Genomic DNA, 57,671 nt, shown 5'->3' with positions numbered 1-57,671 from the left:
GGGTCCGGAACCGGGACGATTGGATCTCCATTAAGGAAACCAAGCCGTGAACCTCCGGCTCCGCAGGCGCGATTTCCGCCAGAATGCGTCCGAGTCTGAGCGCCTCCTGACACAGCATCGGGCGCATCCAGCTGTCACCCGAAGTTGCAGCATACCCCTCATTGAACATCAGATAGATCACTTCAAGCACGGTCGACAGGCGTTGCTTGAGCTCTTCGCCGGCAGGCACCTCGAAGGCAACCTTCGAGGCGCTGAGCGTCCGCTTCGCCCGGACGATCCGCTGCGCGATGGTCGATTCCGCAAGAAGGAAAGCGCGGGCGATTTCATCGGTTGTGAGCCCGCCGAGCAGCCGCAGCGTCAATGCTACACGCGCCTCCTGGGATAAGACGGGATGGCAGGTCGTGAAGATCAGCCGGAGGAGATCGTCTTCAACCTCGCCATCCAGCGCCATATCGATGTCGTCTTCGGTATACAGATCGCTGCCGCGTCCGAGTTCCTCGTATTTCTGCTCGCGCAGCTTGCTCCTGCGGATCTGATCGATGGCGCGGCGCTTCGCCGTTGTCATCAGCCAAGCACCGGGATTGTCCGGTATACCGGTGACCGGCCACCGTTCCAATGCGATGACGAGCGCGTCCTGCGCAAGATCCTCCGCGAGGCCGACGTCGCGGACCATCCGCGCCAGTCCGGCGATTAGCTTGGCCGATTCGATGCGCCAGATGGCATCGATCGTCCGCTGGACGGAGGAGCCGCTCACGGTTTCCGGGTCCCCTCCATCTTCTCACGAAGCGCGGCTTCCATCGCCAGCGTCTCCGGGTTCTGCGTCAAATCCGCTGCGTCGATAATCTGGCGGAGCTCGATCTCCCCTTCGCCGAAGCCGTGAGGATCCGGCATGCGCAGCGCCCATTCGATGGCTTCTTCCCTGGATTTGACCTCAATCAGCGTATACCCGGCTATGATTTCTTTCGCTTCCGCGAACGGGCCGTCCGTTACTTTCGGCTTGCCTCCGGGTTCCGGGTAAGAGATCCGTATCCCCTGCGAGCTTGCGTGCAGTCCATCGGCGGCAAGCAGCACGCCGGCCTTGGCCAGTTCTTCGTTATACCGCAGCATGGCTTCAAGCAGCTCCGTGCTGGGCATAATGCCCGCTTCCGAATCCTTCGTGCCTTTGACAATCATCATAAATCGCATACATACCGCCTCCTGTATTCATAATGGAGAACCGATATCCGTGTTCGCCTGCCCGGGAATCTCGCTCCTATCTAGACGACGAATAAGCGGCCGCGGAATCGACATCGTAGAACAAAAAAAATCTTCAAGGGGCCTGCCCGATTACCGCTGCGTCACTCCGGCAGCCATTCTCCCTTCAGACACTCCATATTAACCATTTCCATACCCCATTCGATTTCCCTTCAATTTATTCCCTTTCCACCCCGCCGATGTTCAACCAGTCATGAATACCCCTAAGAGAATCAACGTACCTCGCGAAGATGATATTCAGGCCATTAATGAAAAGGATAAACGCAGATTGTGTCGAATTTCCTCGTATGATGCGAAATCAACCTACAACCGCTCTTAAATATGCAGCTATCATTCTTTTATTTCTTGGCGTTCTCATCGGCCTGCGGTGGGGTTGGTCCGAAATCTTTGATACAAAGGAACATCCCCGTGCGGTCAATGGCGTACTCGACATGCGCGGATGGGACTTTGACAATACTTCCACCGTCTCGCTGGACGGGCAGTGGCAGTTCTACCCTGAACAATTCATTACTTATCCGGATCTATCGCGATCGGAAAATCAATCAAGCTATGTCCAGGTTCCGGGAGACTGGAGCAGCGGGCTGGCGGAGGGCTCGGATTCCTCCTACGGGTACGGAACATACCGGCTGCGTATTCTAGTCGATCCGCTGGAGCAGCCCGTCGCGTTATGGCTCCAAGGGATCGAAGCCTCCACCAACGTAGAGATAAACGGGCTATCCGAGGGGCCTATTGGAATGCCTGCCGCAAGCGCCGGCGAGTATACGCCCAGAAAAATCTCTTTCACCGCCTCCTACTCGGGTAAAGGCACGGAAGAGATCGAAGTGCTAATTCGCACGGCTAACTTCGATAACCCTTATAATGGCGGGATCCTGAGCTCTCTCCGGTTCGGCTCTCAGGCCGCGATCGATTACGTTCGCTGGTATTCCATCGGGTTTCAGCTTGCTTCGTTTATCATCCTGCTGCTTCACGCTCTGTATGCCGGCATTCTCTACCTGTTTAATCCCCGGGAGAGAGCTTTGCTCCTATTCGTTCTGTTTGCGCTCACGGCCGGATTCATTATCGTGTCCGATTACGACAACTTGCTTTTGGTGTGGCTATCGATCAATTACACGTGGGCGCTCAAGATCAAACTGCTCGTTTACGTGTGGCAATCCTTCTTGATCCTCGCTATCTTCCGAAGGTTCTATACGATTTCGCTGAAGAACGGGTGGCTCCGCCTATATACGGCGGCGCTCGCTGCCTATTCCGGATTTCTACTGGCGGCAAGCGCGCCATGGGTGCACGGATCGATCGAACTGGGCATTTATGCGTTCTTCTATTTGTTCCCGTTCGCTTGCCTTATTTGGACCATCGGCACCATGTTCTTCAAGAACCAGACCGACGAGAACCAGACCGACGAAGACATGATCTTCCTGCTGCTGTCCGCGGCCAGCATCCTGTCCGGCGTGTTCTGGCACATATTCAATAGGCATCAATCCGTTATCGAAGTGTACTATCCTATAGATCGAATTGCGGCCATCATCGGCTTCTCTGCGTACTGGTTTAAGAAATACTTCCGTCATACCAAAGAAAACGCCATGCTGAACGAGCAATTAAAGAAAGCCGACAAGCTGAAGGACCAATTTCTCGCCAATACGTCGCATGAACTGCGGACGCCGCTGCACGGAATCATGAATATCGCGCAAACCGTCGCAACGAAAGAGAAAGGGAAAATGACCGCGAGAAGCCTGAAGGACATGGAGCTGCTTGTCACAATAAGCCGCCGCATGTCGCATATGCTCGGCGATCTTCTCGATGCGGCACGGCTCCGGGAACAGCGCATTATCCTGCAGCAAGAGCCTTTAAAGATTCAATCCATCGCTCCCGGCGTAATCGGCATGCTGAATTTCATGACAGAAGGCAAGCCTGTCCGGCTGACCATGGATATCGCGGAATCGATGCCGCCGGTAATGACGGATGAGAAGAGGCTCGTGCAAATTTTGTACAACTTGATACATAACGCCCTTAAGTATACAGAGGAAGGAACCGTCTCCGTTTCCGCTGAAACTCGGCGCGGGCGGGCCGTCATCCGTGTCTCCGATACCGGAGTCGGCATGAACGAGGAAACACAGGCACGCGCGTTTCTCCCGTACGAGCAAGGGGCTAATGGAATAAGCGACGGGCGGGGGATCGGACTTGGCTTAAGCATCTGCAAGCAGCTGGTCGAATTGCATGGCGGCGCCTTAACCGTTCGCTCCGAACCGGGCAAGGGCTCCGTATTCAACTTCGATCTGCCTTTAGCGGATCTATCGCTATTCCGCTGCCGCAGCACCCGCTTCGTCGTCCGAATGCAACGGACGGAGCGGAAGAAGCCTTCGCCGGATTAATGATTCCCGGGGCTGCAATCGGGGAAATGGCTGCCGCTGCAAATCTTCCGCCGCTGCTGAATGAGCGGAAGATGCATATTCTTGCCGTTGATGACGACCCTGTCAACCTCAATGTGTTAGTCGGCATTCTATCGACGGAACCGTATACCATTACAACGGCCCAATCCGCCCGCGAAGCGCTGATTTTGCTGGATACCAGGCAATGGGATCTGCTGATTGCCGATGTCATGATGCCCCACATGTCCGGCTACGAGCTAACGCAGCGGGTCAGGGAGCATTATTCCCTATCCGAGCTTCCGGTGCTGCTGCTGACCGCGCGCAGCCAGCCGGCCGACATCTATACCGGATTCTCGTCGGGAGCCAATGATTATGTAACCAAGCCCGTAGATGCGCTTGAGCTCAAATACCGGATCCGGGCGCTGACCGCGCTGAAGCAGTCCATCCATGAACGTTTGCGTATGGAAGCCGCCTATCTTCAGGCTCAAATCCATCCTCATTTTCTATTCAACACGCTGAATTCCATTATGGCGCTTAGCGATATCGATACGGACCGGATGCGGGATCTGGGGTATGCGTTCGCTTCTTACTTGCGGATCAGCTTCGATTTTCTTAATACAGGGGAGCTGGTCGAGCTCTCGCATGAACTGGAGCTTGCCAAAGCGTATTTGCATATCGAGCAGGTTCGGTTCGAGGACAGGCTATCCGTCGTATGGGAGGTTGAGCCCGGCATCAGCCTGCTCCTCCCTCCGCTTACGATTCAGCCGCTGATCGAGAATGCCGTCAGACACGGCCTCCTCAGCCGGAATCAAGGCGGTACGGTTCATATTCGGATTGCCCGCCGGGACGGCTTCACGCTTATTGAAGTCAAGGATAACGGCAAGGGGATGGAACAGGAGAAGGTCATTCAGCTGCTGAATCCGACCATGAAGGGCAAGGGCGGGATCGGTATTGCCAATACGCACCGGCGATTGATGCAATTATACGGCCAAGGCTTGTCTATCGTCAGCAAGCCCGGCGAAGGAACGACCGTGTCGTTTGTTATTCCGGATAATCGAAATATGTAGGATGTGTCCGTCCCCTCCCTATTGAAATGGAAAGAGGCGTCCACCGTTAACCGGAGTCCGCCTCTCATCCTAGCCTGCTATTATTTCGTTGTCTTTAGGCTGTCCCATGCCTTCTGCAGATCCTCCAACAAGCGGTTCGCATCGGACTTGCCCGCGAAATACGCTTGGATCTGGTTTGCGAACTCGTTCATGCCGCCGTCCGGGAACTTGTTAAAGTTCCAGCTCAGCGTCTTGCCTTCCTGGCTGTACTTCACGACTTCGGCTCCAAGATCGCCCAGGTCCTCGTTCGTCGCTTCGATGCTCTTGAATGCCGGAATGAACTTGAATTCCTTGGTGATATATTTCTTGCCGGCATCGGAGCTTACGAGCCAGTTCAGGAATTCCTTCGCTTCCGCTTTCACCGGTGAGTTCTTGTTGACGACCCAGTTGTTCGGCACGCCGATGAACAGCTTATCGTTATCGTCCGCGTTCTCGTTGATTGGCATCGGCAGAATGCCGATGTTCAGATCCGGGTTGATGCCGTTGATCTGCACTTGCGTCCAGTTGCCTTGTTGAGTCATTGCGGCTTCGCCATTGGCGAACATCGTCATTTCGGTGTTATAGTCCGTTGTCAGCGGGTTTTTGTTGCCGTATTTCAACGTCAGGTCGACCAGCTTGATCCACTCTTGGAACGCCGCGTTACCCGGGATTTTCTCCGTGCCCTCGTTCAGCCCTTTAATGAACGCGTCCGGATCCTTCTGATGCGCGAATGCCACGTTTAACGAATGCAGGCCGAGAATCCACGTCTCCTGGTAACCGTTGGCGAACGGCGTAATGCCCGCTTCCTGCAGTTTCTTCGCCGCTTCCTCCAGCTGGGATAGCGTCTTAGGCACTTCCGTGATGCCCGCTTTGGCAAACAGGTCTTTATTGTATACGAAGCCGTACCCTTCCAGGTTCATCGGTTGTCCGTAGATTTTCCCGTCCTTGGTCATCGGTTCTTTCGCAACGTCCAATGCATCCGCGACCCACGGTTGATCGGACAGGTCCTCCAGCTTGTCGATCCAAGTCTCAAATTCTCTGTATCCGCCGTTGTTGAAGATGTCGGGTTCTTCGCCCGAAGCGAATTTCGCTTTCAATGCCGCGCCGTAATCCGCGCCTCCGCCCACTGTCTGAATGTCCAGCTTGATGCCCGGGTGCGTGCTCTCATACTCCGCTTTCAGGCGGTTAAGCGCTTCGGCGATCTCGACTTTGAATTGGAAAATCTTGATCGTTTTCGTTTCTTGCGAGCCGCCGCCGTTAGCCGCAGTATCTCCGTTGTTCGATGGTTTGGAGCCGCATGCGGACAAGACGAGCGAGAACGCGAGCAGCAGAACGACTGTCATCTTGAAGTTCAACTTCTTCATGGTGGTGCCTCCCCTTTACTTCTCTTGTTGGCTTGCTTACGTTTTCATTGTATAAGGTCAATCAACGTACTTATAGGCAGAATATTGATCAAACAGGTAGACGGGAGTGACCTCTCGTCAACCCTTGACTGCGCCTTGCGTAATGCCCTCGATGATATATTTCTGCATGAACAGGAAGAAGACAATGATTGGGGTGACGCCCATCACGAGCGCCGGCAGGGCCAAGTCCCACTGCTTCGTGTACTGTCCGAAGAACGCAAACGTCGCGATTGGAATCGTCTGCAGCTCCACCGATTGCAGGATGAGCGACGGAAGCAGATAGTCGTTCCAGATCCAGAGCGTGTTTAGGATGAACACCGTCACGAGCATCGGCTTCATGAGGGGGAACACGACCCGAAAGAAAACACCGTAGGCGTTTGAGCCGTCCACCGTCGCCGCCTCCTCGATCTCCTGCGGAATCGACTTCACGAAGCCGTGAAGCAGGAAGACGGACATCGGCACCCCGAATCCGAGGTAACAGATGATCATGCCGTGAATGCTATTCATGAGCCCCAGGGTGCTGGCAACCTTGACGAGCGGGATCATGATCGATTGGAACGGCACAACCATCGCGGCAACAAGCATTAAGAATAAACCTTTATTAAACCGGCTGTTGCTGCGAACCATGCGATGCGCCGCCATAGCGCTGATAAGAACCAGCAGGACGTTGCTCACGATCGTGATGATGGAGGAATTCAGGAACGCGGTTGGAAAGTTCGTGATGTCGAAAGCGCGCGAGTAGTTGCCCCACTCGATCGATTTCGGCAGGCTGGCCGCGTTCGTGAGCAAATCGCCGAAGCTTTTCACCGAATTCACGAACAAGAAGTAGAACGGAACGAGGAACAGAATTCCCAGAACGATCATAACCAGTTCCGTCGCGATCGTTCCCGCCCGGTTTTTTTTCGCGATGTCCATTACGCCTCAACCTCCTTGCTTTTCGTGAACTTCACTTGCAAGCTCGTAATGACCGCCACGATGACAAAGAAGATGATCGCTTTCGCGGTGCCAAGCCCGTATCTATTCTTGGAGAAGGCTTCGTTATAGATGTTCATCGCAACCGATTCCGTCGAACCGAACGGCCCGCCCTTGGTCAGGGACAGATTCAAGTCGAACATCTTGAACGACCAGGAGATCGCCAGGAACAGACATATCGTCGCAGCCGGCATGATAAGCGGAATGATGATCGAGCGCAAAATTTGCAGCCGGCTGGCCCCGTCGATTTCGGCCGCTTCCAGAATGTCCCGGGGCACGTTGTTCAGCGACGAGATGTAGATGACCATCAGATAGCCGGCCGTCTGCCAGACAAACACGATGACGATGGCCCAGAACGCCGTATTTTCCGTCCCCAGCCAGGGTAAGTTAAAGAAGGATATTCCCGTCGTGCTGCCGACGGCAGCGAAGCCTTTTACGAAAATAAACTGCCAAATGAATCCAAGCAGCAGGCCGCCGATAACATTCGGCATGAAGAATACCGTCCGCAGCACGTTCCGGGTCTTGAGCGGCTTCGTCAGGAAGTACGCAAGCACGAAGCCCAGAACGTTCGTGAAGACGACGCCCAGTACCGTGAACTTCGCCGTAAACCAGAACGATTCGCGAAACGCGTCGTCATGCATGAAAATCTGTTTATAGTTATCGAACCCGACCCAGCCTGCTTCTCCCGATACGCCGTTCCAATCCGTGAACGAATAATACAACCCGAACAGGAACGGAATGACCATGATCAAGGTGAAAAACACGAGCGCGGGACCGACGAATACGATCTGTTGAGCCAGTTGCGATGCCTTTTTGGAATTCATCCCCGTTCTCCCCTTTACACATTTTCTTTTTTACTTATTATTCAGTATGCTGGATACGCATATCGAAAAAAACGGACGATCGTGAACCGATAGGAGTACGATATTGATCTGCATGGCGTCCGTTGTGGCAAGCGAGGGAATTTACGATGAAGTCTCACAGCATACGCAAAAGGCTGATCCAGTTCATGCTGGCCGTCACAATCATTCCGCTGATCCTGTCCCAAGTTATTACGATTATTCACACCCGGGAGTCGATCAAGGAGCAGTCGGTGAGCGAGAACGCGCGGCTCATATTCCAAGGCAAGACGAATCTCGTCAACTATTTGAGCAATATCAACCGGGCCTCGATTGTCATCTATTCGGACCCGCATTTCCTAACTAATTTGTCCAAAAGCCCGGACGATTACCAGGCCGCCGCCGAAATCTACACGACGCTGCAAAATTTGCAGAACTCGCTTCCTGATATTTGGCAGGTCTACCTGCATTCATTCATGACGAATCAATCGACGCTGATCACGAACAGCGTGCCGAGACGGAATTTCCGCCCCGCTCCATATGAGAGCGCGCGTCTGTACGATACGGACCAGACAGACACCGAGCCTCCGCATCCCGCGCACAGCTACGGTTTCCCGCGTTCACCGAACGACAATCCGGACAGGAAGGTGTTCACGTTCTTCCGGCCAATCGTTCGCATCCCTTCCACCGACCAACTGGCGATTCTGGCCATCGACGTTCATCTCGAGGGAATCGCGGCGATCTGCGACCAGCTCTACGATGCCGGCGACGAACAGCTGTACCTGCTGGATGAGAACGGAATCGTTATCTACAGCGGCGAGCCTGAAGAGATCGGCAAGCCGATCGGGGATCCGGACATCGCAGCGAAGACAACGGACGGAAATTCGGGATCCATGGATAGGGATAAAGCCATCCTTGTCTATGAGAAACTCGATGTTCCCTTTGCAAAGTGGACACTGATCAAGCAAGTGCCCCACAGTGTCCTCTACAGAAGGTCTACGGAGCTGACGATGATTAACGCGGTTATCGCGGCTCTGGCGCTGCTGTCCGTCATCGTGGGCACGCTGTTTATCTCTATCCGGATTACGAGGCCGATTAAGCAGCTTGCCGGTTACATGAACGAAATCCAGACCGGCCGCCTGGATATCGACATTAAGATCGACAGCAAGGACGAGATCGGCACGTTATCCCGCCGGTTCAGGCAAATGATGGATACGATCAATAACCTGATTCTCCGGAAGTACAAGCTCGAGCTCGCCAATAAGACGAACCAGCTCCAGGCGCTGCAGGCGCAAATCGATCCGCATTTTCTGTACAATGCGCTGCAATCGATTGGAACGATCGCCCTGCAGCAAAAAGTGCCGCAAGTCTATAATCTCATCTCCTCTCTGGCGGAAATGATGCGCTACAAAATGCGCAGCGGCGAATCCACGGTGACGCTGCAGGAGGAGGCCGATCACGTCAGGCTCTACTTGAACATGCAGAAGGAACGGTTCGACGATCAGTTCGAATATATTTTCGACTTGGCGCCGGATAGCTTAACCGCGGTTATCCCCAAGATGACGCTGCAGCCTTTGGTCGAGAATTATTTCAAGCATGGCATGGATCCCCGCCTCGGCCGGGGCCTTCTGTCGGTTCGCAGCAGGGTAACGGCCCCGAATCGGCTCGTTATCATGATCGAGAACAACGGCGCTTCCATTCCCGAGGCCAGGCTAAAGCAATTGCAAGAAGAGCTTTCGGCGCAGAAAGACGATTACGAAGAGAACAACATGGAGGACAGGGCGTCTATTGGCTTGTGCAACGTGCTGATGAGGCTCCGGCTGTACTCTGCGGACATGGCAGTTCTCCATATCGGGAACATCATGCCCCATGGCGTGCAAATCACCATTGAATATGCGTTGGAGAGGGGATTCATAAATGAAGGTCCTGATCGTTGACGACGAAAAACACGTAAGGAGTGCCATCAATCTGCTCGCGGACTGGGACCGGTTCGGTATCCGCGAGGTGCTGGAAGCGACCGACGGGGAAGATGCGGTGACGGCCATCCTGGAGCATGCCCCGCAGATCGTCTTGACCGACATGCGCATGCCCCGCAAGGACGGTGCAGCGCTGCTGACCTGGCTTCATGACGAGATGCCGCGGATCAAAGTGATCGTCATCAGCGGATACGACGACTTCGAATTGATGCGCCATGTGATTCGCAACGGCGGAATGGACTATATTCTGAAGCCGGTCAAGGCCGACGCCCTGAACGAAGCGCTGGGCAAAGCGGCGGACTGCTGGCGCAAGGAGGAAGAGGAACGGAAACGGCTTACCAGGCGGAGCATCGAAGTGAATGAAATGAAGCCTCACTATGCAGACAAGCTGTTGACCGACCTCGTTACGGGACAAAGCCGCAGGGAGCTTCTGAATCAGCTGCTGGAGAAGTTCCGCCTCCCTGCCGGGCCCGTCTCCTGCTCCGTGGCCGTGCTGGCCGTCTCGCAGATCGACAGCAAGCTGCTGGCCAAGTTTCACAATCAGCATCAGCTGCTCTTCTTCACGCTGAGCAATATCTGCAACGAGCTGCTGCGGTCAAGGGGGGTCGCCTTCCGTCAGTTGAACAGCCCCGGCGAGCTTGTCCTTCTCTTCTGGGACGATGCAAGCGGCTTCAGCAGCGTATTGAGGGATATTAACGAGGGCATTTATCTGACGCTCCATCGCCGCTTTCATTTCGGGATCGCTCTATCGCACGCCTTCCCAAGCGAAGTGCAGCGCGGTTATCGAGAAGCTTCCAGAGCGGTCGAAAAACGTAATCTTCTCGCCCCCGGGCACTTCCATCCCTATCAGGAGGAAGACGGAGCGTCTTCCAAACGCCAGCCGCGCCTGGCCTCCTTCGAGGAGATTTTCCGACTGGCCGCGCTGAGCGGCAGTCGCGAGCAAATCCAAGCAGCCGTGGACAACTGGCTTGCCGGCGTCAAACAATTGGGTTTGGTGTCGCCGGAGCAGCTGATGCAATGGGACGGGGAGTGGGATTGGATGCTCCTGAAGTGGATCGAGGGAGAAGCCGTCAATGCGGAGCATGCGGAAGAGCGGGAAGAAGCCAAGGCGGAAACGATCGTTCCGCTGCCCCTGAACGAGAAAGGGATGCTGTCTTGGGAGAATCTGAAGGCGGAGATGATCGAGCGGCTGGAGGCGGCGTCCAAGACGCTCGTCCAAGCGCACGCGAAGAATCATTTTTTCATCCAGGATATCGCCAAATACGTGGAGAGCCATTATCTCGAGGACATATCGCTCCAGGATGTAGCCGCACGCTTCTTCCTTAGCCGGGAGTATGTCGCACGCAAATTCAAGCAGGAATACGGGGTCACCCTTCTCGATTACCTCAGCCGCATTCGGATCGAGAAGGCCAAACTGCTGCTGCACAATCCCCACCTGCGCATCACCCAGGTCGCCGAAATGGTCGGCTACCAAGACGAGAAATATTTTAGCCGGGTGTTCAAGAAGCTTGAAGGGATCAACCCCGGTGAATACCGGAAGGAGCGGATACTGGGTTAATGCACGATGAACGCGGGGAAGAATAGGCCGCCCGAAAAAAAATGCAGGAACTCGGGAATGGCGGCACGATTATTAATACGGCATCCGTAACGGGCTTTCTTGCGACCATCAATGCCGTTGGCTGCAACGTATCCAAAGCAGCGGTCGTCATGATGACGCAGGTCGCCGATCGGAGGAGAAGATTTTAGTAGGGGTTCAGAGGCTGGCTTCCATTTTAAACAGCTGATCTGCAAATAAAGAGCATCTGAGGCCGCTGCTCAGATGCTCGGGAATGCCTTGGAGGACATGTGCTAAATTTTGATGACGTGGTTTTGTTCGATCCGAATGCGGTATAGGTTCATGATTCGGACTTGCTCCTCGGTTAGTTCGTCGCGATTCCAATACATATGCATCAGATTGTATTCAAACAATTCTTTCAGCTTCATAAAAATCGGCATGTGCTGCAGCACCTCAGCCGGAAGATCGTTCTCCTCTTGATAGCCTTCTATAAGAGCGCCGGCAATGGACTGGGCATACTCGCCTATATTTCCTTTGCCTGCGAACGAGAACTCCAGTGCAGAATAGATGGGAACAGCCAGGTCGAATCCATAATAATGCTTTTCGCAATCTTGAAAATCAATCATCGTTAGCTTGTGGTCGCGGTCGACAAGGATATTTTCGAGCCACAAGTCGCCGTGTATGATGCCGTAATAATCCGGATCTCGCGGCAGCTTGTTAACACGATCCAGAACATCCCGGGCCATATCCCGGATAACGGTCTCTTCTCTTGGAATATGGGCCAGAAAATCATACTCATCGTTATCGTGCCAATCTTTGATATATACAGCCGCCTCACGCTCCGTATACGCTCTGGACGCGCGATGCATCCTGCCCATTTGCTGCCCCAGCTTTCGGAATATAGAGGAATTCCACTGGGACCGCGGCAAATGAATACCCGGCGCAGCTTGAAATACAACCGCCAGCTTCTCTTCATCCAACATGACCTTTTCAACGAATGTACCCTTTCGTGAGGGTATCGGTTGCGGAACCCCAATCCCCTCATGGTATAAAAAGTTCACCCAGTTAACTTCTTCGGCCTGCTCCCGATCGGTTTTGTAATTCGTTATGCGTACAAAAAAGCCGCCTTCTGCTGCGCGGCAGCGATACATCTCATTGGTTACGGCTTCTACCAGATCGCAATGAATCGGATAGGTTTCATGAAGGAACTGCAATATGCGCTCTTCCATCGTTGTACTCCCCTCACCCGCCTAAGTTGAGACGGTTCATTAACAAGCTGAGCGGCAGCATCCTCGCTATTTCTCGGCGTATCGCTTGCTAAGTTTATTTTTGTGTGCTTCCAGAACTTCCTCGATTGTGATATCGTATAGGCTCGCCAAGATGAATACGTTGCCTAATACATCCCCCAACTCCTCCACCAAATCCTCTTTTAACCGGTCTGTGGATTTATGATGCTCATCCGGGCGGTCCCTTCCGATCTCCAATGCCCTGACAGCTCTTGCCGCTTCCCCTACCTCTTCCGTCAGAAATCCGATTCTTTCGAACGGACCGTAATTCGACCATCCGCGCTGATCGTAGAACTGTTGAATCCAAACTTGTGTATCGGCTGCTTTCATCATATCTCTCCCTGATGGTTTCTCACATATATAATACCGTTAATAATCGTTCTTTCCCAACAGCAGCATACGGGCCGGCGTAAGCTCTCTTCATGTTCTTCGCATATAGCTCCACAATATTGCCTTCGTATCAAAAAAAGGGGAGCCTCCCGCATAAGAAGGCTCCCATACTTTAAATAGGCCGTGATTTTATAATAAATCGATGCTGACTTACGTCAAAAAAGCCTTTTTTCTCGATGATCCGGTGAATCTCGTATATTGGGGCAAGGTATGGATCAAGCTCGAATCCAGGAACCTGCCAAGGTATTGCTTTCAGATAGTAAATGATGCTGCCTACATCATAGAACCGTTGAATCGGGAATTCTTCCTTGCTTGTCAGAACCTCAAATCCGTTCGAGATAAGCTCCTCGGCGGCCGTCTCTAAATTCCAATGATGGAATTCTTCATTCAACGGAACGCCCAAGGCCTCATTGATTTCCCGGCAATCCAGCCCACCGGACTGTTGAGTAAGAAAAATGCCATCGTCCGAAATAATCCTTCTCACTTCTGTCGGAGAATACGATTCATGCTGGTTCAGAATCAGATCAAATTGATCATCGTCAAACGGCAGGTCGAAGTCATCTTCGATCTGTACGACTTTCACGCCCAAAGGCTCTAATCTATGTCTGGCTATCGGAACATTGGGAAGGTATCCCTCCGTAGCGAATACACATTCAGGCAGAGGGCCCAACATAGACAAGAATTCTCCGCCCCCGGTTCCCATATCCAACATTGATTTGGCTTTCCGGACAAGGGGGATTGCCATACTGCCGTATGACCAGGAGAGCAGTTGGCTCCCCATTCGGCCTGTCCCGGTAATATAAGCGAAATCCCAGCCGGAAAAGTCATGCTGGGCGCTCGATATATGATCTAAAAATAGTTTATCGAATTTCATCTCATGACCTCCAAATATTCAGCAGTATTTGATTATTCGCAATCTTACAGCTGTTAAATATGGAGGCCCTCTTATAGCTGGACTAAGGAGTTATATCTCATGCTCTAACAAGTTCATGTCGATCATCCTCCTACGGAGATGAAATGATTGGAAGAGCCTCAGCCTTCCACGATTTCCTTCAGGCCGAGGAACATAAGATTCCATCCATGCTCCGAGCCGCTGTGGTACTCGGCAAGCGCCTTGGCGACATCTTCCGGCGTCCAATTCGCCTCGTGCGGTACGACGATTTCCTGTGTGAACGTCATTTCGCAGCCATCCTCGACGGATTGGAGCTCTACCGTGATCGTATCGGTCGACTCGCTGAACTGAGGCATTTGGAACGTCAGTACCAGACGACGCGGACGGTCGATCTCGAGATAGTGACCGATCGCGCGGTAATCCACGCCGTCACGATGATCGACGATTTCCCATGTCCCGCCGACATAGGGCTCGTTCTTCACAACTTTATTGGAAAACTCACGTGTCATGAACCATTTGACGAGCAGATTCGGGTTCAAGAACGCCTCGAACACCCGATCGGGTGTCGAGCTAAATCGGCGATGCATCGTTAACGTCGTCACGGAGAAGTCGGACATTGCGATCATCCTTTCCTTGTTCAATGCGCGTCATTTCCTTCCGGTCCCGCATCCAGCTTCATCAGCTCGCGTTCCAATACGTCAAAATGATTGGACCACTGCTGTTCGTAGAAGCGAAGCCATGCACTGGCCGCGGCCAACGATCCGGGATTGAGGCGGCAAATATGTATCCGACCTTGAACCGTCCTTTGAAGAAGCCGGGCTTCCTCCAGCACCTTGATATGCTTGGAGGCGGACTGCAGCGACATCTTGAATGGCGCTGCCAATTCAGTTACCGTATGCTCGTGCTCCGTGAGCATTTGAACCATTTCCCGGCGCGTAGGATCGGACAAGGCATGAAAAACGCGATCTAAATTATCCATGTAATATTCACCCTTGTGGTTGATTATAGCCTGACACTCCGTAGTTATCAACCATTCGGTTTAATAAATGGTCAATATGGCACGAATGTGCCGTATCGTGAGGCCAATCGATGCTTGCAAGCTGTTGAATGAAAACCCGCAAGCGATTTATTTTCTTGCTTTTTTTTGCGATAAATACAACACCGATAGATAAGGCCGTTCAATAACCCCATTGTGTTTGCCGGCTAAGGCCAATATGTCTTGATAGGCTTCTTCCTTTTCTTCCTCTGACTTCTGAACAAAGAAATTTCCGGTCAGCATAAAGCCAAAATATTCATCGGCCGTATACGCCTGACTCCATAAGTGGCGATCAATCTGCGGCTTTGTGAAAAGCCCTGAATGCTCAATCTGTGATGCTACTGATGATATTCTTTTTTCGCAGCCATCCTCTGATAGAAAATCGGCAAAGCCGCCGTACTTATTGGACAATGCTACAAGCTCATGATCAAGTTCATTGTCATATGTAAGATACATATTCCATATTAATGCGAGATAACCGCCTTCCATCAATGCAGCTGCACATTTCTCGAACCCGATCGGCTGCGGAATCCAATGGAATGCTTGCGCTGAGAAAATGACATCGTACGAAGTGCCTTTGGCAGCATACTCTTCATAACGCGATTCCTCAAATCGGACAAAGGGATACTTGGCGAATTTTCTTCTCCCTTCTCTAACCAAATTCGAGCCGGGCTCCACACAAAGGATATGACAACGATATGGCACGAGTAATTCTGTCGCTTTGCCGCTGCCCGAACCAATCTCAAGAATAGCCGACTTATCGGTTATATTTGCAGCACTTACGAGTGAATCCATTACTTTTTGCGGATAGCTTGGTCTGTATTTATCATAATAATCGGCGGTTTGGTCAAACATGGTGCTTTCTTTTTTCCAGTCCAACTTTCCCAACCCCTTTTTCTGCAATTTTATAATCATCTTCGCTTAGGACGAGGGGGTATCCTTCTTTTTATCGTTCCTCCCTTTAGTTTAGCGAGATTTCATAGGGCCGCCAAGGCAAGGCATACCTCAATGGCTAGAACAAGCGGAACGAAAAAGGACTGCAACAGGTCACGAACCAACAACCTGTCACAGTCCCCAAATCCGCGTCAGACGCGGCCTCTTGAACTCTTACTCGTCCCCCGGCGCCACCGGATTCTCACTGTAAGAAATCCAATCCAACCGATCCTCAGTATCCCCCTCTAGCTTCCTCCCTCCTTCCTTGCGCCTCAGGTGCATTTATTTCATCCATTCAACCGGTATCCACTCGCCGTTAACGGCTCCAGCCGTTTGCCAGAACCTGTCTTACAAACCGTTCCTCGTCAAAATCGAGACCGAAGCCAGCCTTGTCCGGGACATGGAACAGGCCGTTCTCTACCCGATAAGCGGACGCGTCCATGCCTTCGATCGTAATGTCATCGTATTCGACGAACTCGAAATTCCTAATCGCAGCGGCAATATGCCCGAGCGCGTAGATGCCGTATGCACTGCCGTAGCAATGCGGCGCAGAACGCAGTCCCAATTGGTCGAGCTGCGCGCCAAGCTCCAACCAATGCGTAAATCCCGGATAAATAATGTCGTATTGCAGTACGTCGACAAGGCCGTTCTTCGCCCAGTTGACGAGATGGGGAGACGCAAGCCCCTCTCCGTCCGCAATGAGCACGTTTTGGCCGCGCTCACGGAGCCACGATTTCAGATCGGCATACAAGGCATCGTCTTCGTGAAACGCCTCTTCGATCCAGTACAGATTCACGTCTGCGGCGGCCGCCAGCACTTCTTTGGTCAAATTCAAATTATAGGCATTGTTGGCATCGATCATAATCTGCCCCGCCGGTCCGGCTACCTCGGCAACGCCATGAATGATCGCTATATCCCGCTTCGTCCCTTCCCATAGCGGCATGTGTCTGCCGCCTCGGCCGACTTTGATCTTGAAATTCCGATGGCCTTTGGACCTTCCTTGCTCGGCTTCCTCTTTCATCAACGCCACCGCATCCCGGTCATTCTGCAAATGCAGATCGTCGAAATAAAGCGAAGTATCGTAACAGGGTACAACAAGCGGAGAACCCGGTTCCCGATTGAAAGCGGATACCAATTCGTATACGGGGGTATTCTGTCTGCGCCCCAGCCAGTCCAGAATCGGATACTCGAGCGGGATTCGGTATGGTTCAAGCACTCTGCCGTTTGGATCGAACAGATCCACCAGCCTCATACCGACTACGGTTTCCGCCAATTTCTCCGTCAACAACCCCGTGCTACCGAAGCCAACCTCTCCGTCAATCGTAATTCGGGCGATACGAACGGAGCAATTTTTACCGTGATCTCCGATCCTGCCGTTCGAACCCGCGCTTCTTGCACGCTCACCCGTAAGAGTTGCAATCTCGATCTTCTCTACTTTCCATTCGGGTTGAATGTTAGACATATCCATTCTTGTCTCACTCCCCATAATTTAATTAGTTTACGGACTAATCAAATGCGCTCTCAGTTAAATTATAGAAACAGCCTTTGTCCACTGTCAAGAATATCCCTCGGAATGCATTCGAATTGCATTTTTTCACGCTTTTTGTTAGCATTTTAACTAATTAAAAGGAGTTGGTTACCATTCGTTATCTCTCTACTGACGACAAATCATTGCTTGTCTATGAAGCGCTCTCTTCCAGGCCGCGCCTGGATATACTCGATATGCTCGCCACGCGGGCAATGAGCGTGAAGGAAATCGCCGAAGCGCTGTCGTTCTCGTCCGCAACCGTTACCATCCATATTCGAAAGCTTGAAGAATCGGGATTGATCGTATGTACGCATGCTCCGGGCAAGCACGGACGGCAGAAGCTGTGCAGGCTTGCAGTGGAATCCTTTCAAGGCGGCTTCCGAGCTCGCACCGGGAATCGGCGGGACGCCCTGTCGTGTTCCATACGCATCGGACATTACACCGATTATTCCGTCAAGCCTACATGCGGACTCGCGATGCAGTCCTCCTTTATCGGACAGCTTGACGATCCCCGATATTTCTCCGACCCGCAGCGCTTCGACGCCGACGTGCTTTGGTTCGCCGAAGGATACGTCGAATACCGGATTCCGAATTACCTATTGCCTGGACAGCGGCTTACCCGGATCGACATCTCCATGGAGCTTTGCTCGGAAGCGCCTGGCAGCAACGAGAATTGGCCGTCCGATATTTCCTTCGAGCTCGGCGGCAGGCAGCTTGGCATATGGACGTGCCCCGGCGACTTTGGCGACAGAAGAGGCCTCCTCAATCCGGATTGGTGGCCGGACACGAATAAAACCCAATACGGTCTGCTCAAAATCTTATCGGTGACGGAGGATGGCAGCTTCATCGACGGCATCAAGCTGTCGGATACGGCAATCCGCGACATACAGCCCCTATTTGGCCACGATATGCCGTTTCGCATCGCCGTTCGACCAGATGCCGACAATGTCGGCGGCTTGACGCTGTTTGGCCAAGGCTTCGGCAACTACAATCAGAACATTGAGGTCATCTTCCAAGTCGCTTCGCCATAATGCGGATACATAGAGCAATAGCCCTCATCTTGAAATACAAGGCGAGAGCTAACCCGTCATGGGGTTCTTACGTATAGAATGAAACTGAAAGGTATAGTAGAAGGAGCTTATTAAGGAGGGCAACATGTTTATCGTCATCGGTCTCGTATTTATCGTCCTGTATGCCTTAATCGTATTTTATATTGGATGGAGCGGTTGGACGTGGATTAAGCCGGCCGTATCGCGCAGGTTTCGGCTGTTCTATATTATGGCCGTCGTCTTTTTGGCGAGCTCTCTCATTCTTTCCAGAGTTGTTGCGGGCTCCACCGTTTTAAGCGTTATCGGCGGCTATTGGCTGGCCCTGTTCAGCTTATTGGCCATGCTGCTGCCGCTCGTTCACCTCATCGTTTGGTTAACGAAGCTGACACGGCTGCCTCGTCATTCCGTCCAGAAGTGGTCGGGAATCTCCACTTTGATCCTGCTGGCCATTCTGATCGGTTATGGAAGCTTCAATGCTTATAGTCCGACCGTGCGTTCCTATGACATCCCTATCGACCAAGAAGGCCCCGAGAACGGCGAGCTTCATATCGTGATGGCGTCCGATATGCATTTTGGCTATTTATCGGGAAGAAGCCATGCGCAGCGGATGGTTATGGAGATAAACGCATTGAAGCCGGATATCGTCCTGCTCCCCGGCGATATTGTGGATGATGATATTATCCCTTACAAAGACAAGGGCATTGGCGATGTTTTATCGAGGATCGAAGCGCCTCTCGGCGTTTTCGCTTCGTTAGGCAACCATGACCGGTTCAAGGGCGAGACGGAGGAATTGATCGGTCTTCTCGAGGAGAGCGGGATCAACGTGCTGTATGACGAGACGATTGAGGTTGGAGGCTGGCTGACGCTGATCGGGCGGAAGGATTACAGCGATAAGGAGAGAGCGGAGCTGGTCCATTTGACGAAAAACATCGATCGCACGGGACCGGTGTTCATGCTGGAGCATCAACCGGTCGAATTGGACATCGCGAAGGAGCAAGGCATCGACTTGATGGTATCTGGCCATACGCATTATGGACAAATCGCGCCCGGCAATTTGGTAACCGGCATGTTGTTCGAGAATGATTGGGGCCACTTGCAGAAAGGGCAGCTTTATTCCATCGTATCTTCCGGCTACGGCTTCTGGGGCCCTCCGATCCGGATCGGATCGCGGGCGGAGATCGTGTCCATTCATGTCCGTTTCTCCAATTCGGAAAGTTAGTGCAGAAGGGCCAACGCGGATGTACCCGGGTTGACCCTTTCTGTATACACGTGGATGAGATGCTTTCCTCGGGTCCTTGTTTGTAAGCTGTTTAACAAAAACTCCGAAGAGGGCCGCAACTACTCGCCCCTCGGCAACCTGTCACAGCCCCCCAAACCCGCGTCCGACGCGGATTCTCAGTTCTTACTCTTCTCCTGTCGCAATCGGATTCTCACTGTAAGAAATCCAATCGCTCCAGCTGTAGATTCTGTCCTGAAAATGGTTACAGGCGTGAGAGATATGGCTCTGTACCGAACGTCCCGACCCACTAGCCTTATTTTATCGCCACTCATGATTGTTGAGGTGTATCGTTCCTGTCGCCAAGGCCCAAAGCTTGCGTTTCTGCACGCCAGCGTTACTGGTTCTCGGAGCATGCGAGGATGCTGGTGCCTGTTAGGTCTGTACGGTACACCAAGCCAAGCCGAACAGAAGCCCAGTTCGCTCCAAGTCGGAGGGCGCATGAAAATGTTTTCAGAGCGCGAGCGTTGACCTCTTGTTGACTTCAGGGCATAAAAAAACATCGCCGGGGCGTGACGGCCACCTGACGATGTATTCACAATGTACATACTATTATGCCTTACTCGGCTATTCTTCTTCCCCTACCGCAACCGGATTCCCCTCATAACTAATCCAATCGCTCCAGCTTCCCGCATACAGTTTCACATTATAGAAGCCTGCTCGCATGAGCGCCAGCACGTTCGGGCAGGCGGTTACGCCCGAGCCGCAGTACACGATGATCTCTTTGGCATCCTGCAGATCGGCAAACCGCTCCTTCTGTTCATCGGCGCTCTTGAACAGCCCCTGATCGTCGATGCCTTCCTTCCAGAAGCGGTTAACCGCACCGGGAATATGGCCGGCAACCCGGTCGAGCGGCTCGACCTCGCCGCGGTAGCGCGGCGCTTCGCGCGAATCGACCAGCGCGATGCCCGGCGCACCCAGCTTCTCCTGAACATCGTATACCTCTGCAAGCATGCCATGCTGGACTTCGGCATAGAATGAAGCCGGAATGATCACGCGCTGCTCAGCGGTTACGGGGAAACCCGCTTCCTGCCAGGCAGGGAACCCGCCATCCATGACGGCTACCTTGTCATGCCCCAAATAGCGAAGCAGCCACCACAGCCGCGAAGCCATCGCTCCGCCCTGGCTGTCATACGCCACGACGCGGCTTTCATTGCTGATGCCCGCCTTGGCGAAGCGATGTGCCAGCGTCGCCGGGTCAGGCAGCGGATGCCGCCCGCCATGCTCGTCCAATTCCCCGGACAGATCCCTCTCCAGATCCAAATATACGGCTCCCGGAATATGCGATTCCTCGTAAGCTTGACGCCCCGCATCCGGCTGACCCATCATGAACCGGCAATCCACAATAACCAGATCCGGTTCGTACAGCCGTGCCAACGTCCACTTTGTGGACACGATTGCTTCCATTCTTATTTACCCCTTTCAAAGTTCGACCTACACAAGTCCGATTAATCCCGCTGCTGCCAGCGAAGCGCTCTTCCCCATTTTATCATGCTTGACCGTAATTTGTTATAATGGTGCACATCGTCATATCGGAACGTCCGCTCTACTCACACAGGAGGTTGACATCATGTCAGATAGCAAATACGCAGCCGCAGCACCTTACTCCGTCACGCCGCTCGACGAACGTCTGGCCGAACAGCTTTGCAGCTGGCGGTATGAGCCGCCGTTCGACTTTTATAACTGGTCCAGCTGGGCGGAGATGAAGCAGGAGGGCCGGGAATTCGGCGATCCTGTCATACGCGCGATGCAGTATGCAGCCGTCTTGGATGCTGGCGGAGACTTTGTCGGATTCGCGCAATTCTTCCCCCTTCTTGGCGTTACCCGATTAGGATTGGGTATGCGTCCCGATCTATGCGGCCAAGGCCAGGGCCATAGCTTCATAACCGCCATCGTTCAAGAGGCCCGGAGCAGAGCGCCCGGCGACGAGATCGACCTGGAGGTGCATGTGTGGAATGCGCGGGCGATTAAAGTATATAAGGACGCGGGATTTGTCATCACCGACACGTATGAACGGCATTCGACACAAGGAACGGCGCTCGTCCACTGTATGACCTACGAACCTCGGGACAACCGCACGAGAAACGATTCCTAATTCCGTACTATTCGACGGCTTTCCCGCATAACCCTGTAGGGAATAACGCATGCAAGCTGCATGAGCAGATGCCTGCGAGGGCCATGTTACACGCCCGCAGTACATTTACAGGGGAGGCGAACTTTAGTGAAGGCGTTGAACATCATCAGTTTGATTATCCTCATTCTCGGCGGCTTGAACTGGTTGGTTATCGGGATTTTCGAATGGAATCTGGTCGAAGAGTTATTCGACGGGTCGGATACGATCGGCGCCAAAATCGTCTATATTATCGTTGGCTTAGCTGCGCTATACGCACTGTCCTTCTTCTCCAAGGTTTCGGAGGAATAGCTCTAGTCAAGAAACATCAACAAGACAATCGCCCTTCATTTTGCCTCCTACAGGCATCATAAAGGGCGATTTTCTCGAATTGTATTACTAAGCATTATTAAGTGTTACCAACCTGAACCAGCCGGACAATCAAGCAACCCATCCTCTCTATTTGGCCGTCATCAGCTTTGCTTCAAAAATTTTCACGAAGTACTCCGATCCCATCACCGATCCTTCTTCAAGCCGAACGGGCGCGTATAGCTTTACCTTCTTGCCGTTGAAGCTCGCTTCCGCAGCCCCTGCCTTCAGTACAAGGGTATTGCTTCCATACGTAATCGCAGCCGTCTGCTCCGCGTTATTCCATTTGACCTTCGCGCCGAAACTCTCGAAACGGTCACGGAGCGTAACAAGCCTCGTCGCCTGCTCGTTAAACATGCCGCGGTCAATGGATGCATGCACCCCCCAGTTCCCGTCGACCACCTGCGTTATGCCGTAATCTACGGCAACCGACATGAGTGAATAGGCTTCATCCTCCGTCAGCCCCATGCCGTCCATGAGGAAACGTCTCGTTTTATAGGCAGCATCCTTCATTGCTTTATCGATGGATGAGTTCTTATAGATGGTTTGTTGGGCTTCTTCGCCAAGCTCGGATAAATAGTTCGCATAGCTGAAGCCATGGAGAACCCATTCCTTCTCCGTTTCGAGCAGCGGAAAGCTAAGACCGTCCAGCTTGGCGTCCAGCTGGTTCTTCTTATGCAGAATTACTTGGATATCTCCCGTGAGCGAGGTTTCGATCGCCGTTCCGTTCATCTCCGAATCCCCTTGAGCGGCATGCGGATCGCCGACCGACAGCAGCGCGCCGGGCACCGATACGGGATAGTACATCGTCGCTCCCTCTCCGATGCGCCAATCGTCAATGTTTCCTCCGAAATAGGAAGGCGGCACGGAGTCGACGACATCCGCTTCCTTCGGCGCCACGCCCATCGTACCGAAATGCAGTCGAACGGGAATTCGGACATCCTTCAATATATCCGTATTCTTCACGACCGTATCGTGGTCGACGACGACGCCGGGATAATCGATCGTATCATGAACCTTACCGTCCGGGTCGGTTTGAGGAGTCCAGGTATAGCTGTAAGCCGCTTTCGCATAATTGGCAGAGCCGTACGTCTCCATTTCGTAGATCGTGATCACTTCGCGAGTCTTCGGCTCCTCAACCATGTCTCCATAGAGGTAGCCCCAGTTAGCTGCAGCGTTAGAGCCGTACGTCTTGCCCTTGTGGGCCGGATTCCCGCTGGGACGCAGATTCAAATCCAGTATCCGCACCTCCAGGACATCGCCCGGCTCCGCCCCTTTGACTTCAATCGGCCCCGTCAGAATATGTACCCCGGGGGCGCGTTCGGATTCGTTCTTCTCTTCTTTTGTCCAATGAAAAATATCTTCGACCCCTGCATCCCCTTCAATCATCCGTTCGTAATCGTCGCCAGAGTGATGGGTCACGGCTTCTACGGTGATGATATCCCCGGAGTTAACGCTCAGAGCCGGCTTCCCTACCCCGATGTTGCCCCAGCGGACGTTATCCGCATTAGCCGGCAGACGATGGGTCTGAGGACGGTCAGACGAACTGCCGGCAGCTTCGACATATAACGGCGAGACGCTCATGGATTGCATGACTAAGCAGGATAACGTTGCGATGACCGCTAACTTGATTTTCTTCGTATTCTTCTTCATTCAGACATCCTCCCCTGATCACTGATTAGTATATGTTATATTATATAACATGTTTCTGCCAATATAACAGAGGTTTTTGTTGTATTCAATAGATTTCGTATGTGAAAATCGAAATTCCTTATGTTTTCATATCGAAAGTAACTTAATGCGTTAGATTTATAAACGTATCTGAACGCCAAAAAAAGCCGATCCCGGATACAATCCAAAATCGGCTTCCATTTTCGTCGACTTTATTTTATCTGCTTCGTCGGCAATCGGTATCGACAGCATTCGGCCCGAGACGAATGCGCCCTTGCATCTCCCCAGTCGACAGCAGCTGCCGTCGATCGAACTAAGACTCCGTTGTATACGCTTCATTATATCTGCGTGCAGAGACCATATCGAGCTCGGTTAATCCACCCGCGTGCCAGGATGTCAGCCTCAGCGTAACTTTCTTATAGTCAATGGAGATGAAGGGATGGTGAACCATCTCCTCGGCAATGGCCGCTACCCGGTTCACGAACGAGACCGCATCCGGAAACGTCTTAAACCGGTAGCTCCGGCGAATCCACTTCTCATCCTCGCGCTCCCATCCATCCAATGCGGCGATTGCCTCGTCCGCGGATGCCGGAGGCATCTTCTCCATTTTGCCCATCGTTCTTCCCCTCCCACAGGTTAAATTAAACGAATGATGCGGCTTTCCCTGCCGTCCACGGACACTTCGATACAATGATGCTTCTGCCGGTAGGCAACCATGCCGCCGCCTACTTTGATGATCGGCTCTACGCCGAGCCCATAGAACACATCGTCCGCGAGCGCCTCCATGACATCCATGCGCTCAGGCTCGGCCAACGCTTCCCACTCATCGGATTCCATATCGAAGAACCGGTACCCGTCATCGATCGACCCAATCGCTTCTTTCAATTCTTCCAATATATCTTTATACTCTCTAGCGTGCTTTACGCCCATTATGAACGGACCACCTTCGCTTGGATTTGTCCTTCTTTACAACTATTCTACACGAAATCCGCGGAAAATTAACATTACCCGCGTAAAACATCCATTTTGCTCTAATCTACGGCTCGTTTCTGTCGATAATTAATATAGAACAGAGTTGCCTTAAAAAACTGTTTATCTTGTCAGCTAGGAGTCTGCCCTGACGAAACCTTTCACCTCGTCGGACAGACTCCTAGACGCACCAGTTTTTGTCCCTCGGCAGACTCCTATCCGGGGTTAGCGGCCGAAGCGACCGCGGCTCACGGTTTATTACTATATTACTTCTGGACGAGGTGTGTCATTATGGAAAAATCTACTATCATTGGCTTAGTGCTTGGCGTTGCGGCCGTTCTGGTCGGAATGACGCTCAAAGGTGCCCCGATTTCGAATCTAGCCAATTCGGCTGCCTTTATGATCATTATCGTCGGAACCGCAGCTGCCTTGTTCATTGGCTTCCCGCTATCGGAGCTGGCGAAGTTTCCTCAATTAATTAAGATGATCTTCGTTCCGCAGAAGCTTATGCCGCGTCAGGAATTAATCCAGATGTTCACCCAATGGGCAACGATCACACGCCGCGAAGGCTTGCTTGCCTTAGAGACGCATGTCGACGAGATTGAAGACCGCTTCCTTCGCAACGGGATGCGGATGATTATTGACGGCAACGACCAGGACCTTGTACGCGACGTCCTGCTGGAGGATATCCATGCCACCGAAGACCGCCATCGCGCAGGCGCCCTTATTTTCACTCAGGCCGGCACTTACGCTCCTACTTTGGGGGTTCTGGGGGCCGTCGTCGGCCTGATCGCAGCGCTCTCCGATATGAGCGACATGACCAAGCTCGCACATGCTATCGCAGGTGCATTCGTCGCGACTTTGCTCGGTATCTTTACCGGTTACGTCTTGTGGCATCCGATCGCCAATAAGCTGAAGCGTCTCTCCAAGCGGGAAATCGATCTTCGACTCATGATGGTCGAAGGCTTGCTCTCGATCCAATCCGGCGTTTCGACCATTGCGATCAATCAGAAACTATCCGTCTTCCTGACCCCGACCGAAAGGTTGAAAATGAGCGAGAAGGGAGCGGAGGGCGTTGAGCAAAAAGCATAGAAGCGAACACCACGATGAGCATATTGACGAATCATGGCTTATTCCTTATGCCGACCTGCTGACGCTGCTGCTTGCATTGTTTATCGTACTGTATGCAATGAGCTCCGTTGATGCCAAAAAATTCGAAGATATGAGCAAGGCGTTCAATATCGCGTTCAATTCCGGCGTCAACGTTCTGGACAATACAACCATTATGGAAACCGGCAGGCAGATGGACGATGCGGATAAGAATAACCGCAAATCTTCCGACGAAGCCAAGAAGAAGGAAAATCGCGAAGCGCTGATGAAGCAAGAGCAGCAGGATCTCGAAGAACTGAAGAAGCAGCTGGACAAGTACATCCAGACCAATGGAATGACCACCCAGCTCGACACGAAACTTAATCAGTCTCAATTGATGATTACCATTAGCGACAACGCGTTGTTTGCTTCCGGCAGCGCCGTGGTGAAGCCCGAAGCCCGTGAATTGGCTGTCGCCATTTCGACCATGTTCGGCAAATATCCCGGCTATGAGATTGTCGTATCCGGTCATACGGATAACGAGCCTATTTCGACATCGGATTTCAAGTCGAATTGGGATCTGAGCTCGAGCCGCGCGATCCGCTTTATGGACATTCTACTGTCGAATAAGTCGCTTGACCCACGACTCTTCAGCGCGATCGGATACGGGGAGCATCGTCCTGTCGAATCGAACGATACAACGGCTGGACGAGCGAAGAACCGCCGCGTTGAAGTATCCATTATCCGCAAATTCGTCGACCCGGAGAATGCGGTATCCGTTCCGGCTACGCCGAAACAGTAGATGAAAGACGTGATAGAAGCATATATGCCCATTTTGCCGACAAAACATGCACGATCCGATAAATATGCGTGTCCGATAGTAGGTACGGGGCTATATAAACAGAAACAACGCCTTGGACTGCGCGTCTCAAGGCGTTGTCTTATTATTCCCTGGGAAATGGTCACCATTCGACACGATTCTAATGACTATCCAGGGTTGCAAACAGCTGCTTCAATTCATCGCGGTTCAAATCCCGCCACTTGCCGTAACCGAGACTGCCAAGCTCGATGTTCATAATCCGGACTCGGCGCAGCCGTCGGACGCTGTAGCCGAAAGCCGAGCACATGCGCCTGATTTGGCGATTGCGGCCTTCGGTTAGAATAATGCGGAAGACACGCTCGCCTTCCTGCTCCATGATGCAGGGCAATGTCATGCTGCCAAGCACGTGCACGCCCTCGCTCATCCCTTTCATGAAACGAGGCGTTATCGGTCGATCCACCGTGACGACATATTCCTTCTCATGACGTCCCTCCGACCGCAGAATCCGGTTTACGATATCCCCGTCATTGGTCAGCAGAATAAGCCCTTCCGAATCTTTATCCAGCCGTCCGATCGGAAAGATCCGCTCCGCATGGCCGACATAGTCCACAATATTGCCTTCCACATGCGACTCCGTCGTCGATGTAATCCCGACAGGCTTATTCAAGGCAATATAGACATGCCCCTTCTGTTCGCCAACCGGTTTGCCGTCGATACGGACATCATCGGTCAGCTCCGCCTGACTGCCAAGCTCCGCCACCTGGCCATTGATGGTGACGCGCCCGCTTTCGACGAGTTTATCTGCCTCGCGTCTAGAGCAATAACCGGTTTCGCTAATGAACTTATTGATTCTCAATACCCTTTCACCTCATACCTATTACAGCCGCCGAAGCAGCAATTTCATTACTGTCATACATTCGAACCCGATCCCGCTTGTTTAACAATTGCCCTTCAGCAGCGGCAGCGCGCATCGCGGCGGCAACCTGCTTGTCATGAATGGGACGATATTTGCGGAGAGGGCCGACCGTCAGCATGCTGAGCAATGGAGAGAGCAGCGTTGCTATTCGCTCGCCTGTCCGTAACTCCGTCCGATTCCCCAATAATAAGGAGGGCCGCAGCACATGCAGCTCCGGCAAACCGAGCCTGGACAGCTGCTGTTCCATCTCTCCCTTTACCCGGCTGTAGAAAATACGCGAAGATGCGTCCGCACCCATGGCGGAAACGACGATCATTTTCTTCACGCCCTTTCGCAGCGCCCACTCGCCCAGCATGACCGGGTAATCGTAGTCGACTCGCCGGAATGCTTCCTGCGTCTTCACCTTCTTGATCGTCGTGCCGATCGCACAGAATATGACCTCGGCCTCCACACCTGCCAGTGCCCGCTCCATCTGATCGAAGTCAGCCGTTATCACCCGCAGCTTTCCCTGCCCCACGACAGCCGCATCATCCGCAAGCGGACGGCGGGCAAGCACAGTTACCTGTATGCACTCTGCATCCGTTAGAAGCTGGCGAAGCAGCTCGCTGCCAACAAGACCCGTGGCGCCGACTAGCAATGCCCGATAGCCCTTGGATCCGCCGTTATCCCGCTTCCCCATGACCGTCCACCTGTCCTCTCCTTATTGTACAACATTCGAATGCTCTCGGCTTGCCGAGACTTCTATATGAGCCTGGCTCTCCTCCGTTAGCAGCGGCAGCGTAATCGTCACCACCGTTCCTTCGTTAACGCGGCTGTTAATATCCATCGTACCCTGGTGGCTTTGGATAATACGTTGGCTGACCATAATACCTAAACCTGTACCGGACTCCTTGCCGGTGAAGAACGGATCGCCGAGCTTCGGAATGATATCTTCGGGTATGCCGATTCCCTGGTCGGTAATGGCGATCGCGACGGATTGATTGCCCTTCCGCTCAATGTCGATCGTAATATGACCGCCCTCCGGCATGGCTTCAATCGCATTCTTCAGAATATTAATGAATACCTGCTTCAATTGATTGTCTTCACAGGAGATCCGGCACGATTCTTCCGTATAGGTCGTCACGAACTCAATGTCGCACAAATGAGCTTGGCTGTCCAGCAATGATATCACATCGTCCAGCACCAGGCGGACATCCTTCTCTTCGAAGCGTGTGACCTGCGGTTTCGCCAGAATGAGAAATTCGCCGACGATGAGATTGATCCGGTCCAGCTCGGACAACATGATACTGATGTGACGGCTATTGAGCTTGCCCGTTTCCAGCTGCAGCTGTAAGAATCCCCGAAGCGTCGTGAGCGGGTTGCGGATTTCATGCGCTACGCCGGCTGCAAGCTGTCCTACCGTCGTCAGCTTCTCGGAACGGCGCAGCAGCTCCTCCATTTTATTGCGGCTGGTCATATCCCGGGTAATGCTGGCGATGGCGCGGATCGCGCCATGCTTGTCGCGAATCGGCGATGTGGTAATGCTTACATCGATCCATTCGTTGTTCTTGGTTACCCGCACCGTTTCGCGCGACGAGAGCAGCTTACCCGCGATTAACCCCTCCATCGCCTCCCGTTCTTCCTCCAATAAGTGCTCGGGGACGAGCGGCAGAACATTCCCCAGCGCTTCGCTCGCCTGATAACCGAACAATTCCTCGAAGGCACGGTTCACTTGTGTAATCCGTCCGTCCAGATCGACGACATGAATCGCATCCGTCGTATGGTTTATGAAGGATTCCAGATATTCCTTCATCGAGCGGTTCTCCTCGAAGGCCAGCTTCAGCTTCGCCATGTAGATGCCCAGATTCTTCGACATGGCATTCACCCGCTGGGCCAACTGCCCCAGCTCATCCTTGCGGTTCACTTCAATGGAATTGTCGAATCGTCCGAACGAGACTTCATTCACCTTCCATAGTATAGAGCGTACGGGACGCATCAGAATATCGGACAGCCAGTAGCTGCAGAGTACCACGATGAGAAGCAGTCCGCCGGAGATAATCATTTGATTGACACGCTGATGTTTGATTAGCGCCAACATCGGTCCCTTGTCCATCACGACGCTAATGACATATGGATTCGGTTCATCAACGTACAGAAAGCTCTTGATGACATTCCGTCCGCCAAGCTCGGCTTCTTGAAATATTCTCTCGCCCGCAACGGCTCTGCGAATATGATCGAGATCGGCGGATACCTCCATGAAATCATAGGTACCGAACCCGATCGCCTTCTTGACGATCGGGTTACTAGCCGCACCTTCCAGATCGACATAGGTCAGGTCGAATCCCGTCACTTCCAGAATAGAAGGTTTATTCTCCTTCATCAGTTGAATATAAGCCGCCGGATTGTCCATCGGGTTATACGTGCTTGCCTGCAAATCTTGAAGACTGCAGCTAATGATATAGTTCTTGTTGCCGTCTATGTAGAAGCTCCGCTTCACCGTATAATTGGTATCCGAGACGACCGGCTCCACCGGTCCGGTCCAGAACGATTTCTCTGGCTGTGCATCTCCCGCACCCCGCTTTAACACTTGGTCCCATTTGCCCCATGATTGCGTGTTCATCCCAAGGTCCTCGATCCGGGTCGATCGCTTAACGATAAAGCCGTCCCCATCTCGGACAAGAAGGGCCAGCTGCGATACACCGGCTCGAGATGCCAGAAGGATGAGTTCCTCATTGGTTATCTCCTCAACCGATCCGCCAAGTTGTTTGGCAGCATGGATCGTCGCCGCACGCAGTTTATCCTCCAATGCCCGATCAAACAATTGGTCTCCCTTGTCATATTCGGCAACCGAAGCTGCAATCTGGCCGCTGACATGCATAAGGGTAGATTCCACATCGGACCGGAGGTTGACCCGCGTCGAATATTCGTTCAGAATCACATTAAGAACGAGTAAGGCGAACACGATGAGGGAAACCATAAAGGACAGTTTCGTTTTAACCGACATCTTACGACACACCCTTTTTTTAAACCGACTGATAGAATCTATTTGAATCATAACATATTTAGGAAAAAGTAAAAGGAATCTCTCATGTTTCCCACATTACAGGATGAAATTTGGTAATATTTTTTGCAAAACACCAAATAAATCATAAGTTATCCACGTTATTCACAGCCGTTTTGGATAAAATGTGAATAATTATGTGTACAAAAATGAGTTATCCACAATGTTGTACACAACGTGTTAACAACGAATATGTGTTCGCGGCATATTTCGAGTTTTTTTGCACTACGAATGTTGTCGAATACGAGATAGCAGCTTACTGGGGAAGGACGTCTGGAATATGAATTACTATCGTGAGGAAGATGAAGCTTGGATGCGGGAAGCCATGGCGGAAGCGATGAAAGCCGAAGCGATCGGGGAAGTTCCGATTGGCGCCATCATCGTGAAGGACGGGGAAATCATCGGGAGAGGGTATAACCTGCGCGAGACGACGCTTGATCCGACAGCACATGCCGAGATGATCGCGATACGCGAAGCCAGTAACCGGCTTGGAGCATGGCGTCTTCTCGATTGCACATTGTACGTAACGCTCGAGCCATGTCCGATGTGCGCAGGCGCGCTAGTACAAGGCCGCATGCATAAAGTGGTTTATGGTACGACGGACCCGAAGGCCGGCTGCGCGGGCACGTTAATGAACCTGCTTCAAGAGCCCCGCTTCAATCATGAAACAGAGCTGGTGAGCGGTGTCTTACAAGAAGAATGCGCCGCTCTTCTTACAAACTTCTTTCGTAAGCTTAGAGGGCGCACATAAATTGTGTTGCGTTATGACGGAGAAGGATACTGATCTGCTGATCGGATCCGATTCAGCTCTTCTTTCTGTAGCTGCTGCAAGGAAACAATCAGTTGATCGGCCGCTTCGCTAATAGCAAGCACTTCCGGGTCGGTCAGGCTGCCCCGCGCTTCCGCGGTTTCCAGCAGTTTTAAGCGAAGCGCATGCAGCTCGTCGAGTAGTTTAGTTTTGTCTTTCATGACGCCTCGGGAATCGCTCCTATCGCATCGAATGTTACAATCGGTAACAATTCCATTATACGCTTTACGGGCAGAGATTTTTGTAAAATCTTGTCGATAAGAACCCGAATTTTGCAAGTAAATTTTCGACAAATTTCTACATTCCACCTCCATTATCGTATTATGACAGTTGTTGACGATGTCAGATGACATGAGCCATTCATCATTCTTCCCTTCGGGGAATGCAACATGACGACTGTTAATCTGGCCTTATGGCGCTTGCACCGCTTCAGGCTTCATGCTATTATTATCCTTGCCACGCGCCCGTAGCTCAGCAGGATAGAGCGACAGTTTCCTAAACTGCAGGTCGTACGTTCGAATCGTATCGGGCGCGCCACATATCGATTAAAACCCCTTCCTGTGAACGGGTTTTTTTTTACGTTCAAATTCGATCGTGATTGCAGCGTCAAGAGTAGCGGCTCTCGTCAATTGCGGCTCCCGATCCTCCTCCCGCTTGCACCACGCACTCTTGCAGATACACTACCTCATGGAGGGCTTCTCCGTATTTCATACCTGAACCATAAGAATGAAATATTTGCATAAATTTCTATTTCATTAATTATCAAGGAAACGGGATGGATTGTAAACGACATTTCATCCGTTTGAATTCTCTTTTTTATACGACAAATTTCGACAGACTTTACTTTTCCATCTTTGATATAATTATAGATTTTTATATATTGGTTCTCCTGATTTCATCCTCGTAAACTCGTCTCGCGTTAAGCAGACATCACGTTATATAATGGTAGTGCATTTATCACCATAGAACGAAGAATCCAACATAAGGGAGATCGGCGCATTTGATGATGGATGACAAACGACGTTTGTGGAAAGAATTCATAAATGCTACGCGATTTCAGGTTTGGACGGCCGAATATACGAAAGTGTCGAGATCCTGGCGCGGTCTTGATTTCGTTCCGGATTTCAACCGTTTCTATCTCATCGAAGAGGGAGAGGGAATGGTTCGCATTGAGGATACCGAGCTGCATCCGGTCAAAGGCCAGCTTGTCTTCATGCCGGCCGGCGTCCGGCAAAGCTACTCCACGATCAGCGACCATACTTACAGCAAGTACTGGTGCCATTTCACCGCGACAGTCGGCGATCTTCGCCTGTTTGACGTGATGGATACGCCAAACTTGCTTACCATCAAGGACCCTGCGGCCTGGAACCATTGGGTATCCCTGTTCCAGACTTTAATTGAAGCGATGGACAGCCATCAGCTGTCCGCCGGATTCCGCATGAATGCCGTTATGATGGAAATGATGGCCAGCTTTGTCGAGCAAGCCGAAGATGTCACATTCAATCGTTCCTCCACGATTGTCGACAAGATGTATACGGTATTGCGTTATATGGAGCAGCGGCTCTCCGAGCATATGACGATCGAAGAACTGGCCGGGCTGGTTCATTATCACCCCAACTACTTCATTCAGGTGTTCAAGCAGTTCACCGGCCGTACGCCCGTCCAATATTTGAATGCCATGCGCGTAGAGCGTGCGAAGCACTGGCTGTCGGCAACACCGATGACCGTCTCCGATGTCGCGGAGAAGGTGGGCATGACGCTGTTCTATTTCTCCCGATTGTTCCGTGACCATACCGGCTTCACGCCATCCGCATACCGCCAGATGAACAAGCCCCAATAAGGCTTGGCAATCGGCTTGAACGGATATAAAAGAAGGCTTTTTACGACCTGGATACACGGCGTAAAAAGCCTGTTTATAATAAACGGTTAGTTTGCCCCGACTTGGCTGCGCCAATCGGGTACTTGGACGCTGCGGCCGCTGGCGATCGACTCGTCAATCGCGAAGCAAACCTCCATGGATTGCAGAGCATCCATGAAATCGCAGCGTGTCTTCGTGTTGCTGCGGATCGAGTTGATGAAGTCGTCGATCTCGTCGGCAAATGGATGGTGCGACACATCCCCGCTGTCCGGCAGGATGGTCGGAATCGTCGCGTAGTCAACTTGGCCCGGCAGCTTATGGCTGAACAGCTGGTTATTCAGAATAGCACCCTTCTCGCCCAACAGGTGTACATTGAACTTGTAAGGTGTTTTGCATTCCAAGGATGAGGATACCTTGCCAATGCCGCCGCTCTTCAATTTGAAAATGGCAATCGCATTGGCGTCGAACTCATAGTCGCTATCCGCCCACGTCCGGCAGCCATAAGCGGTTACCTCTTCAATATCGCCGGCAAAATATCGGACGGCGTCTACGGCATGGCAGCCGGCCGACAGCATGCTGCTGCCGCCGAGCGCCTTGCTCTTGCTCCAGCGGTATTGGGGATATTGCGGACCGACATGATGCCAATAGTCAATCTGAGCCATAAACACGCGGCCGATCGCATCATCCTCTATGAGAGCCTTCGTGCTCCGGAATGACGGATTCCAGCGAAGCACGAATCCGGCTACTGTCTTGATTGCCGCGGACTCGATAGCATCGGCCATCTCCAGCAGAGCCGTACGATTCATCGCAAGCGGCTTCTCCAGCACGATATGCTTGTCGTGACGGGCAGCCAGAACCGTCTGCTCGGGGCGGAGCTCTGGCGTCGAGCATAGGACGACCGCATCGACATTAGGGTCCTGTACCGCATCCTCATAACGCTCGAACACACGCGCATCGATCGACAATTCCGCGAGCCGCTGCCGGGCGCGCTCCGCACTTTGGCTGACCACACCGTAAACCTCCGCATCCTTCCGGGCTTGAATCGCTTTCAAATACTCACCGGCTACCCAACCGGTACCTGCGACGACAAACCGTAAGATTGACATTGTTATCCCTCCATTCACCTTGTCAACACAACCGCCAACATGGATCCTGCCCCGTTCAACAAGCCAACGCTCTCCCTCTGACGGAATACAACTCTGATGCGTCGATTATCAGCTGCGAGAACCGGTGCCCATTAACAGTATTCGAAACCGTTCGATCCAATTCCTGCGTTAAACGAACATTTTTTTCAATTTATCCGCTTCGCCCACATCCCCTGCTGTTGCTGACGGTAAAAAACAAGGGCTCTGGAATGGATCCAGAGCCCTGCCGCATCATGATTAGAGCAGCCCGGCGGCTTTCATCAAATTATAGACAGCCTTCGCGCATTCCGCTCTTGTTGCATTGTCGTTGGGCGCGAACCTCTCACCCGCTTGACCGATCATCAGACCCTGGATGGCTGCCTTATGAATCGACTCCTCCGCCCAAGGCGAGATTTGGTTTTGATCCGCATAGACCGCAGCCTGATCGCCGGCAGATCGTTCCTTCCCTTCAATCAGCGATTCATAAGCCCTGACGAGCAAAACAGCCATTTCCTCCCGGGTTATCGAACCTTCCGGATGGAACGTATGTTCGTTAATCCCTTGGATGAGTCCCGCGCTGTACGCTGCGCTCAGCTGATCTTTATACCATGCGTTTTCCGGTACATCCGTGAACGGCAGTTCTCCGCCCTGCTCTGTCAAATTCAAGGCCCGAACCAGCAGCGTGACGAATTCCGCCCGCGTCGTCCGGTTTCCTGGTTTAAATTCTTCATCCGTAACGCCGGTCACAATATGTTTGGCCGATAAGAGCTGAAGCGTGCGATAGGCCCAGTGGCCGCTCGGCACGTCGGCAAACCGCTTGCTGTAGGAGAGCACGGCATACCGGCTCAGATGATCCAGCCGCACCTCGACCAAGCCGTCCTTGGCATTGACCTTGCCGCCCACGTACTCCCACCGTTGGGTCGCTTCATTATAATGATAGATGCCCAATAAGCCTTCATCGGCACCATTCGAGCGATAGGGCAGCTCGAGCTTAACCCCGCCTGCCGCCTGACTGAGCGGGATTTCCTTGCCATCGGCCGTCTTTAACACCATATGAATATCGTACGCCTGACTGGCCAGCTGCAGACGTCCCGCTCCTGCACCCGCAGATGGATTCACTTCCGAATCGTCCACCGGAACAATGGATAGGCGGATAACGGCCTTCTCGCTGTCAGACTGTGCGATCAAGTCCTTCCATACCGCCGGATCAATCGTAATCACCGCTCCGCCTGCTTCCACTCGGACCGGATTCCCCAGCAGCTTGGCAATAGGGATAGAAACCGTCGTCCGGTCTGCTTCCATTGTCACGATCGCGGTGCCGTTCTCAATACGGACAGCTGCTTCCGTATTCTTCTCTTCGGTTGGTCCCGTTACCGTCCCTGTGACCGTCCCCGGATAATAAGTTCCCGGATCTGTCGTCTGCCCGCCGATCGTAATGATCGCATACCCTTGGACGCCCGAACCGTCCTGCGCGGTCGCTACAACCCTTACCTTGCCGTTCTTCTTTGCGCCGAGCAGACCGGCAGGCGTAATCACCGCCAGATCCGTCGCGGAACGGCCGTCCTCGCTGAACACCGCCCACGACACGGTTTTCACATCCGCATTCGCAGGCGTTACGGCTGCCTCCATCTGCAGCGTCCCGTTCTTCTGGGCGATCGTGCCGGCATTACCCGCCCCCGTTACCGCAATAGCAGCCACAGGCACCGGTTCCGGCATGCTGCTCCGCAGCTGGAAGGCCAGATAATTAGCCGTATTCGACACGTCGCTGATCCCGTTCTCCGTTAATCCCAATACGGCCCCGCCTGACTCCTGATAAAAGTTGACATGGGAAGCAATGCCCATCCATTGTCCCTCTTCGGCCGTAATGCCGATCGCCTCCCAAGGGATGGCCATCTCGACCTGATAACCTTTATCCGTCTTAACGGTCTGGTGAACAATCCCTTGTTTATCGTCCTTGGCGGCGCCATTCAGATAGACCGTATCGTCTCCGAAGCGAATGGTATACTGCGGCGAGAACGCGTCGCGAGGTCCTTGAATAAATTTCCCGTCAATGAACAGCTCCACGCTAGTCTCTTCCCAGACCGGCTTTACTTTCGGCGCGTGCACCAGGCTGTCCGTCACATCGAACGCAGCGTATAGATGACTCGGACTCCAACGGAGGCCCAGCTTTGCCGCATTTTGCTTATCAACCGTGAATCCAAAAGTCTGCTGTCCGAGATTGTAGTCCAAATTCCAGAACGATTCATCCGGCTTGCCGTTGATGACAACCCGATCATCCGCAATGCTGTCCATAGCGTAGGTTACTTTTTCATTGACGAACACTCTGTCCGCCCAATGCTCCGAGGACGTGGCGTCGGCCGAAATATCCTGCGTCAAGCTCCTCTTGCCATGGCCGGCATCATTCACATGCATCGTAAAGCTGATGACGTCGCCATTAGATGGGCTGGTCCCGATTACGCGCCAAGGTATCGCGATTTTCATGGCGTAGCCGTCAGCCGTACGGTCGGACTGATGCAGAATACCGCCGGTCTGCTGATTGAGCAGCCCATAAGCATGGACTTGGTCGTCATCATACCGGAACACATACCTGACCGTATGCTCGTTATAGACTCCCTTTGCCCCGATGCCATCCAGATAGACCTCCACTGAATCATCGTCCCACGGGTCTGCAGCATTCCCGTTCACGACTTCATTGTCGGTCACATCGACACCAATATATAAATAAGTATCGTTGTATTTGAGATCGTAGGCGGCGTTAATTTCCGTATTCCCGGTTGTATAAGCCAGCTGTTTATCCAGCTTCCAGACGGCGCCGTCCAGTCTGCCGGACAAATCCGGAACGATAGGGGTATAGCGGATCTGGAAGGTCTTCATCGCCTCTTTATCGACGCCCATAAGGTGAACATCGCTGAAATAGAACGTGACCTCGGACGAACCTGATAACGTCCAGAACAGAATCGAGGCTATATTCTTCTTGTCGATCTGGCCAAGCTGTGCAAGCGGCAGCGCCAGATGATTGGCTCCCGGCAGAAGCGTTCCGATTTTGTGATCGGAAGGCTTGCCCTGCGCATCGAAAAATTTCGCGAACAGATTCATCGTCTGGCTCGAATCATTATATACATCGAGCTCTAACGAATCCGCTTCAGAGAAATCCTTCAACCCTGCGGCAACCGGCAGACGGATGCCTGGATAAGCCTCGCCTTCCAGATATGGAATCTTAACTTTCAGCGACTTGCCGCCGCCCGGAGCATGATCGTCGGATGTCCCTTCGATCGTAACCCTGTATTCCTTCACGATTCCCGCTAATGATTGCTCATCGCTGAAATTGTTGATCACGGTCTTCTTCATAATCGGCTCGATCGCCCGCGACTTGACGACCACCTGCTTCTTCACGGTCAGCTCCCGGCCATCCTTCTTCAGTACGACTGTAATTTCGTTCGTGCCCGGAACGACGCTAACGGCAGTCTTGTACTGATCAGCCGTCTCATTATCCGTAATGGTCTCTGCGGCAACCGCTTGACCGTCGACGGAAACCTCCGTGCCTTTGGCAGCATAAATCGTGATATCACGCTTCGACGCATCGGTGGCATGATTGCTAAGAAGGATGAGCGCCTTCGGATCTTGATCCAGCTGCTCGATCATATCAGCCACTTCGCTGCGTACCGACTGTAGCACATTAACATCTTTCGTGAAGGTTTTGACATCCGTGAACAGCCGATCGTAGTAAGGCTTCAAGATATCGTTCACTGTCACATTGACATTCAGGTTCTCGGCTGCCTGATTGATCTTTTGTTCTAGCAGCCATAAATATTCGTAATCTTGGTTGCCGTCCCGGATCGTCTGCAAGCGCAGTGTGGCGATTGGCCCGTTGATGCCGTATTTCGTACCCGGATACAGCAGATATCCGTCGCCATTCGCCCCTGGGAAAGCAAACGAATCATTCCATATATCGCGGTCGATATATTTGGTGCCGTCATATTTCTTGAAAATATTGACCGACCAGTACAGATTCCCTTCAATGCCGTACGAACGCTGCATCCAAGGCACGAGCCGGGCTCCGATAATATCGTCGTCGATATGATACGTCGGATAAGGGTTCTTGGGCGCGACGCACCCGTACCACCAGATATGGCCGCCATTCGCCTGATGCTCATGGGCCGCATGCAAATAGCTTTCGGTATTAAACTCATTGAATAACGGAGTGAACGTGTTCACCGCCGCACTCAATTCGGGGTTAATGCCTGTCGTAACCAGATGCCGCAGCGTCGGTTCGATCGCTTTGATCTGCTCACTCCGCTCGATCACCTTCGGAAACATGGCCGGAGTCGGTTCATCGATCTCGCCGCCCAAATAATAATACGCCTTGTCGAGCAGCCCTTTCGCCTTCAGATCCTTGATCAGCATGGCCGCTCTGCCGTTGACCGGGTCATCCAAGTCTCCAATCGTATAGGGCAGGTTATAGGCGGATACTCGCGGATCGTTAATATAAGGTTCTGCATCCTTGACGTATTGGACGTAATCGTCGGTGGGGATTGGCAGCGCAGTAGGCGTAACATGGTAGTCGAGCATGAATTCGTAATAATTCCGCATGAGCTCCCAGTACGCATCCGAGTTGTTGGCAATTCCGGGGTGGCCTGCAAGCAGCATATCGCCTCCCCAAATCGCAAATGCGGTTTCAGCGTGGTTTTCTTCCGGAATCGCAAAGTCTCTTACCCTTACTTCAACGGGAACGGCTTTCGTTTCCCCGTTGACGGTTAATGTAATCGTCCCTTGATAAATCCCGGCCGGCGTCGTCTCTTCCGTCTTGACGGTGAACCAGATCGACTGGTTCTGCCCTTGCTTGACGTTTACCTTGCCATGCACCGACATAAACGCATCAAGCGGAATCAGTGCATCCGGGTATTCGCCCGGTTGATAGGCGCCGTTGGAGTTCTTGTCGATTTTCACATAATGCTGGACTAAAATTTGCACGCTGCTGCTCGGGATAACGGCTTCCCCGGAAGTTAAATCCGATATAAAGGCACTTGTGATTTCCGCCCTTCCATCCTGTGCGGTGACAAACACTTGCCCGCTCTGGTATTCGCGCTTCGCCATATCCAGCTTCAGATCCGTCGATGCGAGCGGCTTCGCCGTCCGGGTCATATTCACCGTATTTGGACCCGTCCAGATCTGATAAGGCCCCAATTCCGGCTCCGGCTCGGCGGCAGCAGGCAGGAAGGAGGCGTCGTCAAAATAAACTTTGCCTGTTCCCCCGGCTACCATCAAGTAAATGACGACCTTGTTCGAGCCCGGCAGCGGAGTGAATCGATAGGTGAGCTGCTGCCAATCGCCCGTGATCTCCCCTTTTGCCAAAGGCTGGTTCTTGGAGCCGATCCATGTATCGCCTGTCACTTCGTTAATCTCATCGCCGTAGAAATCCATGTTGAGCATCGGCGTTCCGGTCATCGACTTGTCTTCTACCTTCAGCCAAGCCGAGAACACATACTCCTCCGAATCTTGAATCGACAGCTTCTCCAGCGCGATTATATTGGGCAGCCCGTCGCCTGTCGAATGATTGATGAACGCACTGTACGTTCCAGTACGGGCCTGCTCCGTGCTTATGCCGAAGTCAACGCCCCATTGACCGGCTGAATGCCCCCAGCCGACCGGCCTTCCATCGCTTACATTTTCGAATCCGGGATTTATAATCCAATTCTCCGGAGCAGCAGCTTCGGCCTTCGCCGCCTCTCCTCCGGCCATGTAGGGGATGATCAGGCAGACCATCAATATCCATATCATCCCGCTCTTAAACCGAGCAGACAACCTTGCCATCGGTACCCTCTCCTCATTCGATTATCGTCTTCCCATGTCCGTCCCTGCTGCAATTAGCCCTTCGTCGCCCCAAGCGTCGCCCCCTCCATAATCCGCCGTTGAAACAAGATATAGATGATGATTGATGGCACCATGACAATCATGACGCCAGCAAACATGGTCACCCAATCGGCCGTATAGCTCATTCTCATATTGGCTTGGTACATATTGACGCCGATCGTATATTTCGCGGGATCGCTCAGATAAATAAACGGCCCCAGAAAGTTGTTGTACAGCCCGAGAAATTTGAAGATGGCTACCGTGACGATGCCGGGGGTCGAGAGAGGGACGATAATTCGCCAGAACACCTGGAACAGCGTCGCCCCGTCCACATAACCGCTTTCCTCCAGATCCTTCGGCAGCGAGGACATGAACCCGCCGAGCAGCATCAGGAAGAAGACGTTCTCTCCGAAGCTGTCCAGCACGATGAGCCCGGTCAGGTTGTTGGTCAGATGAAGCGTTTTCATAAGGATGTACTGCGGGATGAGCGCATTGATGCCCGGCAGGAATAACGACAGCATGATAATCGACCAGATCAGCTTCCTGCCTCTGAACGTGATCCGCGTTAACGCATACGCATTAAGCGCCGTCAGGAATGTGCCCAACACCAGCCCTACCCCCACGTAATACAGCGTGTTGAGCATCGATTTGCCAATATTGTAGCCCGTCCAGGCTTCATAATAATTGCGCCACTGGAATTGAGTCGGAACCCCCCAAATATTTTGGAAGAAATCCGCATTCGATCTTAGCGACTGGACTAGGATCCATACCACCGGAAAAATAATGGACAGTCCCCATAGAAAAAGCAGTACCCGCCATATGAGGTCCATCACGGAACGACGCCTTTCGATTATGGCCACCTTCTTCGCAATGATTTGGGACAATCAGAATTCGACTCCTTCGTCCGGGTAATATTTATCGAGGATGAGTTTAGCCGCAACGAGAATCAGGAATAGAACCATGCCGATTGCGGAGGCGTACCCATAATTGTGATAATCCTTGCCGAAGGCCATATTGAACATGTAAAGCCCGATCACATCGGTCGAGCCCTCCGGCCCGCCGTTCGTCATGACCATAATCATCTCGAAGCCCTTTATCGTGCCCAGCACGACGAACAAGGCGCAGACCCGGATGACCCCTCGTATTAACGGAATCGTCACTTTGAACAGGATTTGCATCGGACGGGCGCCCTCGATAACCGCAGCCTCATAGATCGATTTCGGAATCCCGCTGATCGCATTCATGAAGATGACCGTATAGAGTCCGACTCCGCTCCACACCATCGGAACGACTAACGCCCACAGCGCCGTTCGGGTATCGCCCAGCCAATAGAACCCTTCTGCCGGTATGCCCACTAATTCCAAGATGCCATTCAACAACCCGAAGCTGCCGTCGAATATAAACGACCATAGCAACGCGACGACGACAGTCGAGAGAATATTCGTAAAGAAATAGAGAACCTTGTAGAATCCGTTCTCTCTGTATGGCTTATTATTCAGCAAATAGGCCAGCAGGAGCGATATAAAAAGGATGGCAAACGGCACGACGATCATATAAAGCAAATTGTGATACAGCGCCCGCCATACGAATTGATCGCTTATCATGAACTTATAGTTGCTGAACCCGACGAACTCCGGCTCGCTTAAGCCGTCCCAATTCAACAAGGAATAATAGATCGACAATAAATTGGGGTATAGCGTAAATAATAGATATCCGCCAAACGAGGGTACGATGGCAAGAACGAGGAAGATCAGCTTTTGCCGTTTTATTTTGTCCGAAACCGCCCGTTTGCGTATGCTTGCCGCGACTTGCTTCGCTTCTGCCGCCACTATCGCTGCCTCCCTGCTAGCTGAATGACCGAAGGGGGAAGCGGATCCCCCTTCGGTTCCGATCGCTTTAACTTATACGGAGCACGAACCGCTTGGCACGATCACTTCGGCCGATCCTTCTCGACGCTCTTCTGAAGCAGCTTCTCGGCTTCCTCCAACACCGGCAGCGGATCTTTCTTCCCAGACGCTACCGCCGTAATCATTTCCGATACGAGCTTCGACGATTGGGCGGATTCCGGACTCATCAAGCTGAAATTACGGCGGAAGGAAATATACTTCACATCGTGCTTCGTCGCATACTCCATGACTGCCGCAGGAGCCGGCTGAAGCTTGGCAATGCGCGCCGGATCGTCGCCGAAATCAAGGCGGGCAGGGAAGGCTCCCGCTTCGGATGCAAGAATCTCCTGGATTTCAAAGCTGTACAGGCTTAGGATGAATTCCTTCGCCCACTTCTTCACATTCTCCGGCTTGTTCTTCCATATGCTGAATCCGATATCGGTTACGCCGGAGTTGATGAATATCGTTTGATTCTTGTCATTCGTAGCAGGAATGGCCATAAAGCCCCACTTGAAGCCTTCCGGCGTGCTATTCTTCATCTCATTGCCGACCCAATCGCCCGTAGACACGAGCGCAGCCTTGTGCTGCAGCACCTGCATTTGGGACTGGGTATGGTTAAGCGCTGCAACCCCTTGCGGGAAATATCCCTTCTTGCCTAGATCGTATAGACGGTTCCACTCTTCCTTACTGTAATCCGTCGTTAACTGCGGGCCGTTATAATTGCGGAAATTATCGAGATAGGCATCGAATTTGCCCTCTCCCTGGGCCAAGCCAAACGGCAGAAGATCGAACGTATAGTTTGTCAGATAGCCTGCGTACACACCCGGGAACGTAATGGGGATTATATCCTTCGATTTAATGTCGCCCAGCAGGGCAACAAATTCATCCCATGTGCTCGGATTCTTGTTCCAGCCATGCTTGTCGAACAGGTTCTGGTCGAAGAACAGCCCGGCTGTATAGCCGCCTACCGGTACCCGGCTTGTCATTCCTTTGAACTTAACCGCTTCGAACATGTCATCGGAAATGACGGACCGGAGCGTCTTGTCGGTTTCGTCCGGCAGGACACGGTCCCACAGATCGTCCTGCGGCTCGATCTTGCCCGCTTCGATTAATTTCTCTCCCTGGCCGGCCGCCGTGAATCTCGGGAAGAACAGGTCGAACATTTCCTCGTCATCGCCTGCGGCAATCATCGGCTCAAGGATCGTTTCCAGCGTCGGTGTCGAGGTGATGTCGAAGGAGACGTTCGGATACTTCTCCGTAAACTTCTTCACGGCCGTATCCATCCAGGAGCGCCCGCCGCCGTTTTCCCAGAACCCGACCTTCAGCGTAACCTTCTCGCTCTTCGATAAGCCGTTCTCCGGATAGACCTCATCCTTCGCGGCGTTATTCGTCTTGCCTTCCGTACCGGCATTCGCACCCGCATTCTTATTGCCGCTCTTGTTTCCTTGGTCAGCGGTATTCCCGTTATTGCCGGCATTACCGCCCTTCCCGTCATTACCGGCCTTATTGCCTCCCGAGCATCCGGCCAGCAGGGTAACGACCATGATCACGGCCATTAACAAAGTCATCGATTTTTTCATATTCATATCCCCCGATATCGTATATGGTCATCACTCTTGCATCTTCCAACAACGATTTATGTCATCTGAGGTATCATGCTGCTTAGCTCTATGGAGCCGCCTCCTTCAAGCCTCGATTGTTCCGCTGCGAAAGCCATCAGATGGCTTTGGACGGAGGCTTGGGCGGAAGTTAGCCCGTCTGCAGACCTGCCTGCTCTTACTTGCTCCAGAAAGGACTGGACCAGAAGCTCGTCGCCGCCCCCATGACCCCTTGTATGGACATGGACGGGAATAGACACGGGCTGCTTGCCGAAGGGGTAGAGCGTAATTTCCTCGTCCTCCATGCGGCCTCTTATTTCGCCGAACGTCCCCATGATTTGAACCGTTCTGGAGCAATCATGCGTGAAGCCCGACATCGTGAATGACGCCGTCGCCCCATTCCCGAACTCCATGTTCACAACCTGATGATCGACAACGTCATTGTCGCAGCGGTATACACAGCGGCCGAACGGGCCTTCGTGAAGCGCGTTATTAATTCCGTCAGGCGACAAATCATGCGTTATAAATCTGGACCACTCATGCGTCTCGTCCTCGGAATAAATCTTGATTGCGGAATACGGACATTCCCGCTCGACCGGACAACCGCCGGTGCACCGCTCCGTCGATCCGGCCGGCGCCCGCTCCGGGCGAAAATGCAGCAATGAACCGTAAGAGCTGACGCGAAGGCAGGGCTGATCCATTAACCACGCAATGATATCCATGTCGTGGCAGGATTTCTGCAGGATCATGGGACTGGTTTCGTCCGTTCTCCGCCAATTCCCCCGGACGAAGCTGTGGGCCATGTGAAAATAACCGACGTTCTCGTTCAACTGAATCGAGACGATATCTCCAATGGCACGGTCAGCCAGAAGCTCTTTCACCTTCGACCAGAAGGGTGTATATCGCAGCACATGGCAGACCGTTAACAGCCTGTCATGCTTCTTGGCAGCCTCGGCCAATTGCAGCACCTCGTCCTTATAAGGGGACATTGGCTTTTCCAACAATACGTGATAACCTTGAGATAGCGCTTTCAAAGCTGGCTGAAAATGCATCCTGTCTTGTGTCGAAATGACCGCGACATCGGCAAATTTTGGCTTGAACAGGGCTTGTTCCCAGCTATCGAAACGGTACGATTCCCTAATGCCATGCTCCTTCACCGCATGCTGCCTGCGTTCTTGATCAGGATCCGCAACAGCGACGATTTGCATCTGATCCGGATGATTGTTCGCATACTGACCATAAACAAACCTCCCTCTTGCACCAGCTCCTATGAGTACCGCGGTGATTCGGCGCATCGAGCTCATCCCCCTTCCAGATATAGTAATGACTAATCATGTAAGAATATAACTCGCGTTATGAGAGCTGTCAACAATTTTTTCCATAATTGCGTTTTGTTATGAGCCAAGAAGCAGATCTGTGTGAAAAAGAGGGAGAGAAACCGCGTGTTCATCCCCTTTTTCTGTATTCAACCCCGGTTCATTCCACTTTATGGATTGACGATCTCTCCCTCAACTCTTAGAATATAACTATCGTTATCTCATTTGTCTAAATGGATTTATGAAGGAGCCCACCCGATGGTTACGAAGAAAGAAATTGCAGAATATCTTGGCATTTCGCGCACGGCCGTATCTCTCGTATTAAATAACACGCCGAGCAGCACGATCTCCGCCGAGACGAGAACCCGAATCCTGCAGGCGGCCAAAGAGCTCGGTTACCGCGATGTTGAGGTTAGCCCCAAGCTGTGTTATGTGTTATATAATCGCGAATCTAATGACCCGCGTTATATGGGGAATTTGAAAGTTATGGAGGAGGAGGCAAGCCAGCTGAACTACGGGCTTGTCTTTATGAACATTACGTCTGCGGAAGACTCGCTCAATAAACTGCAGCGGCTGCTGGACAATCAGGAGATCGAAGGCTTCATCGTTTCGGGCGATGTGGACAAGACGCTCATCGACATGTTTCGTCAATCGCAGGCACCCTATATCATAGAGGGCCTTCCCTTGCCCGACATCATCGACAACGTGAATTTCGCCGCCAACGATGATCGAAGGCTGGCCTATGACGCAACGAGCTATTTAATTTCTATCGGCCACACGCGTATCGCGTTATTCATGGGAAGCTTGGACTATTACACGCATCGCCTGGGCATGGAAGGCTACTGCCAGGCACTGGAGGATAATGGTTTGCCGGTTGATAAATCGCTCATCCAGATCAGCAACGAAGAGAACGGTTATGAGCTTTGCAAAAGGGCCGAGATTCTGCAGGTCGACTATACGGCTGCCTTCTGTGCCAATACGGTCATCCAGTTCGGCGTCCTGCAGCGGCTGAAGGAGACCGGCACGGCTGTTCCTCAGAGCATCAGCCTGATCGGCTCCGGCTTGAACGAGCTCGCAAGAGTAAGCGTTCCTCAGCTAACGACGTTATATGCTTCCACGGCGGAAACGGCGAAGACCGTCTCCCTGCTTATCGATATCATCCATACCCGTGTCCCTTATGGCAACTCTTGTCTCTTTACGAAGTTCGAGCGATTTGAAGGCGGAACTGCAGCCCCGCGCAAGACCAAGCATTGACTGACCGGGCCTTCCGATCAGAATGATTGCCGGATAGCTATGCTATCTCTACCCGGTTAGACTCCTTTCCACCTTTTCAACAAACATACAGAAAGAGCGCCCTCCCGCAGGAGAGCGCTCTTCTTGGATATGAATTCGTAGGATTCATGAAATCCACAATAATGGCAAGAATCTTACAGTTCGCCGCCGAACATCGTCATCAGCTCTTCGAATGAAACGGCGTCTTTCGGAAGCTCGTTCTCGAACTTCACGTCTTTGTTCAAGTTATCATATTTCATCAACAGATGCATAGCAAATTTCATCGTTTGTGCTTCTTCCGTCATTTCAAGGTTGGCGCGGACGTCTTGATAAGTCAGGTAATCGTCCTTAATCGCCCCTGTCAGGCTAAGCTCGTTCACCTTCAGGCTCTTCTTGATTTCTTCAATACCCTTCTTGATCTCGCTGTCCGCTGTCGAATCCAGCTGCTTCTTCGCTTCTTCCAGATCAGCCTTTGTCAATTGCAGAGCTTTCAAGTACTCTTCGTTCTTCATCAACAGATCGAGAATTTGCGGAGCTACTTTGTCGACGATTGTCGTGATGGCTTGGTCGAAGTTTTGCTGCGTAACCGCAAAACGGACGATCTGATCTTGCTTCAGATCAGCCGGGAAGTCTTTAACCTCTTCCGCCTTTGGCTCGCTGAAATATGTCTTCTCATCGAAGTTGTCGAGCAGAACCTTAGCCATATCTTGACCCATCTTCTGCGTCACAGCCACATCCGGCAGCGCGGCGTCTTGACCGGCTTGCTCGGCAAGCTTCTTCATATCGAGCTCGATGAATTTGCCGGAGATCTCTTCTGGCAATGGAACGCCCGGAATCGACGGAATCTTCACCCACATCTTATCTTGCGTCACAATCATCGGAATAGATAGATTGAAGCTCGAACCATCGGCACCCATGACCAGGTCCATTGTCATGTCCGTACGCATCGGTTCGGCTTGATACGTACCTTTGATCTTGACCGTAGAGCCCTTCAACATATTTGCAACTGCCGCTACGCCGGCTGCTTCTGCAGAATCGCCTGCAATACCTTCCGGAATGACGACATCGTCAAATCCAAATGACCCCTCAACCGTATACGATTTTAATTCGCTCATTTTCGACATTGCCGATACGACAGCCTCTTTCGGCGGTTTCCCCGAGCTGCAAGCTGTAACAACGGTCAGAATTGCTGCGAGTACCACAACAAGTCCGGCTTTCCATACTTTCATTTCTGTAAATCCCCTTCCTTATTTTCATAACATCTATACATTTTATACGATGAATAGGGAAATTTGAAGCTTAAGATTTGTTAAAGCATGAAAAAAGGAGTCCTTTCATTTCCAAAACATAATTTGGAATGTAAGGAATCCCTTTGTCTTCGTGCTTTATCTTGTCATAACTCGGCTATTATCCCTCACCGTTATTATGACGGGTATGGTTCTGATTCTTTACTTTCTTGGAGCCCGATAGCGGCTCCTGCGGACCTGCATGGGTCTTCTTACCTGCTTCGTGGTTCTCTCCGTCCGGTACGGGAACGGCTCTTGGTTTACTCATACGGAATCCTCCCTTTTAGCTGCGCGGATGCGACAAATCGGTCGGTTCATCATGGTTAAGCATGTCCTGATGACGGCGATCGTTCGAATCCTGCTGAAATTGCTGCGCTTGATGGCTGTTCACCGGATTTTCCTCCAGTTCTTTGATCACATTGCTTAAATTTTTATCAATAGCACCTTTTGGCTTCGTCATATTGGTTCTAACCGTCCTTTCCATTCACAAACCGGTCTCCTATGTTTTCGTAACCGCGTGGAGCGTCTGTGCGCATTCATGGATATGCCGTGTATAGTCTTGAATTAATTGTTGAATAATTTCGGTTCGCTCATCAACGGAGCGGCCGTCTCTCTCCACGTCGACCAGTTCCACCCGCACCTCGCGGCTGTCCACATATTCCACTCGGAAATCAAAGCTATACATCTGATGGCCAGCAGCCTCTATAGTGATTCGAAGTGCTTGTTCATTCGCTTCATCCGGCTTGACGATTGCGCTATCCGTTTCATTAATCGTATCCGGCAGCGTCCGCTGCCAAGCTTCGGCTAGCTGCTGTTGGCCGATACGCAATCCATCCTGTTTGTTCATCGCTTACCACCTCCATGCCGATAATATGCGGCTTCCGGCGCTATTTTATGTACTTGGGGGACGGTGAAAGCACAAAATAAAAAAGCCTGCATATGGCATGCAGGCTGTCGGTTATAAATTATGGCGGAGAGGGTGGGATTCGAACCCACGTGGGCTTGCACCCTAACGGTTTTCAAGACCGCCCCGTTATGACCGCTTCGGTACCTCTCCATGTATATTCGGTTTCGTGTCCGGACCTCTAACAAGGGGACAAGAAATATTGTACCACAGGTCAAAACATTCATGCAACTATATTTTGACCTGTGGTTGGTTTACGTTCACTTTACAGCGGCGACTAGTCCTTAGGACGAATCGCTTCCAAGCCGTTCATATAGGGACGCAATACCTCAGGGATCACAATGGTGCCATCCTCTTGCTGATAATTCTCCATGATGGCTGCAACCGTCCGCCCAACCGCCAGACCCGAGCCGTTCAAGGTATGAACGAACTCCGGCTTGCTCTTCGCCTCCCGGCGGAACCGGATCCCGGCGCGGCGTGCCTGGAAGTCTTCAAAGTTGGAGCACGAGGAGATTTCACGGTAGGTGCCGCCGCTTGGCAGCCACACTTCAAGATCATACGTCTTCGCGGAGGTGAAGCCCATATCTCCGGTGCACAGCGTCAGGACGCGGTATGGCAATCCTAACAATTGAAGCACCTTCTCGGCGTTCTGTGTCAGCGACTCAAGCTCCGCGTACGACTCCTCAGGCTTACACAGCTTCACAAGCTCGACCTTATTGAATTGATGCTGACGGATCAGTCCGCGCGTATCCCGGCCAGCCGCACCTGCTTCCGAGCGGAAACAAGCGCTGTATGCGACGAAGTATTTCGGAAGCTCTTCCGCGTTCAATATTTCCTCGCGATGCACGTTCGTTACCGGCACCTCCGCCGTTGGGATCAGATAATAATCGGTCCCGTTCAGCTTGAACAGATCCTCTTCGAACTTCGGCAGCTGTCCTGTACCGATTAGGCTGTCGCGGTTTACGATATAAGGCGGCAGCATCTCTTCATAGCCATGCTCGTCGCTGTGCAGATCCATCATGAAGCTGATCAGCGCACGCTCCAGCCGGGCTCCAAGACCGCGGTAGAAGACGAAACGGGAACCCGTTACCTTCCCTGCTGCTTCAAAATCGAGAATGCCGAGCTGCTGGGCTAGGTCCCAGTGCGCTTTCGGCTCGAACGCGAAGGCAGGTACATCGCCTACACGGCGAATCTCGACATTATCCTCTTCCGAAGCACCCACGGGGACGCTGTCATGAGGAATATTCGGAATGGAGAGCGTCAGCTCCTCGATCTCCGCTTCAGCATTGCGAAGCTCTTCATCCAGCTCCTTGATGCGGTCGCCTACCTCACGCATCTCGACGATGAGCGCTTCTGCATCTCCGCCGCTCTTCTTCAGCTTTGCCACTTCTTGCGATACCGTATTGCGGCGGCTCTTCAGCAGCTCGCTCTCCTGCAGCAGCTCAAGACGTTTTGCGTCAAGCGCAGGAAAGCCTGCGATTATATCAAGCGATTTTCCACGGTTAGTAAGCGCTTGTTCGACCTTGCCGAACTCATTTCGCAGCAATTTCACATCTAACACGAACAATGAACCCCTCTCTTAATGCGATAGACTTCATGACCTAATACGGCAAAAAGACTGCGTACAACGCAGTCTTATGCCTTTTTCCGATTCGCCGCCTCTTCAGCCATGTTTAGAAAATAAGCATGGAGCCGGTAGTCATCGGTCAATTCCGGATGGTAGGAGGATACGAGCAGATGGCCCTGGCGTGCCGTAACGATCTCGCCGTTATACACCGAGAGCACATCCACCTCCGGCGATACCTCTTTGATGAGCGGAGCGCGGATGAAGACCGCACGAATCGGATCTTCGATCCCTTTAACGGGGAGATCCGTCTCGAAGCTCTCGCGCTGACGGCCGAACGCATTGCGCGCAACCGTGATGTCCATAAGCTCGAGATGCGCTTCTTCCTGACCCTCGATGCGCTTCGCCAGCACGATCAGCCCTGCGCAAGTCCCGAACAACGGCTTGCCCTGCGCCGAGAATTCGCGGATCGCCTCCATGAAGCCATACTTGCGCATCAGCTTCCCGATCGTCGTGCTCTCGCCGCCTGGAATGATCAATCCATCCAGCTCATCCAACTGTTCCGTAAGCTTAACGGCTACCGGCTCCCCGCCGGCAGCCGCAATACTGCGCATATGTTCTGCAACAGCGCCCTGAAGCGCTAATACGCCGATCTTCCTCATCGGCTTACCAGCCGCGATCCTGCATCCGTTGGGATGGATCAAGCTTGGAAATTTCAATGCCTTTCATCGGCGTGCCAAGATTCTTGGACACTTCCGCGATCAGCTTATAATCTTGGTAATGTGTTGTCGCTTCGACAATAGCACGGGCGAATTTCTCCGGATTGTCGGACTTGAAGATACCGGAGCCAACGAATACGCCGTCCGCGCCAAGGTGCATCATCAGTGCCGCATCGGATGGTGTTGCTACGCCGCCTGCAGCGAAATTCACGACCGGCAATTTGCCCGTCTCATGAACGCCGAGCAGCAGATCGTAGTTCACGCCAAGATTCTTCGCTTCGTGATACAGCTCGTCCTTCGACATGCCTTGTACTTTGCGGAGCTGGCCCATAATGAGACGCATGTGGCGAACAGCCTCCACGATATTGCCTGTTCCCGGCTCGCCCTTCGTACGCATCATCGACGCACCTTCTTGAATACGGCGCAGCGCTTCGCCAAGGTCTTTCGCTCCGCAGACGAACGGTACCGTGAAATCGCGCTTATCGATGTGGAACACTTCATCGGCAGGCGTCAGCACTTCACTCTCGTCAATGTAGTCGGCACCCAGCGCTTCAAGGACCTTCGCTTCGACAAAGTGTCCGATACGAGCTTTGGCCATGACCGGAATCGATACAACCTTCATGACTTCTTCCAGCACAGTCGGGTCAGCCATACGGGCTACGCCGCCAGCGGCACGAATATCGGATGGCACGCGCTCAAGAGCCATAACCGCCGTTGCGCCTGCTGCTTCCGCAACTTTCGCTTGTTCAGCGTTCATGACGTCCATGATGACGCCGCCTTTTTGCATTTCTGCCATACCGCGTTTAACGCGAGAAGTTCCTGTTTCCATTCTAGAGAGCCTCCTGTACTGTAAGTTTTGCTTATTATTCACGCTTCCGAACACGCTCTAACCATTGATTTTACAGTATTCGGCCCGAATCGACAACCATCATTTCATACTAATCTGGTCGTATTAAAGAAGGTTAGAACAAATTCACGATCCCATTGAACAATCCGACAAAAAAGTCTTTGATTGCCCGGAACATCAGGCGCCACCAGCTGGCTTTCTCGACTTCCTCGGAGGCGATTAATTCAACGGTCGAATCGATCGTTTTTCCCGTATCCGGATCCTTGTAAGTGTACGTTACGGACCCGACCTTCTGACCAACCGCGATCGGTGCGACCAGCTGATCTTCCGTCATCAGTTCCAGCTTCGTTTGCTCCAGCTTTGGCTCGACGGATTTCTTCACCAAGAAAGTAATATCGGATTTCGTCGTAATCGGCACTTCCGTGGAAACGCCCTTCTTTATTTTGACCGTCTTCGCGTTTTCTACCACTGATTTCGATGCAATGACGGTCTTCCGCTCAAAATTGTTGAAGCCGTAATCGAACAGCTTGGCCGTCTCGCGGAAACGGGATTCCTTCGTTTTGGCACCCATCACGACAGAGATCAAGCGCGTATCGCCGCGCATAGCCGTACCCGTAAAACAGTAGCCTGCAGCGCTGATATAGCCTGTCTTCATCCCGTCGACTCCCGGATAAGAGAATGACCGCAAGCTCGGCGTTTCCGGATTCGTCTTGTGGGCCTCCAGCATCCAGTTCCAGTTAACCATCGGCTTGGAGTCTCTTTCGCGGAATTTATAAGTAGAAATCTTGGAGTAGTCCAAAAACTCTTTATGCTGCTCAAGCAAAATTTTGGAGAACTTCGCCAGATCTCTGGCCGAGATGACCGTCGTATCCAACAGACCGGTTGCGCTTGTAAAGTGAGCGGTCTTCAAACCAAGCTTTTGTGCCGTTTCATTCATTTTCTTAACGAATGCTTCCTCGGTCCCGGAAATATGGTCGGCTAACGCAATGGTTGCATCATTCGCAGATCCGACTGCCATCGCAATGTATAAGTCCTTTAGAGGGTGTTGGTCGCCTTCGGCCAAATAAATCTGCGAACCGTCGGGAGGGGTGGAAGCAGCGGCCTTCGAAGCCGTGACAACGGTATCCCACTTCTGTCTCCCGGCCTTAATTTCTTCCAGAACGATATATTCCGTCATTAGTTTCGTCATACTTGCCGGAGGGCGTGCCTCATCCGCGTTCATTTCATAGAGCACCTGTCCGGTGGCAGCATCGATTAGAATGGCAGCTTTCGCATCAATTCCGAGCGGATTGGCAGCTGCACCTTTGGTTGCGTCATTATCTCCTACTGCCAGCACAGCGGTGGAACCCACTGTCATCATGAGCAGCCATACAGCAAGCATGGCGGAAATGACCGGCAGCAGACGTACCGGTATTCGATTCCGTTTCAACGTCTTCTCTCCTTTTCTCCCATGGGATAATCTATCGTTTATTGTATCACACGAAACCTATATGAAAAAAGACAAGCTCTGGGAATGGCGGCTAATCACCATCTCCCTGCTTGTCTTCAACATGATGACGTCAATTACAGCGAGTAATTCGGCGCTTCTTTCGTAATTTGCACGTCATGCGGATGGCTCTCGCGCAGACCTGCATTCGTGATGCGAATGAATTGCGTATCATACTTTAATTGATCGATTGTTTGGGCGCCGCAATACCCCATACCGGAGCGCAAGCCGCCGATCAATTGATGAACCGTATCGGCTAACGGCCCTTTGAACGGCACGCGGCCTTCGATTCCTTCCGGAACGAGCTTATTCTCGTTCTCCTGGAAATAACGGTCCTTGCTGCCTTCTTTCATTGCGCCGATGGAGCCCATACCGCGATAAACCTTAAACCGGCGGCCTTGATAAATCTCTTGTTCGCCCGGGCTTTCTTCCGTTCCGGCGAACAAGCTGCCGATCATAATGGCGCTCGCGCCTGCTGCGATAGCCTTCGTTACGTCGCCGGAGTACTTAATTCCCCCGTCGGCAATGACAGGAATGTTATATTGACGCGCGACGTCGGCACAATCATAAATGGCTGTAATTTGCGGTACGCCGATCCCTGCAATAACGCGCGTGGTGCAAATCGAGCCCGGTCCCATACCGACTTTAATGACGGATGCGCCAGCCTCGATCAATTCGCGAGTGCCGTCGCCAGTCGCCACATTGCCTGCAACGAGCGTCAACTCAGGGAAGGCGCTGCGGAGCTTCTTCACCATATCGATGACATTGCGTTGATGGCCATGGGCGGTATCGATAACGAGAACATCGACACCGGCCTTCACAAGCGCTTCAGCGCGCTCTGGCGTGTCCTTGGCTATCCCTACTGCTGCCCCGCATAGCAGACGGCCTTGAGCGTCCTTCGCTGCGTTCGGGAACTGGATCGCTTTCTCAATATCTTTAATCGTTATCAGACCCTTGAGGATGTTATTCTCATCCACGAGCGGGAGCTTCTCGATCTTATGCTGCTGCAGCAGAACCTCAGCCTCAGCCAGCGTCGTGCCTACAGGTGCGGTAACCAGGTTCTGGTGCGTCATGACTTCGCTGATTTTCATGGAGTAGTCATGGACGAAACGCAAGTCGCGGTTCGTTAGAATCCCGACCAGCTTCTGATTCTCATCTACAACCGGAACGCCGGAGATCCGGTATTTGCCCATTAGTTCTTCCGCATGGTAGACGTGATGTTCCGGATTAAGCGAGAACGGATTGGTAATAACGCCGCTCTCCGACCGTTTAACGCGATCGACTTCCTCCGCTTGCTGCTGTATGGACATATTCTTATGAATAATTCCGATGCCGCCTTCTCTGGCCATAGCAATTGCCAAGGCTGCCTCAGTAACTGTATCCATTCCCGCACTCATTAACGGAATATTTAATTTCACCTGAGCACTAAGCTTAACCGATACATCGACTTCCCGCGGCAGTACCTCCGATTTACGGGGTACCAACAGTACATCGTCAAAGGTTAACCCCTCTTTGGCGAATTTATCTTCCCACACAAGTATGTCCTCCTTAACGTTTCACTCAATCAACACCAGGTTGTCCAAAATCGCCCTAAATCGATGTCTCTCGCGTATATTATTAGCAATCTTAGCAGAGGGGTTAGGGGCTGTCAAGATAACTGCAGACGAGCTTCCATGTAAAAATTATGAATGATAATCATACTTACAATTCGAGCTCCAGAGCAGGAATTGATTGACACCTTGCTCCTTGGCTGCTTGAATTTGCAGACGAATTTCGTTCATTCCATAGTGCTGGTGCGGATGGATCCATGTCGCCGTGAAGCTTTGCAGCCAGGGTCGAATTTCCGCCGCAGGCTTGCCATTCTTACGGAGGTAACCATTTCGCTGGTTAGCATCGATCATGGCCTGACGGATGACTTTACTCGGATGCAGGTCCGGTTGACTGATCCCATACATGCCGTTTGAATAGTGGGATGGATAAGTCATCGGGGATATAAAATCAACCGTGCTCGATATGGCCTGCCAACTTTGGCCGATTCCCATGTCATCCTTGGCAGATGTCACAAGGCCGAATACATCCGCCGAAACAAGCGCGCCTGCAGCATGAACACGCGAACGTGCTTGGCGCAGGAAGTCCCCAATGATCTCCGCTTTGCTCACTCCATTAGCATGGCCGAATTGCACTTCCTCGTTAAGCCGAGGGCCGTGATCGGGAAATCGGACATAATCGAATTGAATTTCATCAAAGCCCAGGCGCGCAGCTTCTTCCGCTATCTTCATGTTGTATTCTTGAACGGACCTGACATAAGGATCGACCCATGACTTCCCTTTTCGGTCTATCCACACACCACCTGTTTTTTTCTGCAGCGCGCCACTCGGGAGACGCTGCGCATACAACGGATCCTTAAAAACCACGACTCTGCCGATGGTATAGATTTGCTTCGCTCGCAGTGTAGACAACAGCGAGCGGATATCGCCTATTAATGGATTCCGGTCAGCCTGAATCGCCTTCACTTCCGGCAGCGATGAGCGGTAGGTTAAGTTTCCATAATCATTTTTCACATCGATGACCATTGCGTTCAGGTCGGTCTCGTCAACGAGCTGAATGAGGCGGCTCATACGTTTCCGATCGCCAGCAATCCAGCCCGATACATAAATGCCTCTGACCGGCGTATGTATTCCTTTGCGAGGGGGATGCGCGGTCTGGGAACGCAAGGCTTCGCCGTTGCGCTGCTTGATCACGAAGGTTTGTTTTCGGCCCGTATTCGCTTTTATAGACAGCTTCTGCTGCAAGATGGAAGCCGGCTTGTGATTCACTTGAGGCGGTTCCTTCAACTCCGGCAGAATCACCTCTGACCGCCGCTCGATGGAGCTGCAGCTATTCATGACCAAGGCAATGGAGAGCAGCGTAACTCCTGTTAGGATGGCTTTGCCTAACGATCTAAATTTGTGCATGTATTAACACCCCCATGTACGCAGCATTCATTGACAGTAGTATGAGCGTAACCGTCATGCGAATTGTGAAGGAGATAGCACCATATAAGGGGAAAGCTGGATGGAATGAAATTGGTCCATAGGAAACGGAGTTATTGGAAGGGGTCATACCGGGGGAACGAATTTATGCTTAGGATAAAACAAAAAGCCGACCGCAAATGCGGTCGGTTCCTCGTGCTTGGCGACGTCCTACTCTTCCAGGACCCTGCGGTCCAAGTACCATCGGCGCTGAAGGGCTTAACGGTCGTGTTCGAGATGGGTACGCGTGGTTCCCCTTCGCCATTACCACCAAACGTTTCAGGTGTTTTGTTACACCTTCAAAACTGGATACGAGTTTGCGCAACTCTTATATCTAAAGCATATGCTTCCGAAGCAGTCTTTCACTCCGTGAAAGCTTGTAGGATAAGCCCTCGACCGATTAGTATTCGTCAGCTGCATGCATTACTGCACTTCCACCCCGAACCTATCAACCTGGTCGTCTTCCAGGGGTCTTACTGAATTGGGAAATCTCATCTTGAGGGGGGCTTCGCGCTTAGATGCTTTCAGCGCTTATCCCGTCCGTACATAGCTACCCAGCGGTGCTCCTGGCGGAACAACTGGTACACCAGCGGTACGTCCATCCCGGTCCTCTCGTACTAAGGACAGCTCCTCTCAAATTTCCTACGCCCACGACAGATAGGGACCGAACTGTCTCACGACGTTCTGAACCCAGCTCGCGTACCGCTTTAATGGGCGAACAGCCCAACCCTTGGGACCTACTTCAGCCCCAGGATGCGATGAGCCGACATCGAGGTGCCAAACCTCCCCGTCGATGTGGACTCTTGGGGGAGATAAGCCTGTTATCCCCAGGGTAGCTTTTATCCGTTGAGCGATGGCCCTTCCATGCGGTACCACCGGATCACTAAGCCCGACTTTCGTCCCTGCTCGACTTGTAGGTCTCGCAGTCAAGCTCCCTTATGCCTTTGCACGCTACGAATGATTTCCAACCATTCTGAGGGAACCTTTGGGCGCCTCCGTTACTTTTTAGGAGGCGACCGCCCCAGTCAAACTGCCCGCCTGACACGGTCCCTCCACCCGATTCAGGGTGGCAGGTTAGAACTCCGATACGATCAGGGTGGTATCCCAACGGTGCCTCCACCGAAGCTGGCGCTCCGGCTTCCTAGGCTCCCACCTATCCTGTACAGATCGTACCAAAGTCCAATATCAAGCTGCAGTAAAGCTCCATGGGGTCTTTCCGTCTTGTCGCGGGTAACCTGCATCTTCACAGGTATTAAAATTTCACCGGATCTCTCGTTGAGACAGCGCCCAAGTCGTTACGCCATTCGTGCGGGTCAGAATT

The 57,671-nt window shown here is 52.3% G+C and carries 50 protein-coding genes, 2 tRNA genes and 2 rRNA genes (2 of these 54 running past the window's edge); 15 read left to right on the top strand and 39 right to left on the bottom strand.

Annotated features, from left to right (window positions below; genetic code table 11):
* On the bottom strand, positions 1–754 hold the 5' portion of the coding sequence (locus L1F29_RS00670) for an RNA polymerase sigma factor (RefSeq protein WP_258386502.1). 539 nt of this gene lie to the left of the window's left edge; 754 of the gene's 1,293 nt are visible here — the first part of the coding sequence; it begins with the start codon at positions 752–754; its stop codon lies beyond the left edge, outside the window.
* The gene (locus tag L1F29_RS00665; protein WP_258386501.1) at positions 751–1,185 is read right to left on the bottom strand and encodes a YciI family protein; all 435 of its coding nucleotides are present in this window, start codon (positions 1,183–1,185) and stop codon (positions 751–753) included. The genes L1F29_RS00670 and L1F29_RS00665 overlap by 4 nt, the downstream gene beginning before the upstream one ends.
* Before the next feature lie 500 nt (positions 1,186–1,685).
* Between L1F29_RS00665 and L1F29_RS34160 the strand changes: the two genes are divergently transcribed.
* Positions 1,686–3,620, top strand: coding sequence for a sensor histidine kinase (locus tag L1F29_RS34160; RefSeq protein WP_309252369.1), 1,935 nt, complete (start codon positions 1,686–1,688; stop codon positions 3,618–3,620).
* Entirely contained in the window at positions 3,620–4,684 is a 1,065-nt protein-coding gene (locus L1F29_RS34155) for a response regulator (protein WP_309252368.1), read from the top strand. The genes L1F29_RS34160 and L1F29_RS34155 overlap by 1 nt, the downstream gene beginning before the upstream one ends.
* A gap of 80 nt (positions 4,685–4,764) precedes the next feature.
* Here the strand turns inward: L1F29_RS34155 and L1F29_RS00655 are convergent, their stop codons facing one another.
* From L1F29_RS00655 to L1F29_RS00645, 3 genes are all read right to left on the bottom strand, one after another.
* Complete coding sequence (locus L1F29_RS00655) at positions 4,765–6,066, bottom strand: ABC transporter substrate-binding protein (RefSeq protein ID WP_258386500.1); 1,302 nt, start codon at positions 6,064–6,066, stop codon at positions 4,765–4,767.
* A 117-nt stretch (positions 6,067–6,183) separates the two neighbouring features.
* Positions 6,184–7,020, bottom strand: coding sequence for a carbohydrate ABC transporter permease (locus L1F29_RS00650; protein WP_258386499.1), 837 nt, complete (start codon positions 7,018–7,020; stop codon positions 6,184–6,186).
* Complete coding sequence (locus L1F29_RS00645; protein WP_258386498.1) at positions 7,020–7,901, bottom strand: carbohydrate ABC transporter permease; 882 nt, start codon at positions 7,899–7,901, stop codon at positions 7,020–7,022. Before L1F29_RS00645 ends, L1F29_RS00650 begins: the two co-directional genes overlap by 1 nt.
* 146 nt (positions 7,902–8,047) lie before the next feature.
* Between L1F29_RS00645 and L1F29_RS00640 the strand changes: the two genes are divergently transcribed.
* From L1F29_RS00640 to L1F29_RS00630, 3 genes are read left to right on the top strand one after another with little or no spacing between them, the layout of a single operon-like run.
* Positions 8,048–9,853 (top strand): cache domain-containing sensor histidine kinase, encoded by a 1,806-nt coding sequence (locus L1F29_RS00640; protein WP_258386497.1) that lies wholly within the window; start codon positions 8,048–8,050, stop codon positions 9,851–9,853.
* Entirely contained in the window at positions 9,834–11,450 is a 1,617-nt protein-coding gene (locus tag L1F29_RS00635; RefSeq protein WP_258386496.1) for a response regulator transcription factor, read from the top strand. The genes L1F29_RS00640 and L1F29_RS00635 overlap by 20 nt, the downstream gene beginning before the upstream one ends.
* Positions 11,451–11,491: 41 nt before the next feature.
* The gene (locus tag L1F29_RS00630) at positions 11,492–11,638 is read left to right on the top strand and encodes a hypothetical protein (protein ID WP_258386495.1); all 147 of its coding nucleotides are present in this window, start codon (positions 11,492–11,494) and stop codon (positions 11,636–11,638) included.
* A gap of 102 nt (positions 11,639–11,740) precedes the next feature.
* Here L1F29_RS00630 and L1F29_RS00625 read toward each other — a convergent pair whose 3' ends face one another.
* From L1F29_RS00625 to L1F29_RS00595, 7 genes are all read right to left on the bottom strand, one after another.
* Complete coding sequence (locus L1F29_RS00625; protein ID WP_258386494.1) at positions 11,741–12,676, bottom strand: phosphotransferase enzyme family protein; 936 nt, start codon at positions 12,674–12,676, stop codon at positions 11,741–11,743.
* Between the two features lie 66 nt (positions 12,677–12,742).
* On the bottom strand, positions 12,743–13,063 hold the full coding sequence (locus L1F29_RS00620; protein ID WP_258386493.1) for a MazG nucleotide pyrophosphohydrolase domain-containing protein: 321 nt from the start codon (positions 13,061–13,063) through the stop codon (positions 12,743–12,745).
* Positions 13,064–13,235: 172 nt separating this feature from the next.
* A complete protein-coding gene (locus L1F29_RS00615; protein WP_258386492.1) occupies positions 13,236–13,997 on the bottom strand; it encodes a methyltransferase domain-containing protein in 762 nt (253 codons plus the stop codon).
* Positions 13,998–14,155: 158 nt separating this feature from the next.
* Positions 14,156–14,632, bottom strand: coding sequence for an SRPBCC family protein (locus tag L1F29_RS00610; protein WP_258389562.1), 477 nt, complete (start codon positions 14,630–14,632; stop codon positions 14,156–14,158).
* Positions 14,633–14,652: 20 nt separating this feature from the next.
* Entirely contained in the window at positions 14,653–14,994 is a 342-nt protein-coding gene (locus L1F29_RS00605; protein ID WP_258386491.1) for an ArsR/SmtB family transcription factor, read from the bottom strand.
* A gap of 147 nt (positions 14,995–15,141) precedes the next feature.
* Positions 15,142–15,930, bottom strand: a complete 789-nt coding sequence (locus tag L1F29_RS00600) for a class I SAM-dependent methyltransferase (RefSeq protein ID WP_258386490.1) — start codon at positions 15,928–15,930, stop codon at positions 15,142–15,144.
* A 370-nt stretch (positions 15,931–16,300) separates the two neighbouring features.
* Complete coding sequence (locus L1F29_RS00595) at positions 16,301–17,452, bottom strand: enolase C-terminal domain-like protein (RefSeq protein ID WP_258386489.1); 1,152 nt, start codon at positions 17,450–17,452, stop codon at positions 16,301–16,303.
* Positions 17,453–17,616: 164 nt separating this feature from the next.
* On the opposite strand from L1F29_RS00595, the gene L1F29_RS00590 reads away from it, so the two are divergent.
* On the top strand, positions 17,617–18,543 hold the full coding sequence (locus tag L1F29_RS00590; protein ID WP_258386488.1) for an ArsR/SmtB family transcription factor: 927 nt from the start codon (positions 17,617–17,619) through the stop codon (positions 18,541–18,543).
* A gap of 124 nt (positions 18,544–18,667) precedes the next feature.
* Positions 18,668–19,780: a metallophosphoesterase gene (locus L1F29_RS00585; protein ID WP_258386487.1), complete on the top strand. Its 1,113-nt coding sequence runs from the start codon at positions 18,668–18,670 to the stop codon at positions 19,778–19,780.
* A 624-nt stretch (positions 19,781–20,404) separates the two neighbouring features.
* On the opposite strand, the gene L1F29_RS00580 is transcribed toward L1F29_RS00585, so the two are convergent.
* Positions 20,405–21,244: a sulfurtransferase gene (locus tag L1F29_RS00580; protein ID WP_258386486.1), complete on the bottom strand. Its 840-nt coding sequence runs from the start codon at positions 21,242–21,244 to the stop codon at positions 20,405–20,407.
* Between the two features lie 163 nt (positions 21,245–21,407).
* On the opposite strand from L1F29_RS00580, the gene L1F29_RS00575 reads away from it, so the two are divergent.
* Complete coding sequence (locus tag L1F29_RS00575) at positions 21,408–21,932, top strand: GNAT family N-acetyltransferase (protein WP_258386485.1); 525 nt, start codon at positions 21,408–21,410, stop codon at positions 21,930–21,932.
* Between the two features lie 126 nt (positions 21,933–22,058).
* Positions 22,059–22,259 carry a DUF378 domain-containing protein gene (locus L1F29_RS00570; protein ID WP_258386484.1) on the top strand — a complete coding sequence of 67 codons (201 nt, stop codon included), beginning with the start codon at positions 22,059–22,061 and terminating at the stop codon, positions 22,257–22,259.
* A gap of 147 nt (positions 22,260–22,406) precedes the next feature.
* On the opposite strand, the gene L1F29_RS00565 is transcribed toward L1F29_RS00570, so the two are convergent.
* The 3 genes from L1F29_RS00565 to L1F29_RS00555 form a co-directional block, all read right to left on the bottom strand.
* Positions 22,407–23,969: an acetamidase/formamidase family protein gene (locus tag L1F29_RS00565; RefSeq protein ID WP_258386483.1), complete on the bottom strand. Its 1,563-nt coding sequence runs from the start codon at positions 23,967–23,969 to the stop codon at positions 22,407–22,409.
* Between the two features lie 331 nt (positions 23,970–24,300).
* On the bottom strand, positions 24,301–24,603 hold the full coding sequence (locus L1F29_RS00560) for a 4a-hydroxytetrahydrobiopterin dehydratase (RefSeq protein ID WP_258386482.1): 303 nt from the start codon (positions 24,601–24,603) through the stop codon (positions 24,301–24,303).
* Between the two features lie 20 nt (positions 24,604–24,623).
* The gene (locus L1F29_RS00555) at positions 24,624–24,917 is read right to left on the bottom strand and encodes a hypothetical protein (RefSeq protein WP_258386481.1); all 294 of its coding nucleotides are present in this window, start codon (positions 24,915–24,917) and stop codon (positions 24,624–24,626) included.
* Positions 24,918–25,247: 330 nt separating this feature from the next.
* Between L1F29_RS00555 and motA the strand changes: the two genes are divergently transcribed.
* Entirely contained in the window at positions 25,248–26,048 is an 801-nt protein-coding gene (gene motA, locus L1F29_RS00550) for a flagellar motor stator protein MotA (RefSeq protein ID WP_258386480.1), read from the top strand.
* Positions 26,032–26,847, top strand: a complete 816-nt coding sequence (gene motB, locus L1F29_RS00545; protein WP_258386479.1) for a flagellar motor protein MotB — start codon at positions 26,032–26,034, stop codon at positions 26,845–26,847. The genes motA and motB overlap by 17 nt, the downstream gene beginning before the upstream one ends.
* Before the next feature lie 178 nt (positions 26,848–27,025).
* Here motB and L1F29_RS00540 read toward each other — a convergent pair whose 3' ends face one another.
* The 3 genes from L1F29_RS00540 to L1F29_RS00530 are packed head-to-tail and all read right to left on the bottom strand — an operon-like array spanning position 27,026 to position 30,764.
* Positions 27,026–27,721: a pseudouridine synthase gene (locus L1F29_RS00540; RefSeq protein ID WP_258386478.1), complete on the bottom strand. Its 696-nt coding sequence runs from the start codon at positions 27,719–27,721 to the stop codon at positions 27,026–27,028.
* A 7-nt stretch (positions 27,722–27,728) separates the two neighbouring features.
* Entirely contained in the window at positions 27,729–28,460 is a 732-nt protein-coding gene (locus L1F29_RS00535; RefSeq protein ID WP_258386477.1) for an NAD(P)H-binding protein, read from the bottom strand.
* Between the two features lie 21 nt (positions 28,461–28,481).
* Positions 28,482–30,764 (bottom strand): sensor histidine kinase, encoded by a 2,283-nt coding sequence (locus tag L1F29_RS00530; protein WP_258386476.1) that lies wholly within the window; start codon positions 30,762–30,764, stop codon positions 28,482–28,484.
* Positions 30,765–31,101: 337 nt separating this feature from the next.
* Here L1F29_RS00530 and tadA point away from each other — a divergent pair, with 337 nt between their 5' ends.
* Positions 31,102–31,572, top strand: coding sequence for a tRNA adenosine(34) deaminase TadA (tadA, locus tag L1F29_RS00525; protein ID WP_309252367.1), 471 nt, complete (start codon positions 31,102–31,104; stop codon positions 31,570–31,572).
* 11 nt (positions 31,573–31,583) lie between these two features.
* Here the strand turns inward: tadA and L1F29_RS00520 are convergent, their stop codons facing one another.
* Entirely contained in the window at positions 31,584–31,790 is a 207-nt protein-coding gene (locus tag L1F29_RS00520; protein WP_258386475.1) for an aspartyl-phosphate phosphatase Spo0E family protein, read from the bottom strand.
* 299 nt (positions 31,791–32,089) lie between these two features.
* Between L1F29_RS00520 and L1F29_RS00515 the strand changes: the two genes are divergently transcribed.
* Both L1F29_RS00515 and L1F29_RS00510 read left to right on the top strand, forming a co-directional pair.
* Positions 32,090–32,166: transfer RNA gene (locus L1F29_RS00515), tRNA-Arg, on the top strand.
* Positions 32,167–32,632: 466 nt separating this feature from the next.
* Positions 32,633–33,469, top strand: coding sequence for an AraC family transcriptional regulator (locus L1F29_RS00510; RefSeq protein WP_258389560.1), 837 nt, complete (start codon positions 32,633–32,635; stop codon positions 33,467–33,469).
* An 86-nt stretch (positions 33,470–33,555) separates the two neighbouring features.
* On the opposite strand, the gene L1F29_RS00505 is transcribed toward L1F29_RS00510, so the two are convergent.
* The 6 genes from L1F29_RS00505 to L1F29_RS00480 form a co-directional block, all read right to left on the bottom strand.
* Positions 33,556–34,593: a Gfo/Idh/MocA family protein gene (locus tag L1F29_RS00505; RefSeq protein ID WP_258386474.1), complete on the bottom strand. Its 1,038-nt coding sequence runs from the start codon at positions 34,591–34,593 to the stop codon at positions 33,556–33,558.
* Positions 34,594–34,869: 276 nt separating this feature from the next.
* A complete protein-coding gene (locus L1F29_RS00500; protein ID WP_258386473.1) occupies positions 34,870–40,422 on the bottom strand; it encodes a sugar-binding protein in 5,553 nt (1,850 codons plus the stop codon).
* A gap of 53 nt (positions 40,423–40,475) precedes the next feature.
* Positions 40,476–41,345: a carbohydrate ABC transporter permease gene (locus L1F29_RS00495; protein WP_258386472.1), complete on the bottom strand. Its 870-nt coding sequence runs from the start codon at positions 41,343–41,345 to the stop codon at positions 40,476–40,478.
* A complete protein-coding gene (locus L1F29_RS00490; RefSeq protein WP_258386471.1) occupies positions 41,346–42,290 on the bottom strand; it encodes a carbohydrate ABC transporter permease in 945 nt (314 codons plus the stop codon). It lies immediately after the preceding gene.
* A 101-nt stretch (positions 42,291–42,391) separates the two neighbouring features.
* Entirely contained in the window at positions 42,392–43,927 is a 1,536-nt protein-coding gene (locus L1F29_RS00485) for an ABC transporter substrate-binding protein (RefSeq protein ID WP_258386470.1), read from the bottom strand.
* 56 nt (positions 43,928–43,983) lie between these two features.
* Entirely contained in the window at positions 43,984–45,240 is a 1,257-nt protein-coding gene (locus tag L1F29_RS00480; RefSeq protein ID WP_258386469.1) for a Gfo/Idh/MocA family protein, read from the bottom strand.
* Positions 45,241–45,519: 279 nt separating this feature from the next.
* Here L1F29_RS00480 and L1F29_RS00475 point away from each other — a divergent pair, with 279 nt between their 5' ends.
* Positions 45,520–46,515, top strand: coding sequence for a LacI family DNA-binding transcriptional regulator (locus L1F29_RS00475; RefSeq protein ID WP_258386468.1), 996 nt, complete (start codon positions 45,520–45,522; stop codon positions 46,513–46,515).
* Positions 46,516–46,688: 173 nt separating this feature from the next.
* Here L1F29_RS00475 and L1F29_RS00470 read toward each other — a convergent pair whose 3' ends face one another.
* The 13 genes from L1F29_RS00470 to L1F29_RS00410 all read right to left on the bottom strand — a co-directional run.
* Positions 46,689–47,762 (bottom strand): hypothetical protein, encoded by a 1,074-nt coding sequence (locus tag L1F29_RS00470; RefSeq protein ID WP_258386467.1) that lies wholly within the window; start codon positions 47,760–47,762, stop codon positions 46,689–46,691.
* Positions 47,763–47,940: 178 nt separating this feature from the next.
* Positions 47,941–48,087: a small acid-soluble spore protein P gene (locus tag L1F29_RS00465; RefSeq protein WP_258386466.1), complete on the bottom strand. Its 147-nt coding sequence runs from the start codon at positions 48,085–48,087 to the stop codon at positions 47,941–47,943.
* A 15-nt stretch (positions 48,088–48,102) separates the two neighbouring features.
* Positions 48,103–48,303 (bottom strand): hypothetical protein, encoded by a 201-nt coding sequence (locus tag L1F29_RS00460; RefSeq protein WP_258389907.1) that lies wholly within the window; start codon positions 48,301–48,303, stop codon positions 48,103–48,105.
* A 15-nt stretch (positions 48,304–48,318) separates the two neighbouring features.
* Positions 48,319–48,666: a hypothetical protein gene (locus L1F29_RS00455; protein ID WP_258386465.1), complete on the bottom strand. Its 348-nt coding sequence runs from the start codon at positions 48,664–48,666 to the stop codon at positions 48,319–48,321.
* Between the two features lie 121 nt (positions 48,667–48,787).
* Positions 48,788–48,876: transfer RNA gene (locus L1F29_RS00450), tRNA-Ser, on the bottom strand.
* A 124-nt stretch (positions 48,877–49,000) separates the two neighbouring features.
* Positions 49,001–50,284: a serine--tRNA ligase gene (gene serS, locus L1F29_RS00445; RefSeq protein WP_258386464.1), complete on the bottom strand. Its 1,284-nt coding sequence runs from the start codon at positions 50,282–50,284 to the stop codon at positions 49,001–49,003.
* 74 nt (positions 50,285–50,358) lie between these two features.
* A complete protein-coding gene (gene pdxT / locus L1F29_RS00440; RefSeq protein WP_258386463.1) occupies positions 50,359–50,949 on the bottom strand; it encodes a pyridoxal 5'-phosphate synthase glutaminase subunit PdxT in 591 nt (196 codons plus the stop codon).
* A 4-nt stretch (positions 50,950–50,953) separates the two neighbouring features.
* A complete protein-coding gene (pdxS, locus tag L1F29_RS00435) occupies positions 50,954–51,835 on the bottom strand; it encodes a pyridoxal 5'-phosphate synthase lyase subunit PdxS (RefSeq protein WP_258386462.1) in 882 nt (293 codons plus the stop codon).
* Between the two features lie 133 nt (positions 51,836–51,968).
* A complete protein-coding gene (locus tag L1F29_RS00430; protein WP_258386461.1) occupies positions 51,969–53,282 on the bottom strand; it encodes a D-alanyl-D-alanine carboxypeptidase family protein in 1,314 nt (437 codons plus the stop codon).
* A gap of 134 nt (positions 53,283–53,416) precedes the next feature.
* The gene (gene guaB, locus L1F29_RS00425; RefSeq protein ID WP_258386460.1) at positions 53,417–54,874 is read right to left on the bottom strand and encodes an IMP dehydrogenase; all 1,458 of its coding nucleotides are present in this window, start codon (positions 54,872–54,874) and stop codon (positions 53,417–53,419) included.
* A gap of 147 nt (positions 54,875–55,021) precedes the next feature.
* On the bottom strand, positions 55,022–56,293 hold the full coding sequence (locus L1F29_RS00420; RefSeq protein ID WP_258386459.1) for a putative glycoside hydrolase: 1,272 nt from the start codon (positions 56,291–56,293) through the stop codon (positions 55,022–55,024).
* A 215-nt stretch (positions 56,294–56,508) separates the two neighbouring features.
* A 5S ribosomal RNA gene (gene rrf / locus L1F29_RS00415) occupies positions 56,509–56,625 on the bottom strand.
* Between the two features lie 105 nt (positions 56,626–56,730).
* Positions 56,731–57,671: ribosomal RNA gene (locus tag L1F29_RS00410) — 23S ribosomal RNA — on the bottom strand; it runs 1,991 nt beyond the window's last position.

This window comes from Paenibacillus spongiae (assembly GCF_024734895.1).
Lineage (GTDB): Bacteria > Bacillota > Bacilli > Paenibacillales > Paenibacillaceae > Paenibacillus_Z > Paenibacillus_Z spongiae.
Note: the sequence above shows the minus strand (reverse complement) of the source record. Positions and strands in the feature narration are given on the sequence as shown.

What these genes read in the sequence shown, in the direction of transcription:
- L1F29_RS00665 (WP_258386501.1), bottom strand. Translation starts at nt 1,185, where the DNA reads ATGCGATTTATGATGATTGTCAAAGGCACGAAGGATTCGGAAGCGGGC.
- L1F29_RS34160 (WP_309252369.1), top strand. Translation starts at nt 1,686, where the DNA reads ATGCGCGGATGGGACTTTGACAATACTTCCACCGTCTCGCTGGACGGG.
- L1F29_RS34155 (WP_309252368.1), top strand. Translation starts at nt 3,620, where the DNA reads ATGATTCCCGGGGCTGCAATCGGGGAAATGGCTGCCGCTGCAAATCTT.
- L1F29_RS00655 (WP_258386500.1), bottom strand. Translation starts at nt 6,066, where the DNA reads ATGAAGAAGTTGAACTTCAAGATGACAGTCGTTCTGCTGCTCGCGTTC.
- L1F29_RS00650 (WP_258386499.1), bottom strand. Translation starts at nt 7,020, where the DNA reads ATGGACATCGCGAAAAAAAACCGGGCGGGAACGATCGCGACGGAACTG.
- L1F29_RS00645 (WP_258386498.1), bottom strand. Translation starts at nt 7,901, where the DNA reads ATGAATTCCAAAAAGGCATCGCAACTGGCTCAACAGATCGTATTCGTC.
- L1F29_RS00640 (WP_258386497.1), top strand. Translation starts at nt 8,048, where the DNA reads ATGAAGTCTCACAGCATACGCAAAAGGCTGATCCAGTTCATGCTGGCC.
- L1F29_RS00635 (WP_258386496.1), top strand. Translation starts at nt 9,834, where the DNA reads ATGAAGGTCCTGATCGTTGACGACGAAAAACACGTAAGGAGTGCCATC.
- L1F29_RS00630 (WP_258386495.1), top strand. Translation starts at nt 11,492, where the DNA reads ATGCAGGAACTCGGGAATGGCGGCACGATTATTAATACGGCATCCGTA.
- L1F29_RS00625 (WP_258386494.1), bottom strand. Translation starts at nt 12,676, where the DNA reads ATGGAAGAGCGCATATTGCAGTTCCTTCATGAAACCTATCCGATTCAT.
- L1F29_RS00620 (WP_258386493.1), bottom strand. Translation starts at nt 13,063, where the DNA reads ATGAAAGCAGCCGATACACAAGTTTGGATTCAACAGTTCTACGATCAG.
- L1F29_RS00615 (WP_258386492.1), bottom strand. Translation starts at nt 13,997, where the DNA reads ATGAAATTCGATAAACTATTTTTAGATCATATATCGAGCGCCCAGCAT.
- L1F29_RS00610 (WP_258389562.1), bottom strand. Translation starts at nt 14,632, where the DNA reads ATGTCCGACTTCTCCGTGACGACGTTAACGATGCATCGCCGATTTAGC.
- L1F29_RS00605 (WP_258386491.1), bottom strand. Translation starts at nt 14,994, where the DNA reads ATGGATAATTTAGATCGCGTTTTTCATGCCTTGTCCGATCCTACGCGC.
- L1F29_RS00595 (WP_258386489.1), bottom strand. Translation starts at nt 17,452, where the DNA reads ATGGATATGTCTAACATTCAACCCGAATGGAAAGTAGAGAAGATCGAG.
- L1F29_RS00585 (WP_258386487.1), top strand. Translation starts at nt 18,668, where the DNA reads ATGTTTATCGTCATCGGTCTCGTATTTATCGTCCTGTATGCCTTAATC.
- L1F29_RS00580 (WP_258386486.1), bottom strand. Translation starts at nt 21,244, where the DNA reads ATGGAAGCAATCGTGTCCACAAAGTGGACGTTGGCACGGCTGTACGAA.
- L1F29_RS00575 (WP_258386485.1), top strand. Translation starts at nt 21,408, where the DNA reads ATGTCAGATAGCAAATACGCAGCCGCAGCACCTTACTCCGTCACGCCG.
- L1F29_RS00565 (WP_258386483.1), bottom strand. Translation starts at nt 23,969, where the DNA reads ATGAAGAAGAATACGAAGAAAATCAAGTTAGCGGTCATCGCAACGTTA.
- L1F29_RS00560 (WP_258386482.1), bottom strand. Translation starts at nt 24,603, where the DNA reads ATGGGCAAAATGGAGAAGATGCCTCCGGCATCCGCGGACGAGGCAATC.
- L1F29_RS00555 (WP_258386481.1), bottom strand. Translation starts at nt 24,917, where the DNA reads ATGGGCGTAAAGCACGCTAGAGAGTATAAAGATATATTGGAAGAATTG.
- motA (WP_258386480.1), top strand. Translation starts at nt 25,248, where the DNA reads ATGGAAAAATCTACTATCATTGGCTTAGTGCTTGGCGTTGCGGCCGTT.
- L1F29_RS00535 (WP_258386477.1), bottom strand. Translation starts at nt 28,460, where the DNA reads ATGGGGAAGCGGGATAACGGCGGATCCAAGGGCTATCGGGCATTGCTA.
- L1F29_RS00530 (WP_258386476.1), bottom strand. Translation starts at nt 30,764, where the DNA reads ATGTCGGTTAAAACGAAACTGTCCTTTATGGTTTCCCTCATCGTGTTC.
- tadA (WP_309252367.1), top strand. Translation starts at nt 31,102, where the DNA reads ATGAATTACTATCGTGAGGAAGATGAAGCTTGGATGCGGGAAGCCATG.
- L1F29_RS00520 (WP_258386475.1), bottom strand. Translation starts at nt 31,790, where the DNA reads ATGAAAGACAAAACTAAACTACTCGACGAGCTGCATGCGCTTCGCTTA.
- L1F29_RS00510 (WP_258389560.1), top strand. Translation starts at nt 32,633, where the DNA reads ATGATGGATGACAAACGACGTTTGTGGAAAGAATTCATAAATGCTACG.
- L1F29_RS00505 (WP_258386474.1), bottom strand. Translation starts at nt 34,593, where the DNA reads ATGTCAATCTTACGGTTTGTCGTCGCAGGTACCGGTTGGGTAGCCGGT.
- L1F29_RS00500 (WP_258386473.1), bottom strand. Translation starts at nt 40,422, where the DNA reads ATGGCAAGGTTGTCTGCTCGGTTTAAGAGCGGGATGATATGGATATTG.
- L1F29_RS00485 (WP_258386470.1), bottom strand. Translation starts at nt 43,927, where the DNA reads ATGAAAAAATCGATGACTTTGTTAATGGCCGTGATCATGGTCGTTACC.
- L1F29_RS00480 (WP_258386469.1), bottom strand. Translation starts at nt 45,240, where the DNA reads ATGCGCCGAATCACCGCGGTACTCATAGGAGCTGGTGCAAGAGGGAGG.
- L1F29_RS00475 (WP_258386468.1), top strand. Translation starts at nt 45,520, where the DNA reads ATGGTTACGAAGAAAGAAATTGCAGAATATCTTGGCATTTCGCGCACG.
- L1F29_RS00470 (WP_258386467.1), bottom strand. Translation starts at nt 47,762, where the DNA reads ATGAAAGTATGGAAAGCCGGACTTGTTGTGGTACTCGCAGCAATTCTG.
- L1F29_RS00465 (WP_258386466.1), bottom strand. Translation starts at nt 48,087, where the DNA reads ATGAGTAAACCAAGAGCCGTTCCCGTACCGGACGGAGAGAACCACGAA.
- L1F29_RS00460 (WP_258389907.1), bottom strand. Translation starts at nt 48,303, where the DNA reads ATGGAAAGGACGGTTAGAACCAATATGACGAAGCCAAAAGGTGCTATT.
- L1F29_RS00455 (WP_258386465.1), bottom strand. Translation starts at nt 48,666, where the DNA reads ATGAACAAACAGGATGGATTGCGTATCGGCCAACAGCAGCTAGCCGAA.
- pdxT (WP_258386463.1), bottom strand. Translation starts at nt 50,949, where the DNA reads ATGAGGAAGATCGGCGTATTAGCGCTTCAGGGCGCTGTTGCAGAACAT.
- pdxS (WP_258386462.1), bottom strand. Translation starts at nt 51,835, where the DNA reads ATGGAAACAGGAACTTCTCGCGTTAAACGCGGTATGGCAGAAATGCAA.
- L1F29_RS00420 (WP_258386459.1), bottom strand. Translation starts at nt 56,293, where the DNA reads ATGCACAAATTTAGATCGTTAGGCAAAGCCATCCTAACAGGAGTTACG.